Annotated in this window: 65 protein-coding genes and 1 pseudogene (2 of these 66 only partly in view); 40 read left to right on the forward strand and 26 right to left on the reverse strand. The window is 66.6% G+C overall.

All coding sequences use genetic code 11. The features are described 5' to 3' along the window. A protein-coding gene (locus QTQ03_RS01890) for an aldo/keto reductase (RefSeq protein ID WP_289276426.1) crosses the window boundary here: on the reverse strand, positions 1-427 show its beginning. The gene continues 557 nt to the left of window position 1, outside the view; only the first 427 of its 984 coding nucleotides appear in the window; it begins with the start codon at positions 425-427; the stop codon falls past the left edge of the window. A gap of 83 nt (positions 428-510) precedes the next feature. Here QTQ03_RS01890 and QTQ03_RS01895 point away from each other — a divergent pair, with 83 nt between their 5' ends. Continuing rightward, entirely contained in the window at positions 511-1,305 is a 795-nt protein-coding gene (locus QTQ03_RS01895; protein WP_289280630.1) for a trans-aconitate 2-methyltransferase, read from the forward strand. Next, positions 1,302-2,327, forward strand: a complete 1,026-nt coding sequence (locus tag QTQ03_RS01900; RefSeq protein ID WP_289276427.1) for an adenosine deaminase — start codon at positions 1,302-1,304, stop codon at positions 2,325-2,327. The genes QTQ03_RS01895 and QTQ03_RS01900 overlap by 4 nt, the downstream gene beginning before the upstream one ends. 298 nt (positions 2,328-2,625) lie before the next feature. On the opposite strand, the gene QTQ03_RS01905 is transcribed toward QTQ03_RS01900, so the two are convergent. Then, positions 2,626-4,026, reverse strand: a complete 1,401-nt coding sequence (locus QTQ03_RS01905) for a HAMP domain-containing sensor histidine kinase (RefSeq protein ID WP_289276428.1) — start codon at positions 4,024-4,026, stop codon at positions 2,626-2,628. Positions 4,027-4,055: 29 nt separating this feature from the next. Beyond that, positions 4,056-4,745, reverse strand: coding sequence for a response regulator transcription factor (locus QTQ03_RS01910; protein ID WP_289276429.1), 690 nt, complete (start codon positions 4,743-4,745; stop codon positions 4,056-4,058). Between the two features lie 207 nt (positions 4,746-4,952). Between QTQ03_RS01910 and QTQ03_RS01915 the strand changes: the two genes are divergently transcribed. Beyond that, the gene (locus QTQ03_RS01915; protein WP_289276430.1) at positions 4,953-5,873 is read left to right on the forward strand and encodes an ADP-ribosylglycohydrolase family protein; all 921 of its coding nucleotides are present in this window, start codon (positions 4,953-4,955) and stop codon (positions 5,871-5,873) included. Positions 5,874-5,878: 5 nt separating this feature from the next. On the opposite strand, the gene QTQ03_RS01920 is transcribed toward QTQ03_RS01915, so the two are convergent. Continuing rightward, positions 5,879-6,706 carry a DUF1775 domain-containing protein gene (locus QTQ03_RS01920; RefSeq protein ID WP_289276431.1) on the reverse strand — a complete coding sequence of 276 codons (828 nt, stop codon included), beginning with the start codon at positions 6,704-6,706 and terminating at the stop codon, positions 5,879-5,881. A gap of 221 nt (positions 6,707-6,927) precedes the next feature. Between QTQ03_RS01920 and thrS the strand changes: the two genes are divergently transcribed. From thrS to QTQ03_RS01935, 3 genes are all read left to right on the forward strand, one after another. Further along, complete coding sequence (thrS, locus tag QTQ03_RS01925) at positions 6,928-8,934, forward strand: threonine--tRNA ligase (protein WP_289276432.1); 2,007 nt, start codon at positions 6,928-6,930, stop codon at positions 8,932-8,934. A 168-nt stretch (positions 8,935-9,102) separates the two neighbouring features. Further along, the gene (locus QTQ03_RS01930) at positions 9,103-9,615 is read left to right on the forward strand and encodes an HIT family protein (RefSeq protein ID WP_289280631.1); all 513 of its coding nucleotides are present in this window, start codon (positions 9,103-9,105) and stop codon (positions 9,613-9,615) included. Positions 9,616-9,818: 203 nt separating this feature from the next. Beyond that, complete coding sequence (locus QTQ03_RS01935) at positions 9,819-10,877, forward strand: aldo/keto reductase (protein WP_289276433.1); 1,059 nt, start codon at positions 9,819-9,821, stop codon at positions 10,875-10,877. Positions 10,878-11,013: 136 nt separating this feature from the next. Here the strand turns inward: QTQ03_RS01935 and QTQ03_RS01940 are convergent, their stop codons facing one another. Then, positions 11,014-13,167, reverse strand: a complete 2,154-nt coding sequence (locus tag QTQ03_RS01940) for an elongation factor G-like protein EF-G2 (RefSeq protein ID WP_289276434.1) — start codon at positions 13,165-13,167, stop codon at positions 11,014-11,016. Between the two features lie 248 nt (positions 13,168-13,415). Between QTQ03_RS01940 and pgsA the strand changes: the two genes are divergently transcribed. The 29 genes and pseudogenes from pgsA to QTQ03_RS02070 all read left to right on the forward strand — a co-directional run bounded on the left by pgsA (position 13,416) and on the right by QTQ03_RS02070 (position 35,686). After that, positions 13,416-14,051, forward strand: coding sequence for a phosphatidylinositol phosphate synthase (pgsA, locus tag QTQ03_RS01945; RefSeq protein WP_289276435.1), 636 nt, complete (start codon positions 13,416-13,418; stop codon positions 14,049-14,051). A gap of 22 nt (positions 14,052-14,073) precedes the next feature. After that, positions 14,074-15,006, forward strand: coding sequence for a phosphatidylinositol mannoside acyltransferase (locus tag QTQ03_RS01950; RefSeq protein WP_289276436.1), 933 nt, complete (start codon positions 14,074-14,076; stop codon positions 15,004-15,006). Positions 15,007-15,022: 16 nt separating this feature from the next. Further along, complete coding sequence (locus QTQ03_RS01955; RefSeq protein ID WP_289276437.1) at positions 15,023-16,183, forward strand: glycosyltransferase family 4 protein; 1,161 nt, start codon at positions 15,023-15,025, stop codon at positions 16,181-16,183. A 79-nt stretch (positions 16,184-16,262) separates the two neighbouring features. Further along, complete coding sequence (locus QTQ03_RS01960; RefSeq protein ID WP_289276438.1) at positions 16,263-16,766, forward strand: hypothetical protein; 504 nt, start codon at positions 16,263-16,265, stop codon at positions 16,764-16,766. A gap of 139 nt (positions 16,767-16,905) precedes the next feature. Further along, positions 16,906-17,823, forward strand: coding sequence for a pyridoxal 5'-phosphate synthase lyase subunit PdxS (gene pdxS, locus QTQ03_RS01965; RefSeq protein WP_289276439.1), 918 nt, complete (start codon positions 16,906-16,908; stop codon positions 17,821-17,823). A gap of 52 nt (positions 17,824-17,875) precedes the next feature. Further along, on the forward strand, positions 17,876-18,481 hold the full coding sequence (pdxT, locus tag QTQ03_RS01970) for a pyridoxal 5'-phosphate synthase glutaminase subunit PdxT (RefSeq protein ID WP_289276440.1): 606 nt from the start codon (positions 17,876-17,878) through the stop codon (positions 18,479-18,481). A 392-nt stretch (positions 18,482-18,873) separates the two neighbouring features. Beyond that, on the forward strand, positions 18,874-19,623 hold the full coding sequence (locus tag QTQ03_RS01975) for a YebC/PmpR family DNA-binding transcriptional regulator (RefSeq protein ID WP_289276441.1): 750 nt from the start codon (positions 18,874-18,876) through the stop codon (positions 19,621-19,623). 11 nt (positions 19,624-19,634) lie between these two features. Beyond that, entirely contained in the window at positions 19,635-21,308 is a 1,674-nt protein-coding gene (locus tag QTQ03_RS01980; protein WP_289276442.1) for a recombinase family protein, read from the forward strand. Positions 21,309-22,282: 974 nt separating this feature from the next. Then, entirely contained in the window at positions 22,283-22,726 is a 444-nt protein-coding gene (locus tag QTQ03_RS01985; protein ID WP_289276443.1) for a WhiB family transcriptional regulator, read from the forward strand. 69 nt (positions 22,727-22,795) lie between these two features. Further along, positions 22,796-23,206: a hypothetical protein gene (locus tag QTQ03_RS01990; protein ID WP_289276444.1), complete on the forward strand. Its 411-nt coding sequence runs from the start codon at positions 22,796-22,798 to the stop codon at positions 23,204-23,206. A 94-nt stretch (positions 23,207-23,300) separates the two neighbouring features. After that, positions 23,301-24,092: a PD-(D/E)XK nuclease family protein gene (locus QTQ03_RS01995; RefSeq protein WP_289276445.1), complete on the forward strand. Its 792-nt coding sequence runs from the start codon at positions 23,301-23,303 to the stop codon at positions 24,090-24,092. A gap of 238 nt (positions 24,093-24,330) precedes the next feature. Then, on the forward strand, positions 24,331-24,780 hold the full coding sequence (locus QTQ03_RS30555) for a D29-gp49 family protein (protein ID WP_502889680.1): 450 nt from the start codon (positions 24,331-24,333) through the stop codon (positions 24,778-24,780). 363 nt (positions 24,781-25,143) lie between these two features. After that, positions 25,144-25,986: a transposase family protein gene (locus QTQ03_RS02000; RefSeq protein WP_289276277.1), complete on the forward strand. Its 843-nt coding sequence runs from the start codon at positions 25,144-25,146 to the stop codon at positions 25,984-25,986. Positions 25,987-26,104: 118 nt separating this feature from the next. After that, positions 26,105-26,680, forward strand: a complete 576-nt coding sequence (locus QTQ03_RS02005) for an AAA family ATPase (RefSeq protein ID WP_353890553.1) — start codon at positions 26,105-26,107, stop codon at positions 26,678-26,680. Then, on the forward strand, positions 26,667-27,101 hold the full coding sequence (locus QTQ03_RS30170) for an endonuclease domain-containing protein (protein WP_353890554.1): 435 nt from the start codon (positions 26,667-26,669) through the stop codon (positions 27,099-27,101). Before QTQ03_RS02005 ends, QTQ03_RS30170 begins: the two co-directional genes overlap by 14 nt. A gap of 366 nt (positions 27,102-27,467) precedes the next feature. Beyond that, positions 27,468-28,073 (forward strand): toprim domain-containing protein, encoded by a 606-nt coding sequence (locus QTQ03_RS02010; protein WP_289276446.1) that lies wholly within the window; start codon positions 27,468-27,470, stop codon positions 28,071-28,073. After that, positions 28,070-28,525 carry a hypothetical protein gene (locus QTQ03_RS02015; protein WP_289276447.1) on the forward strand — a complete coding sequence of 152 codons (456 nt, stop codon included), beginning with the start codon at positions 28,070-28,072 and terminating at the stop codon, positions 28,523-28,525. Before QTQ03_RS02010 ends, QTQ03_RS02015 begins: the two co-directional genes overlap by 4 nt. Before the next feature lie 8 nt (positions 28,526-28,533). Next, entirely contained in the window at positions 28,534-28,887 is a 354-nt protein-coding gene (locus tag QTQ03_RS02020) for a hypothetical protein (protein ID WP_289276448.1), read from the forward strand. Next, positions 28,884-29,678, forward strand: a complete 795-nt coding sequence (locus QTQ03_RS02025; RefSeq protein ID WP_289276449.1) for a hypothetical protein — start codon at positions 28,884-28,886, stop codon at positions 29,676-29,678. Before QTQ03_RS02020 ends, QTQ03_RS02025 begins: the two co-directional genes overlap by 4 nt. An 8-nt stretch (positions 29,679-29,686) precedes the next feature. After that, a complete protein-coding gene (locus QTQ03_RS02030; RefSeq protein ID WP_289276450.1) occupies positions 29,687-30,352 on the forward strand; it encodes a hypothetical protein in 666 nt (221 codons plus the stop codon). A 145-nt stretch (positions 30,353-30,497) separates the two neighbouring features. Beyond that, complete coding sequence (locus QTQ03_RS02035; protein ID WP_289276451.1) at positions 30,498-30,719, forward strand: hypothetical protein; 222 nt, start codon at positions 30,498-30,500, stop codon at positions 30,717-30,719. A gap of 17 nt (positions 30,720-30,736) precedes the next feature. Beyond that, positions 30,737-31,180 carry an SLOG family protein gene (locus QTQ03_RS30175; protein ID WP_353890622.1) on the forward strand — a complete coding sequence of 148 codons (444 nt, stop codon included), beginning with the start codon at positions 30,737-30,739 and terminating at the stop codon, positions 31,178-31,180. A gap of 507 nt (positions 31,181-31,687) precedes the next feature. Further along, positions 31,688-31,906, forward strand: a complete 219-nt coding sequence (locus tag QTQ03_RS02040; protein ID WP_289276452.1) for a hypothetical protein — start codon at positions 31,688-31,690, stop codon at positions 31,904-31,906. A gap of 171 nt (positions 31,907-32,077) precedes the next feature. Further along, on the forward strand, positions 32,078-32,740 hold the full coding sequence (locus QTQ03_RS02045) for a SprT-like domain-containing protein (RefSeq protein WP_289276453.1): 663 nt from the start codon (positions 32,078-32,080) through the stop codon (positions 32,738-32,740). Between the two features lie 140 nt (positions 32,741-32,880). Beyond that, positions 32,881-33,177 carry a hypothetical protein gene (locus QTQ03_RS02050; protein WP_289276454.1) on the forward strand — a complete coding sequence of 99 codons (297 nt, stop codon included), beginning with the start codon at positions 32,881-32,883 and terminating at the stop codon, positions 33,175-33,177. A 138-nt stretch (positions 33,178-33,315) separates the two neighbouring features. Further along, positions 33,316-33,936: a DUF2637 domain-containing protein gene (locus QTQ03_RS02055; RefSeq protein WP_289276455.1), complete on the forward strand. Its 621-nt coding sequence runs from the start codon at positions 33,316-33,318 to the stop codon at positions 33,934-33,936. A gap of 11 nt (positions 33,937-33,947) precedes the next feature. Continuing rightward, a pseudogene (locus QTQ03_RS02060) lies at positions 33,948-34,295 on the forward strand (histone-like nucleoid-structuring protein Lsr2); the annotation flags it as partial. Between the two features lie 190 nt (positions 34,296-34,485). Next, positions 34,486-34,710, forward strand: coding sequence for a hypothetical protein (locus QTQ03_RS02065; RefSeq protein WP_289276456.1), 225 nt, complete (start codon positions 34,486-34,488; stop codon positions 34,708-34,710). 133 nt (positions 34,711-34,843) lie between these two features. Beyond that, positions 34,844-35,686 carry a transposase family protein gene (locus tag QTQ03_RS02070; protein ID WP_289276277.1) on the forward strand — a complete coding sequence of 281 codons (843 nt, stop codon included), beginning with the start codon at positions 34,844-34,846 and terminating at the stop codon, positions 35,684-35,686. A 158-nt stretch (positions 35,687-35,844) separates the two neighbouring features. On the opposite strand, the gene QTQ03_RS02075 is transcribed toward QTQ03_RS02070, so the two are convergent. From QTQ03_RS02075 to QTQ03_RS02120, 10 genes are all read right to left on the reverse strand, one after another. After that, positions 35,845-36,999, reverse strand: a complete 1,155-nt coding sequence (locus QTQ03_RS02075) for a methyltransferase domain-containing protein (RefSeq protein WP_353890555.1) — start codon at positions 36,997-36,999, stop codon at positions 35,845-35,847. A 1-nt stretch (position 37,000) separates the two neighbouring features. Then, a complete protein-coding gene (gene tgmB / locus QTQ03_RS02080; protein ID WP_289276457.1) occupies positions 37,001-37,954 on the reverse strand; it encodes an ATP-grasp ribosomal peptide maturase in 954 nt (317 codons plus the stop codon). 3 nt (positions 37,955-37,957) lie between these two features. Continuing rightward, positions 37,958-38,344: a putative ATP-grasp-modified RiPP gene (gene tgmA / locus QTQ03_RS02085; RefSeq protein WP_353890556.1), complete on the reverse strand. Its 387-nt coding sequence runs from the start codon at positions 38,342-38,344 to the stop codon at positions 37,958-37,960. A 58-nt stretch (positions 38,345-38,402) separates the two neighbouring features. Then, a complete protein-coding gene (locus QTQ03_RS02090) occupies positions 38,403-38,798 on the reverse strand; it encodes a transposase (RefSeq protein ID WP_289276458.1) in 396 nt (131 codons plus the stop codon). 31 nt (positions 38,799-38,829) lie between these two features. After that, complete coding sequence (locus QTQ03_RS02095; protein ID WP_289276459.1) at positions 38,830-40,566, reverse strand: IS1634 family transposase; 1,737 nt, start codon at positions 40,564-40,566, stop codon at positions 38,830-38,832. A 96-nt stretch (positions 40,567-40,662) separates the two neighbouring features. Further along, positions 40,663-41,712, reverse strand: a complete 1,050-nt coding sequence (locus tag QTQ03_RS02100; RefSeq protein ID WP_289276460.1) for an ISAs1 family transposase — start codon at positions 41,710-41,712, stop codon at positions 40,663-40,665. A gap of 179 nt (positions 41,713-41,891) precedes the next feature. After that, the gene (locus tag QTQ03_RS02105) at positions 41,892-42,080 is read right to left on the reverse strand and encodes a DUF397 domain-containing protein (RefSeq protein WP_353890557.1); all 189 of its coding nucleotides are present in this window, start codon (positions 42,078-42,080) and stop codon (positions 41,892-41,894) included. After that, positions 42,043-42,315, reverse strand: a complete 273-nt coding sequence (locus QTQ03_RS02110) for a hypothetical protein (RefSeq protein WP_289276461.1) — start codon at positions 42,313-42,315, stop codon at positions 42,043-42,045. The genes QTQ03_RS02105 and QTQ03_RS02110 overlap by 38 nt, the downstream gene beginning before the upstream one ends. Then, positions 42,312-42,521: a hypothetical protein gene (locus tag QTQ03_RS02115; RefSeq protein ID WP_289276462.1), complete on the reverse strand. Its 210-nt coding sequence runs from the start codon at positions 42,519-42,521 to the stop codon at positions 42,312-42,314. Before QTQ03_RS02115 ends, QTQ03_RS02110 begins: the two co-directional genes overlap by 4 nt. Beyond that, positions 42,521-42,754: a hypothetical protein gene (locus QTQ03_RS02120; protein ID WP_289276463.1), complete on the reverse strand. Its 234-nt coding sequence runs from the start codon at positions 42,752-42,754 to the stop codon at positions 42,521-42,523. The genes QTQ03_RS02115 and QTQ03_RS02120 overlap by 1 nt, the downstream gene beginning before the upstream one ends. Positions 42,755-42,957: 203 nt before the next feature. Here QTQ03_RS02120 and QTQ03_RS02125 point away from each other — a divergent pair, with 203 nt between their 5' ends. Beyond that, positions 42,958-43,725, forward strand: coding sequence for a DUF5753 domain-containing protein (locus QTQ03_RS02125; protein WP_289276464.1), 768 nt, complete (start codon positions 42,958-42,960; stop codon positions 43,723-43,725). Next, positions 43,716-43,907, forward strand: coding sequence for a DUF397 domain-containing protein (locus QTQ03_RS02130; protein ID WP_289276465.1), 192 nt, complete (start codon positions 43,716-43,718; stop codon positions 43,905-43,907). The genes QTQ03_RS02125 and QTQ03_RS02130 overlap by 10 nt, the downstream gene beginning before the upstream one ends. Positions 43,908-43,989: 82 nt before the next feature. On the opposite strand, the gene QTQ03_RS02135 is transcribed toward QTQ03_RS02130, so the two are convergent. The 4 genes from QTQ03_RS02135 to QTQ03_RS02150 form a co-directional block, all read right to left on the reverse strand. Next, the gene (locus tag QTQ03_RS02135) at positions 43,990-44,238 is read right to left on the reverse strand and encodes a hypothetical protein (RefSeq protein ID WP_289276466.1); all 249 of its coding nucleotides are present in this window, start codon (positions 44,236-44,238) and stop codon (positions 43,990-43,992) included. 14 nt (positions 44,239-44,252) lie between these two features. Further along, complete coding sequence (locus QTQ03_RS02140; protein WP_289276467.1) at positions 44,253-44,921, reverse strand: hypothetical protein; 669 nt, start codon at positions 44,919-44,921, stop codon at positions 44,253-44,255. A 301-nt stretch (positions 44,922-45,222) separates the two neighbouring features. Next, on the reverse strand, positions 45,223-45,723 hold the full coding sequence (locus QTQ03_RS02145; protein ID WP_289276468.1) for a hypothetical protein: 501 nt from the start codon (positions 45,721-45,723) through the stop codon (positions 45,223-45,225). An 82-nt stretch (positions 45,724-45,805) separates the two neighbouring features. Beyond that, positions 45,806-46,795, reverse strand: a complete 990-nt coding sequence (locus tag QTQ03_RS02150) for a hypothetical protein (protein WP_289276469.1) — start codon at positions 46,793-46,795, stop codon at positions 45,806-45,808. 1,672 nt (positions 46,796-48,467) lie between these two features. On the opposite strand from QTQ03_RS02150, the gene QTQ03_RS02155 reads away from it, so the two are divergent. Beyond that, the gene (locus QTQ03_RS02155; RefSeq protein WP_289276277.1) at positions 48,468-49,310 is read left to right on the forward strand and encodes a transposase family protein; all 843 of its coding nucleotides are present in this window, start codon (positions 48,468-48,470) and stop codon (positions 49,308-49,310) included. Here QTQ03_RS02155 and QTQ03_RS02160 read toward each other — a convergent pair. The 4 genes from QTQ03_RS02160 to QTQ03_RS02175 form a co-directional block, all read right to left on the reverse strand. Next, positions 49,293-51,374, reverse strand: a complete 2,082-nt coding sequence (locus QTQ03_RS02160) for a phage tail tape measure protein (protein WP_289276470.1) — start codon at positions 51,372-51,374, stop codon at positions 49,293-49,295. The two genes, QTQ03_RS02155 and QTQ03_RS02160, sit on opposite strands and share 18 nt — an antisense overlap. A 126-nt stretch (positions 51,375-51,500) precedes the next feature. Further along, positions 51,501-51,809, reverse strand: coding sequence for a hypothetical protein (locus QTQ03_RS02165; RefSeq protein ID WP_289276471.1), 309 nt, complete (start codon positions 51,807-51,809; stop codon positions 51,501-51,503). An 8-nt stretch (positions 51,810-51,817) separates the two neighbouring features. Then, entirely contained in the window at positions 51,818-52,276 is a 459-nt protein-coding gene (locus QTQ03_RS02170) for a hypothetical protein (RefSeq protein ID WP_289276472.1), read from the reverse strand. Beyond that, complete coding sequence (locus tag QTQ03_RS02175) at positions 52,263-52,550, reverse strand: hypothetical protein (RefSeq protein ID WP_289276473.1); 288 nt, start codon at positions 52,548-52,550, stop codon at positions 52,263-52,265. The genes QTQ03_RS02170 and QTQ03_RS02175 overlap by 14 nt, the downstream gene beginning before the upstream one ends. A 209-nt stretch (positions 52,551-52,759) precedes the next feature. Between QTQ03_RS02175 and QTQ03_RS02180 the strand changes: the two genes are divergently transcribed. Further along, positions 52,760-53,602 (forward strand): transposase family protein, encoded by an 843-nt coding sequence (locus QTQ03_RS02180; protein ID WP_289276277.1) that lies wholly within the window; start codon positions 52,760-52,762, stop codon positions 53,600-53,602. Here the strand turns inward: QTQ03_RS02180 and QTQ03_RS02185 are convergent. Continuing rightward, the gene (locus QTQ03_RS02185; protein ID WP_289276474.1) at positions 53,585-54,226 is read right to left on the reverse strand and encodes a phage tail tube protein; all 642 of its coding nucleotides are present in this window, start codon (positions 54,224-54,226) and stop codon (positions 53,585-53,587) included. The two genes, QTQ03_RS02180 and QTQ03_RS02185, sit on opposite strands and share 18 nt — an antisense overlap. A 493-nt stretch (positions 54,227-54,719) precedes the next feature. Here QTQ03_RS02185 and QTQ03_RS02190 point away from each other — a divergent pair, with 493 nt between their 5' ends. Further along, entirely contained in the window at positions 54,720-55,562 is an 843-nt protein-coding gene (locus QTQ03_RS02190) for a transposase family protein (RefSeq protein ID WP_289276277.1), read from the forward strand. A 2-nt stretch (positions 55,563-55,564) separates the two neighbouring features. Here QTQ03_RS02190 and QTQ03_RS02195 read toward each other — a convergent pair whose 3' ends face one another. Together QTQ03_RS02195 and QTQ03_RS02200 are read right to left on the reverse strand one after the other, a co-directional pair. Beyond that, entirely contained in the window at positions 55,565-55,789 is a 225-nt protein-coding gene (locus tag QTQ03_RS02195; protein ID WP_289276475.1) for a hypothetical protein, read from the reverse strand. Beyond that, positions 55,786-56,238 carry the 3' portion of a hypothetical protein gene (locus tag QTQ03_RS02200; RefSeq protein ID WP_289276476.1) on the reverse strand. It continues 174 nt past the right edge of the window, so the window shows 453 of its 627 coding nt (coding positions 175-627); its start codon lies off the right edge, out of view — the gene reads right to left on this strand; the stop codon is at positions 55,786-55,788. Before QTQ03_RS02200 ends, QTQ03_RS02195 begins: the two co-directional genes overlap by 4 nt.

Genomic DNA, 56,238 nt, shown 5'->3' on the forward strand with positions numbered 1-56,238 from the left:
CGGCGACCAGCGTGTCGAGGGCGTCGAAGATCGCGTCGTCGGCGAAGACCGGGGTCGGTGGGCAGTGCAGCTGCACCAGGTCCAGCGTATCGACGCCGAGGTTGCGCCGAGAACGGTCGGTCCACTCCCGGAACCGCGCCAGGGAGTACGCCTCCGGCGTCTGCGCGGCGCGGCGACCCATCTTGGTGGCCACCGTGGGGACGGCGTCGGGCCGGGTGCGCAGGAACCGCCCGATCAGCTGTTCGCTGCGGCCGTCGCCGTAGACGTCGGCGGTGTCCAGGAAGGAACTCCCCGAGTCGATGGCGGCGGCCAGGACGGCCATCGCGTCGTCCTCGCCGACGGTGCCCCAGTCCGCACCGAGTTGCCAGGCGCCCAGCCCGATCACACCGGCGGTCCGTCCCAACCGGGGGAAGGTGCGCTGCTCCACGCCCCGAGCCTAGTGATTCGCTTGCCGGGGCGCGCGGCCGGTCGTAGTCTTAACAAAACGAACGTACGGTTTGGGAGATGGTCATGTGGGATCCAACGACGTACCTGCGCTTCGGCGACGAGCGATCGCGCCCGTTCCACGAGCTGCTCGCCCGCGTCTCCGCCGCCCGGCCCCGCGCGGTCGTCGACCTCGGCTGCGGTCCGGGCACGCTGACCGCCACCCTCGTCGACCGGTGGCCGGACAGCCGGCTGACCGGCCTCGACTCGTCGGCCGAGATGATCGCCCGCGCCGTCGCCCTGGACAGCCCGGTGGACTTCGCCCTCGCCGACGTTCGAGACTGGCACCCCGGGCCGGACACCGACGTCGTCATCAGCAACGCGGTGCTCCAGTGGGTGCCCGGCCACCGCGACCTGCTCGTCCGCTGGGCCCGCGAGCTGCCCGCCAGGGCCTGGCTCGCCGTGCAGGTGCCGGGGAACGTCGACGAGCCTTCCCACCGGGCGCTGCGCGCGGTCGCCGCCCGCCCCGCCTGGCGGGACACTCTCGCACCGCTGCTGCGGAAGACCACCGTCGACGACGCCGCCGGCTACGCGCAGCTGCTGACCGCCGCCGGCTGCGCGGTGGACGCCTGGGAAACTACGTACGTGCATCTGCTTCCGGCCCCGGTCGACACCGACCATCCGGTCCTGAGCTGGCTGGAAGGGACCGCGCTGCGCCCGATCCGCGCCGCTCTGCCCGCCGCCGACTGGTCCGACTTCCGGGCCGAGCTGGGCGTACGGCTCGCCGAGGCGTACCCGGTACGGCAGGGGCAGGTGTACTTCCCGTTCCGACGCGTCTTCTTCGTGGCCCGCACCGGCGCCCCTGTAGAGGAGAAACAGTGACCGACCTGCCCACCTTCGTCGCCGGACTGCCCAAGGTGGAGCTGCACGTGCACCACGTCGGCTCCGCCTCGCCCCGGATCGTCGCCGAGTTGGCCGCCCGCCACGAGGGACGTAGCCCCGTCCCGGCCGACCCCGCCGCGCTTGCCGACTACTTCGCCTTCCGCGACTTCGCGCACTTCATCGAGGTCTACCTCAGTGTGGTGGACCTGATCCGGGATCCGGAGGACGTCTGGATCCTCACCCACGAGGTCGCCCGCGAGCTGGCCCGGCAGCAGGTCCGCTACGCCGAGCTGACCGTCACCCCGTACTCCCACGTGCGCCGGGGTATCCCCGCCCCGGCGTTCTGCGAGGCGATCGAGGACGCGCGCAAGCGAGCCGAGGCGGACTTCGGCATCCAGCTGCGCTGGTGCTTCGACATCCCGGGCGAGGCCGGTCTGCCGGCGGCCGAGGAGACCCTGCGGATCTGCCTGGAGGAGCGCCCCGACGGGCTGATCAGCTTCGGGCTGGGCGGCCCGGAGATCGGCGTGCCCCGGCCGCAGTTCGCGCCCTACTTCGACCAGGCCCGCGCGGCCGGCCTGCGCTCGGTCCCGCATGCCGGCGAGACCACCGGCCCGCAGACCGTCTGGGACGCGCTGCGCGACCTCGGTGCGGATCGGATCGGCCACGGCATCGCCGCCGTCGGCGACCCGCAGCTGCTCGCGTACCTGGCCGAGCGGCAGATCGCTTTGGAGGTCTGCCCCACCTCCAACGTGCGCACCCGGGCGGTGGCGCGCATCGAGGACCACCCGCTGCCCCGGCTGGTCGCGGCCGGGCTGCTGGTCACCATCAACTCCGACGACCCGCCGATGTTCGGCACCACCCTCGACGACGAGTACGCGGTGGCGGCCCGCCTGCTCGACCTCGACCCGGCGGGGCTGGCCGCGCTGGCCCGCAACGCGGTGACCGCCTCGTTTCTCGAACCGACGGCGAAGCAACGCCTCGTCGACGAGATCGACACCTACCTGGCGAGCGCCCCGCGCTGACTTCGGGGCAGCGCACCGTCGCCGACGGCGACGGGATCGTGGCCCCCGCGTCGGGGCCACGATGTCCACGTCCGGGACCGCACGGCCACGTACCGCGTGTTGGGGGAGGGGGCGCGCGGCGGGAGTGGGTGGGGGGAACCGTGTCTCCCGCCGCGCGCACGGCTCCACCGACCGCGGGTGCGTGGGTCGGTGGAGCTGATGGGGTTCGTGCCTCGATCCTGGCAGTTCCGCACCCGCACGTCCGCGGGGTTAACCCGGATCTAAGGAAGACTTGTGCCGGCCAACAGCCCGACGGGGCTCAGCGGGCGTCGGGGCGCTGCCGGGGCCACCGACGGCCGCCCTTCTGGTCGCGGACGTCCCGGGCCATCCGGCCCACCAGCCCGAACCGGCTGACCTGCCGTGGTGCCGCCTCCGGATCGGCCAGCAGCATGATCACGCTCGCCCCGCCCAGTCGCGCCCGGTCGATGCTGACCGACCCGCTGGCCTGCAACGCCACCCGCTTGGCGATGTCCAGCCCGAGACCGGTCGAACCCCGGTCGCTCGCGCCACGGCGCAGTGCCCGGTCCGGCTCCGTGATGCCCGGTCCGGCATCGTCGACCCGGATCGCCACATACCCGTCCCGCCGCGAGACCACCACCTCGAACGCGGTGCCCTGCGGGGTGTACCGGAAGACGTTGCCGATCACCGCGTCCAGCGCGGCGGCCAGCTCGGCGCGGGGCACCGGTGCCGGGATGCGCAGCTGCGCGCCGAACACCCGGTGCGGGCGGTTCTGGTCCCCGGCCAGGGCGGACCAGAACACCATCCGCTCCCGGACCACCTCGCTCACGTCGCACATCGCCGGCACGGTCTCCTGGGTGACCGCCTTCCGGGTGGTCTTGATGAGCTGGTCGACCTCGCTCTCCAGGGTCACGATCGCCTGCCGGATCCGCCGGATCCCGCGCCGGCGGTCCAGCTCGGCGTCGCTGAACGTCCCGATGCTGGTGTCGTCGGGCTCCAGCGCCTCGGCGTCGAGGCGCAGCGCGGTCAGCGGCGTCCGTAGCCGGTGCGACAGGTCTGCGACCAGCTCCCGCTCGTCGGCGCGGGCCGCGACGAGCCGCTCCGCCATCCGGTTGAACGCGTGCCCGGCCTCGGCCAGTTCCCGTGGCCCGGTCGGTTCCACCCGGACGCTGAGATCGCCGCCGCCGAGGGCGAGCGCGGACCGGACCAGGCAACGAGCCGCCTCCACGACGCGGGCCGCCACCCGATCCACGATCAGCACCGCTGCGCCGACGAGGGCGACCGTCACGCCCAGCAGCAGAAGCCAGTAGCCGCCGGCCCCGGCGGAGAGCGCGGAATCGGGCACGAAGACCTCGACCACCGCCGTCCGATCGCCGAGCACCACCGGGTCGAGTCGTACCACACCGCCGTCGACGTCGACGACGACCGACCGGCCTCCCGTCCGGGCGCGTTCCAGGTCGACGGCGCCGGCCCGCCCCCCGGACGTCGCCCCGTCCAGCCCGTGGACGACCGGCCGGGCGGCCGGGTCGTCCCCGCTGGCCGAAACTGCCCGCTCGACCACCTCGGGCGCCGTACTCACGGCGAGGGCGCCGGTGACAAGCGCGCTGCGTCGGGCCGCGTCGGCGATCGCGTCCTCGCGGGCGCGGTCGCCGAGGGCCGAGGTGAGCGGCACCAGGAACGCGACCGCGACCAGGGTGCACATGGTGACCGTGACCAGGGCCAGCGTCCGCCTCAGTCCGGCGCCACCAGCCGGAAGCCCACCCCCCGCACGGTGCGCAGGTAGCGTGGCTTCGCCGCGGACTCGCCCATTTTGCGGCGCAGCCAGTAGAGGTGAACGTCGATGGTCTGGTCCTCGCCGACCGACGGTTGCCGCCATACCTCCTCCAAGAGCTCCCGGCGGGACACTACCCGGCCCGGCCGTGCGGCGAGATACGCCAGCAGGTCGAACTCCTTGCGGGTCAGCGCCAGGGGCTCGCCGTCGAGGTGGGCGCTGCGCTCCCCGGAGTCCACCCGGAGACCGCCGACGACGTGCACGGCCGGCTGGACCGTCCGGCTGGCCCGGCCGGCGCGGCGCAGTACGGTGGTGATCCGGGCGTCCAGGTGCGCCCCGGTGAACGGCTTGACCATGTAGTCGTCGGCGCCCGCGCGCAGTAGCCGGACCACGGACTGCTCGTCGTCGCGAGCCGTGGCGATGATGATCGGCACGTCGGTGATGCCGCGCAACATCCGCAGCGCGTCCGAGCCGTCGAGATCGGGCAGACCCAGGTCGAGTACCACGAGGTCCGGGGTCTCGGCCGCGACCCGGCGTAGCGCCTCCAGTGCGGTGCCGACGGCGTGCACCGCGTGCCCCCGGTCGGCGAGGGAACGCAGCATCGCGCCGCGGACAACATGGTCGTCTTCGACCAGGAGCACGGTGGCCACCCGATGACCCTACTGCCGTTGACACGGCGGCCGGTGCGTCGGGGGCGGGCACGCGGCGTCGGTGCTCGATCGGCGTAGCTGGATGGCTGCCGTGGTGTGCCCGGCTCGGGCCCACGATCCGGCTGTACCGGATCCCGCGGCAGCCCGGCGCGCGGCCGGCCCGCCCGCGTTGCGACGTGCCGGCCCGGCCGGCAAGCTGGTGGAACGATGTCCTTCACGCTCTTCGCCGACACCCGGATCGCGCTGGCCCGGGAGTCGCTGGCCGGACTGTCGGTCGGCGACGCCCTCGGCTCCCAGTTCTTCGTTCCCGGCCGGAGCCCCGCTGACCTGGCCGCCGGTCGACTCCCGCCCCCGCCCTGGGCCTGGACCGACGACACCGAGATGGCCTGCTCCGTGGTCGACGCCCTCGCCGGGGCCGGGCGGATCGACCGGGACGCGCTCGCTGTCGCGTTCGCCGAGCGCTGCGAGCCGTACCGGGGGTACGGCCCGGGTGCGGTCACCATCCTGCGGCTGATCCGCACCGGCACCCCCTGGCCGGCGGCCGCCGCGTCGGCCTTCGACGGGGAGGGTTCCTGTGGCAACGGGGCCGCGATGCGGGTCGGCCCGCTGGGCGCGTACTTCGCCGACTCCACCGCCCGGGCAGCGGCGCAGGCCCGAGCGTCGGCCGAGGTCACCCACGCCCACCCGGAGGGCGTCGCCGGCGCGGTCGCCGTCGCGGTGGCCGCGTCGCTGTCCGCCCGTGCCCGGCTGGACGGTCACCGCCCCGAACCGGACCGGCTGCTCGCCGGGGTGGCGGCCGCGCTCGACCCGGCCAGCGCGGTGAACCGCGGCGTGCGGCGGGCCGCCGGACTGCTCGGCCGTCCCCTGCCGGAGGTGGTGGACGCGCTGGGTAACGGCTCCCGGGTCACGGCACAGGACACCGTCGCCTTCACCTGCTGGGTTGCCGCCAGGCACCTCGAGGACTACCCGGCGGCCATCCGCGCCTGCGTGGAGGCGGGTGGGGACGTGGACACCACCGCCGCGATCGTCGGGGCGGTGGTCGCCGCGTACACCGGGGTCGGCACCCCGGGTGGGGTGCCGGTCCCGTGGCTCGACGCCCGTGAGGCACTGCCCGACTGGCTGCCCTGACCCCGTCAGCGGGCCGCCGCCGGCTCACGGTCGACCGGCTCGGATGCCGTCGCGGCCGGCGGGTCGCCGTCGAGAACCGCGCGCAGCTCGCTCCGCTCGTCCGACGGCTCCCGTCGGCGCCAGCGGCTGAGCAGCCAGCCGCCCGCCACACCACCGCCCAAGCCCGCGAGCAGGCCGGCGACGAGGAGCCCGTCGGTGTCGCCGCCGGCGGGCGGTGTGTCGGCACGCGACCCCGGTGCGCCCGGCCCGGCCGGCGCGCCCGCCGCCGTGCCGTGCCCGGCGTGGCCGCCCTGCGGTGCGCCCGGCAGGGGCGGCAGCAGGGTGAGCGCCGGCGCCGCCTTCTCCCCGGTCGGGCCCGACCACCGCACCACCGTGCCGTCGGCGTACGTCTGGCGCACCTCGAAGGTCAGCCGTTCGACCCGCGGCAGCGGGCCCATCGACAGGACGAGCCGGGCCGGTCCGGCGGGTGAGCCGGGCATGCGGAACCAGGTCACCGCGCTGGTGACCTGGTTGACGTCGGAGGAGTGGATACCGGCGATCGGCCGGTCGAGGTCACGCATGGCGATCCGGGGCGCCCAGCCGTCGACCGACATCGGGTAGACCTCGGCGATCGGGGCGTCGACGGGCAACCTGATCTCGATCTGTTCGGTCGTGGTGCCCGCCCGTTCCGGTGGCACCACGAACTCCACCTTCACCGCGTCGCCCTGCCGGGCCTGCGTCGGCGCGACCGTCACGTCCGCCGCGTACGCCGTGCCGGGCCAGGCCAGCACCGCGCCCGAGGCCACGGCGACGAGTGTCCCGACCCGGCGGTACCGCTCACGCGTCCTTCCCATCGTCATCCCCATCCGTGCGCCACGCGGCCGGAACCGGCTCCGGCCACACCCGGTAGTTCGGATGCGAGAACGGAAAGGTTCAACCCACCCAGCGGTCGCAACCGGGGACCCCGCCACCGCCGCGGCGCCAAGGGGTGGCCCTTCCGCGCACCGCGGGCAGTGCGGGGCGGGGCGACCGATAGCATCGGCAGCATCCGTACCGCCTGCCGTGAGGAGTCAGCGTGTCCGCACCCCGTATCCCCGTCGTGGCCGACCCCGTCGTCGTGGCCGCCGGGACCACGGCGGCCGACGCGGTGACGGCGGCCGGCCTTCCCACCGGTGGCGCCAAGGCGATCGTGGTGGTCCGCGACGCGCAGGGCCAGCTCCGTGACCTGGACTGGCGACCGGCGGTCGACATTGAGGTCGAGCCGGTGGCCATCGACACCCCGGACGGGCTGAACGTGCTGCGCCACTCCACCGCGCACGTGCTGGCCCAGGCCGTGCAGGACGTCTTCCCGGAGGCGAAGCTCGGCATCGGTCCACCGATCGAGAACGGCTTCTACTACGACTTCGCCGTGGACAAGCCGTTCCAGCCGGAGGACCTGGCGAAGCTCGAGAAGCGGATGCAGGAGATCGTCAAGTCGGGTCAGCGGTTCCGCCGGCGGCGTTTCCACAGCCTGGACGAGGCGAGGACCGAGTTGGCCGGTGAGCCGTTCAAGCTCGAGCTGATCGACGTCAAGGGCGAGGGACTGGATACCGACGAGGTGATGGAGGTCGGCGGCGGCGAGCTGACCATCTACGACAACCTCGCCGCGGGTGAGGACAAGGTCTGCTGGTCCGACCTCTGTCGGGGCCCGCACCTGCCGAACACCCGGCTGATCGGAGCGTTCAAGTTGATGCGCTCCGCCGCCGCGTACTGGCGCGGTTCGGAGAAGAACCCGCAACTCCAGCGGGTCTACGGCACCGCGTGGCCGACGCGCGACGAGCTGAAGGCGTACCTGAGACTCCTCGAGGAGGCCGCGCGGCGCGACCACCGCAAGCTCGGCGCAGACCTCGACCTGTTCAGCTTCCCCGACGAGATCGGCTCCGGCCTCGCGGTCTTTCACCCCAAGGGCGGCATCATCCGCCGCGAACTGGAGAACTACTCGCGGCGCCGGCACGAGGAGGCGGGGTACGAGTTCGTCAACACCCCGCACATCACCAAGGGGCAGCTCTTCGAGACCTCCGGGCATCTCCAGTGGTACGCCGACGGCATGTACCCGCCCATGGAGATGGAGGGCGCAAACTACTACCTCAAGCCGATGAACTGCCCGTTCCACAACCTGATCTTCCGGTCGCGGGGGCGGTCCTACCGAGAGCTGCCGCTTCGGTTGTTCGAGTTCGGCTCGGTCTACCGGTTCGAGAAGTCCGGTGTCGTGCACGGACTGACCCGGGTACGTGGCATGACCCAGGACGACGCGCACATCTACTGCACGCAGGAGCAGATGGCGGGCGAGCTGAAGTCGCTGCTCTCCTTCGTGCTCGACCTGCTGCGTGACTACGGCCTGGATGACTTCTACCTCGAGCTGTCCACCCGTAACCCGGACAAGTCGGTCGGTACTGACGAGAGCTGGGAACGGGCCACCGAGGCGCTGCGCTCGGCCGCCGAGGAGTCCGGTCTGGACCTGGTGCCCGACCCGGGCGGGGCGGCGTTCTACGGACCGAAGATCTCGGTGCAGGCCAAGGACGCCATCGGCCGGACCTGGCAGATGTCCACCATCCAGGTCGACTTCAACCTGCCGGAGCGGTTCAACCTGGAGTACCAGGCCGCGGACGGGTCCCGACAGCGGCCGGTGATGATCCACCGGGCGCTGTTCGGCTCGATCGAGCGATTCTTCGGCGTGCTCACCGAGCACTACGCGGGCGCTTTCCCGGCCTGGCTCGCCCCGGTTCAGGTGGTCGGCATCCCGATCCGCGACGACCACACCGACTACCTGCACGGGTTCGTCGCCGCGCTGCGCGCCGAGGGTATCCGGGCCCAGGTCGACACCGGTGACGACCGGATGCAGAAGAAGATCCGCACCGCCCAGCAGCAGAAGATCCCGTTCATGGTGATCGCCGGTGACGACGACGTGGCGGCGGGCACCGTGTCGTTCCGGTATCGGGACGGCTCGCAGCGCAACGGTGTGCCGATGGCCGAAGCGGTCAGGCACATCCTCGACGTGGTCACCTCCCGCAGCAACACCGGCCCCAGCGCCGCCGAGGGGTGAGGAAGGCCCTCGTCGGCGCCTGCCGGCAGCCGAAGGGGCGCCTGTCGACACCGCCCGCACCGGCGCCCGCCCACACCGGTACGGCACGGTGCGGGTCGGCGGTGCCCGCCGTCGGGTCGTAGGATCGCTGCTGTGACTGGGGCGGAGGGACACACGGACACCAATGCCATGGCGGACGGCCTGGATCGGCTCTGGACACCGCACCGGATGACGTACATCTCGGGCGGGGACCGGCCCGAGGGCGGGTACGAGAAGCCGGGCGGCTGCCCGTTCTGTCTCGCGCCCGGCCGCCCGCAGCCGGACAGTCTCGTCGTCGCGCGCGGTGAGCACGTCTTCGTGGTGCTCAACCTCTACCCGTACAACCCAGGGCACCTGTTGGTCTGCCCCTACCGGCACGTGGCCGACTACACCGACCTGGACGGTCCGGAGACGGCCGAGCTGGCCGCGTTCACCCAGACCGCCATGCGGGTGGTCCGGAAGGTCAGCAGCGCGCACGGCTTCAACGTCGGTATGAACCAGGGCGGCGTGGCCGGCGCCGGCATCGCCGCGCATCTGCACCAGCACGTGGTGCCCCGGTGGGGTGGGGACGCCAACTTCATGCCGGTGATCGGCCGGACCAAGGTCCTGCCCCAGCTGTTGGGGGACACCCGGGAACTACTGGCGCGCGCCTGGCCCCGCTGACCCCGACCACCGCACGCCGACGGCGATCTGCGCGCGGACGTGCGCTCCGGCGCGGCTGGCGGCCAAGCGGCGGGGAGGTGCCTGGGCCTCCGCTGTGCCCGGTGACGGCCTGTGTGCCGGGGCTGGTGCCCTGGGCGTCGACCGATTCGGCGCGGGCCGCGTGGGTCGTCCCTCCCGCGGGCGGGAGATGACAGGATGCCTCGATGGCAGTCATGACGCGGACGCTGGGTCGCAGCGGCATCGAGGTGAGCGCCCTGGGCATGGGGTGCTGGGCGATCGGTGGCCCGTGGGCCGAGGGAGCCCAGCCGTTGGGCTGGGGCGTCGTCGACGACGACGAGTCCGTCCGGGCGGTACGCCGGGCCCTCGACGAGGGCGTGACCCTCTTCGACACCGCCGACACGTACGGGGCGGGGCACTCGGAGCGGATTCTCGGCCGGGCCCTCGCCGGGCGGCGGGACGAGGCGGTCGTCGCAACGAAGTGGGGCTACACGTTCGACGAGGTGTCCCGGCAGGCGACGGGGGAGGACGCCTCGTCGGCGTACCTGCGACGGGCGGTGACCGACTCGCTGCGGCGGCTCGACACCGACCGCATCGACCTCTACCAGCTGCACCTGGGCGACCTCCCGGTGCCGCGCGCGGAGGACCTGGTCGGTGCGTTGGAGGAGTTGGTCGCCGACGGGCTGGTCCGCGCCTACGGCTGGAGCACCGACCGGACGGACCGTGCCGCGGCGTGGGGACAGGGCGCCCGGGGCGCGACCGCCGTGCAGCACACCCTGTCGGTGCTGCGGGACGCGCCGGACCTGCTCGCCGTCTGTGACAAGTACGACCTCGCCAGCGTCGCCCGGGGTCCGCTCGGGATGGGTCTGCTCACCGGCAAGTACACGACCGGCTCCACGCTGCCCCGCGACGACCTGCGCGGGCACGCGCCCGGCTGGCTGGAGTGGTTCCGGGGTGGGCGGCCGGCTCCGGAGTGGCTGCGCCGGGTAGGCGCCGTGCGGGCGGCCCTGACCGCCGACGGCCGGACCCTGGCACAGGGCGCGCTGGGCTGGATCTGGGCGCGCAGTGACCGTCCGATCCCGATTCCCGGTTGCCGGACGGTCGCCCAGGTCGAGGAGAACGCGGCGGCGCTGGCCCGGGGCCCGCTCCCGCCGGACCAGTTCGCCGAGGTCGAACGTCAGTTGGCGGCCCTGCGCACGGCGGCCCGGCGCGAAGTCGACCGCCCCTACCGGCCGAGCCCCACCATCCCCACAGCCCGCCCCTGACCCGTTCGCGTGCCGGACGCCGCTTGCCCTGAAGGCGGCCCCATTTTCCCGAACGAGTGGCCGCCCGGCGCGGGACGGCCGTTCGTTCGTCGAGAGCGTGCGCTCGTCTGTCCCGAACGTTGTGGCAGGGGAGGGGTCAGGTGTGCTCTTTGCGGATCTGGTCGGCCAGGTGGGTGGGCATGGGGTCGTAGCGGACGAACGCGCGGCGGAAGGTGCCGGTGCCGGACGTCATCGAGCGCAGCTCCACCGCGTACCGGAGCAGCTCCGTCGCCGGCACCTCGGCCCGCACCAGCGTGCGACCCTGGGCGTCGGTGTCCGGCTCGGTGCCGAGGACCCGGCCGCGACGGCCGGACAGGTCACCCATCACCGCGCCGACCGACGAGTCGGGCACCTGGATGACCACCTCGTCGACCGGTTCCAGCAGCGCCGGCTGGCCCTTCTCGGCCGCGTCCTTGAGCGCCAGCGCCCCGGCGGTCTGGAACGCCGCGTCGGACGAGTCGACGCTGTGCGCCTTGCCGTCGAACAGGGTCACCCGTAGGTCCACGACGGGGTAGCCGACCACCAGGCCGCGCTCCAGCTGGGCGCGGACGCCCTTCTCCACCGACGGGATGTAGTTGTGCGGGACGGCGCCGCCCACCACCCGGTCGACGAACTCGAAGCCGGTGCCGCGGGGCAACGGTTCGACCTCGATGTCGCAGACCGCGTACTGTCCGTGGCCGCCGGACTGCTTGACGTGCCGGCCGTGTCCCTTGGCCGGCACGGTGAACGTCTCGCGCAGCGCGACCCGCACCGGCTCGGTGTCCAATTCCACCCCGCCGGTGCGCAGCCGCTCCAGCACAACGTCCGCGTGCGCCTCGCCCATGCACCACAACACCAGCTGGTGGGTCTCCGGGTTGCGGTCCAGCCGCAGGGTGGGGTCGCCGGCGACCAGCCGGGCGAGGTTGCGGGCCAGCGTGTCCTCGTCGGAGCGGCTACGGGCCACGATGGCCACCGGTAGTTGCGGTTCCGGCATCTCCCACGGCTCGATCAGCAACGGGGTGTCCTTCGCGGAGATGGTGTCGCCCGTCTCGGCGCTGCCCGACTTGGTGATCGCGCAGATGTCACCGGCGACGCAGGCGCCCACCTCCCGCAGCGTCGCGCCGAGCGGCGAGTAGATGTGCCCCACCCGTTCGTCGGCGTCGTGGTCGGGGTGGCCGCGGTCGGCCATGCCGTGCCCGGAGACGTGCACGGTCAGCTCCGGGCGCAGGGTGCCGGAGAAGACCCGGACCAGGGAGACCCGCCCGACGTGCCGATCGATGGTGGTCTTGACCACCTCGGCGATCAGCGGCCCGTCCGGGTCGCAGGTCAGCGGCGGGCAGGGTGTGCCGTCCACCCCGGTCACCGCCGGCAACTCGTGTTCCAGCGGCGACGGGAAGCCGGCGGTGAGCACCTCCAGCAGCGCGTCGAGTCCCACCCCGGTCTCGGCGCAGACCGGCACGACCGGGTAGAAGTGGCCGCGGGCGACGGCCTTCTCCAGGTCCTCGACGAGGATGTCGGTGCCGATCTCCTCGCCCTCGAGGTACCGGTCCATGAGGGTTTCGTCCTCGCTCTCGGCGATGATCCCCTCGATCAGCTCGTTGCGGGACTCGGCGATCGCCGGCAGGTGCTCCGGATCGGGGTCCCGCACATCCGCCGGGAGACCGACGGTGTAGTCGAAGACCCGACGGGTGATGAGCCCGAGCAGGCCGGCGGTGGAGACACCGTCATCGCCGAGCATCGGCAGATAGAGCGGGAGCACGTTGTCGCCGAAGACCCGCTGGCAGAGTGCCACCGCCTCGTCGAAGTCCGCCCGCGGGTGGTCCAGTCGGGCGATCGCGACGGCGCGGGGCAGATCGACGGCGGCGCACTCCTCCCACAGCGCGGCGGTGGCGGCGTCCATCCCGTCGACGGCGGAAACGACGAAGAGCGCGGCGTCGGCGGCCCGCAGCCCGGCGCGCAGCTCACCGACGAAGTCGGCGTACCCGGGGGTGTCCAGCAGGTTGACCTTGATCCCGTCGTGCGTCAGGGGCGCGCAGGCCAGGCTCACCGACCGCTGTTGCCGGACGGCGGCGGGGTCGTGGTCGCAGACCGTCGTGCCGTCGGCGACGCTTCCGGCCCGGCCGGTCGTGCCGGTTGCCGCGAGCAGCGCCTCGACCAGGGTTGTCTTGCCGGCCCCCGAGTGACCGACGAGCACCACGTTGCGGACCGTGCCGGGGCTGGTCACCACCGGCACGCCGCCGGTGACCCCCTTGTCCTGACTCTTCTGCGCCATCGGGCGCACCTCCCTCAGCCGGTGGTTGGTGGCGACCGCCGCGCGCGAGGAGCGGCCCGGGCGGGTGCGCGGCGATATCCTCCGGTGGTCTGCTGCCAAGCGGGAACGGGACTGGCGGATCGGTGAGCTGGCTCACCGGTCCTCGCTCGATCAGACACCCGCTGTCCCGCGCGGCACAAGCCTTCGCCGGGCGGGTCGCCGGAGGAGCCGTGTCGTCGCTGGCCGGGGACCGTTATCGTGGGACCGCCATGGCGAAGATCTTCCAAGTGACGGCCCGCGCGGGCATGACCCGCGTCGTCGAGCCGCTCGCGCGCCGCCTGCTCCGGGCGGGCGTCACTCCCAACGCGGTCACCGTGACGGGCACCCTCGGCGTGCTCGTCGGCGCGCTCGGGTTCGGTGCCCGCGGCGACCTCGTCGCCGGCGCGCTGATCGTGACGGTCTTCGCGCTCACCGACCTGCTCGACGGGACGATGGCCCGGATGAGCGGCGGCTCCACCCGGTTCGGGGCGTTCCTCGACTCAAGCATGGATCGTGTCGCCGACAGCGCCGTCTTCGGCGCGGTGGCGTACTGGCTGGCCACCCAGCAGCAGGAGTCGGGCGTCGCCGCCGCGTTGGTCTGTCTGGCCGCCGGTGGGCTCGTCTCCTACGGAAAGGCCCGCGCCGAAGGGCTCGGCATGACCTGCAACGTGGGCATCGCCGAGCGCACCGAACGGCTGCTCATCGTCGGCGTCGGCGGCCTGCTCACCGGTCTGGGAGTCGACCCGGCCCTGGAGATCGCGCTCTGGCTGCTCGCGGCTGTGTCGATCTTCACGGTGGGCCAGCGGATGGCCCATGTGTACCGGCAGTCCCAGCACGTCCCCACCGCGCCGGGCGGGCAGGGGTGATGGCCGCGCGGGGCCGGCGCCGGTGAACCTCACCGAGCTGGGTTATCTCGCCGGGTGGCGCGTCGTCCGCGCGTTGCCCCGACCGGTCGTGGCCGCGGCCTTCCGGGCGGGCGCGGACCGCGCCTATCGTCGAGGCGGCCCGGCTACGGCCCGGCTTCGTGCCAACCTGCGCCGCGTCGTCGGTCCCGCCGTGCCCGATGCCGAGCTGGACGACCTGGTCCGGGCCGGCCTGCGATCATACGCCCGGTACTGGATGGAAGCGTTCCGCCTACCGGCGCTCGACCGGGCGGAGATCCTCGCCGGATTCCGGCTGGACGGCGAGGAGATGCTGGCCGCCGACATGGCCGCGGGCCGGGGAGCGGTCGTGGCGTTGCCGCACGCCGGGAACTGGGACACCGCCGGGGCATGGGTAGCGGCGATGGGCTGGCCGATCGCCACGGTCGCCGAGCGGCTCCGGCCCGAAGCCGTGTACCAGCACTTCCTCGCGTTCCGGCGCAACCTCGGGATGGAGATCCTGCCCACCCAGGGCGGGTCGCGGCCGACCTTCGACGTGCTGGCCGACCGGCTCCGGTCCGGTGCGGTCGTCGCGCTGCTCGCCGACCGAGTGTTCTCGGTGCGCGGCGTGGAGGTTGACTTCTTCGGTTCCCCCATCCGGATGGCGCCCGGCCCAGCGCTGTTGGCACTGCACACCGGTGCGCCTCTCTACGTCGCCTCGCTGTGGTATGAGCCGGACGCCGCGTGCGCGTCGATCGAGGGGCCGCTGCCCGTGCCCGGCCCGCGGGAGGGACCGATGGACGTGCGCACCCGGGTGCTGACCCAGCGGATCGCCGACGGTCTGGCGGCGGGCATCGCCCGACATCCGGAAGACTGGCACATGTTGCAGCGGATATGGCTGGACCAACGCGCCTCTCCGGACGACGCGGCCCAGCCCCCGCCGACCACCGGACAGGTCTGAGGGAGAGGGCGCCAACGTGCGGATCGGCATCGTGTGCCCGTACTCCTTCGACGTGCCGGGCGGCGTGCAGAACCACGTGATGGACCTCGCCGAGGCGCTGATCGGGCTGGGGCACGAGGTCAGCGTTCTCGCCCCGGCCGACGAGGACTCCCCGCTACCGCCGTACCTGGTGCCGGCCGGGCGGGCGGTGCCGCTGCCGTACAACGGCTCGGTGGCGCGGATCGCGTTCGGCCCGGTCTCCACGGCCCGGGTCCGCCGCTGGATCACGCGGGGGGACTTCGACGTTCTGCACGTGCACGAGCCGTTGACCCTGAGCCTCTCCATGCTCGCCGTGCTCTCCGCGCGCGGGCCGGTGGTGGCCACCTTCCACACCGCGATGACCCGCTCCCGGGTTCTCGCCGCCGCGCAGGGCGTGCTCCAGATCGTGCTGGAGCGCATCACCGCCCGGATCGCGGTCAGCGCCCTGGCCCGCAAGGTGCAGGTCGAGCACATGGACGGCGGGGCGGTGGAGATTCCCAACGGGGTGGCTGTGGCGAAGTTCACCGGCGCCGAGCCGCTGCCCGGCTGGCCGGGGGAGTGCGCGCCGGGGCACGGTGGCGCGATCGGTTTCCTCGGCCGGTTCACCGAGGCCCGCAAGGGCTTCCCGGTGCTCCGGGACGCGTTCGTGCGGCTCGCGCCGGAACGCCCCGGACTGCGGTTGCTGGTCGCCGGCCCCGGCGACTCGGACGACCTGTACAAGAGGTTCCCGGCCGAGCTGCGGGAGCGGGTCACCTTCCTCGGGCTGGTCTCCGAGGGGGACAAGGCGCGCATGCTGCGCAGCGTCGACCTCTACGTGGCGCCGAACATCGGTGGGGAGTCGTTCGGCATGATCCTCACCGAGGCCCTCGCAGCGGGGACCACGGTCGTCGCCAGCGATCTCGACGCGTTCCGCCGGGTGCTCGACGGCGGTCGGGCCGGCCGGCTGTTCCGCACCGGCGACCCGTCAGCGCTGCGACGCGCCCTGGTCGACCTGCTCGACGACGCGGGCGCGCGGGAGGTGCTGACGGCCTGTGGCGATCAGGTGGTGGCGAACTTCGACTGGCCGATGGTTGCCCGCCGGGTTCTGGAGGTATACGCAGCGGCGATCGAGGCCACCGACGGCCGGGTCATCGACCAGGAATGGGTGGGGCTGAGCTGACCGGCGGGGCCGGTGATTCGGTGGCGGCCGGGCGTCGACCGGCCGCGGCCAGCGGAGAGGGAAACGGAGCGACACGACGATGCCGGGCATGTGGTGGCTGGTGGGCGCGACGCTGGTCGTCGGGCTGCTGGCGGCGTACCTCATCTGGACCGCCGGCCGGGTCGAGCGGTTGCAGGCCCGGGCGGAGTTGGCTGCCCGCGCGCTCGACGCCCACCTGCTGCGCCGCGCGGCGGCTGCCGCGGTGCTCGCCGAGCGTCGCTACGGCGTCGAGCTGTACGCGGCGGCGCGGACCGCGCTGGACGCCGGCCCCGACGAGCGCGAGGCAGCCGAGAACGACCTCACCCACCAGCTGCGCGCGGTGCAGCTCGACGCCGTCGATCCGGGCACCGACGCCGTCATCGCCGCGAGCCGGCGGCTGGCCCTGGCCCGGCAGGTGCACACCGACCTGGTCCGGGACGCCCGGTCCGCGCGCAGCCGACCCCTGGTGCGGCTGTTCCGGATGGGGCGAGGAAGCCCCTGGCCGCGATACTTCGACATCGACGACCCGACGCTGACCACCCCCGCCGACGTGCCCACCGGCTGAGCGGGAGCGACGCACCCGCCTGGTGACGTCTGCCACAGTGCAGTCCACCGTGGGTCTGATTGGCCGTCGGACGCGCGTTCACCTCGTCGTAGCATTTCCCCGCAGCCACCCCCGAGCACGTCTCTAGGAGCGATGAACCGTGCCCGAAACCACCGCCCAGACCACCACCACCGCCCCCGTCACCGGCACCGCGCGCGTCAAGCGGGGAATGGCCGAGATGCTCAAGGGCGGCGTGATCATGGACGTGGTCACTCCCGAGCAGGCCAAGATCGCTGAGGACGCCGGTGCCGTCGCGGTGATGGCGCTGGAGCGGGTACCCGCCGACATTCGCGCCCAGGGCGGCGTGTCCCGGATGAGCGATCCGGACATGATCGACGGAATCATCAGCGCGGTCTCGATCCCGGTCATGGCCAAGGCCCGGATCGGCCACTTCGTCGAGGCGCAGGTCCTCCAGTCCCTCGGAGTCGACTACGTCGACGAATCCGAGGTGCTGACCCCGGCCGACTACGAGAACCACATCGACAAGTGGGCGTTCACCGTCCCGTTCGTCTGCGGCGCGACCAACCTCGGCGAGGCGCTGCGCCGGATCACCGAGGGCGCTGCCATGATCCGTTCGAAGGGTGAGGCCGGCACCGGTGACGTCTCGAACGCCACCACCCACATGCGCAGGATCCGCAAGGAGATCCGTCGGCTCCAGTCGCTGCCCGAGGACGAGCTGTACGTCGCCGCCAAGGAGTTGCAGGCCCCGTACGAGCTGGTCAAGGAGATCGCCGAGACCGGTCAGCTGCCGGTGGTGCTGTTCACCGCCGGCGGGATCGCCACCCCGGCCGACGCCGCGATGATGATGCAGCTCGGCGCCGAGGGTGTGTTCGTCGGCTCCGGCATCTTCAAGTCCGGCAACCCGGCGCAGCGTGCCGCAGCGATCGTCAAGGCGACCACCTTCCACGACGACCCGGACGTGCTGGCCAAGGTCTCCCGCGGTCTCGGTGAGGCGATGGTCGGCATCAACGTCGACGACATCCCGGTCCCGCACCGCCTGGCCGACCGCGGCTGGTGATGTGAGTCGAAGGGGCTCCGGCCGGCCGGAGCCCCTTCCGGAAGGAGCGAACGTGACCGCACCCGTCATCGGTGTGCTCGCCCTCCAGGGCGACGTCCGCGAGCACGCCGCCGCCCTGGCCGCGGCTGGGGCGGACGCCCGGCCGGTCCGACGCCGCGAGGAGTTGGACGCGGTCGACGGCCTCGTGATTCCCGGCGGTGAGTCCACCACGATCAGCAAGCTGGTCGACATCTTCGAGTTGCGCGAGCCCATCGACAAGCGCATCGCCGGCGGCATGCCGGTCTACGGCTCCTGCGCCGGCCTGATCATGTTGGCCGGCGAGGTGCTCGACGGCCGGCCCGACCAGCGCGGCTTCGCCGGCATCGACATGACGGTCCGGCGGAACGCGTTCGGGCGGCAGGTCGACTCGTTCGAGGCGCCGGTGGACGTGGCCGGCGTCGACGGGGGGCCGTTCCACGCGGTGTTCATCCGGGCACCGTGGGTCGAGCGCGTCGGCGACGGCGTCGAGGTGCTCGGTAGGGTGACTGAGGGGCCGGTGGCCGGGCGGATCGTCGCGGTCCGCCAGGGCAGTCTGCTGGCCACCTCGTTTCACCCTGAGCTGACCGGCGACCGGCGCCTGCACGCGTACTTCGTGGATCTGGTCCGCGCGACCCGCTGACGCGGGCGTCGCGCGTCCGGGCGTCTCGGGCGGACGCGGGGTGTGGAACGGTGCGCGGTCCCGCGGGAGTCGTTTCCGCGGGACCGACCGAGCCGGGCTCGACGCCCGCCGCGAGCGGCAGGGCGCCTCCGGGTGCACCGAGGCGGATAACGCGGGTTTCGGGGGATAATGCCGGGTTCGCTCGTTGCACCCGTTTTGGGTCGTGCGGGGCGGTCGGTGCCGTGCGGTGCTGACAGTCGCCCTCGGGTCACCGGTAGGATTGCCGAGATTCGGCAGGGCCAGCTGCCCGCCACGGCTTCCGCCAGAGCTGACCGGCACCCTCCGTGTGCGCCGGTGGAAGCGAGGCGCGCGGTGCGGTCGATGCGGACGACGGGTAACGACGGAGGTAGGAGATGTCCGGCCACTCAAAGTGGGCGACCACCAAGCACAAGAAGGCCGTCATCGACGCCAAGCGCGGCAAGATGTTCGCCAAGCTGATCAAGAACGTCGAGGTCGCGGCGCGTACCGGCGGCGGCGACCCGGCCGGCAACCCGACGCTCTACGACGCTATCCAGAAGGCCAAGAAGAACTCCGTCCCCAACGACAACATCGACCGCGCGGTCAAGCGGGGCTCCGGCCTGGAGGCCGGTGGCGCCGACTACCAGACGATCATGTATGAGGGGTACGGGCCGAACGGGGTCGCGCTGCTGATCGAGTGCCTCACCGACAACCGCAACCGCGCCGCCACCGAGGTGCGCACCGCGCTGACCCGCAACGGCGGCTCGTTCGCCGACGCCGGCTCGGTGTCGTACCTGTTCTCCCGCAAGGGCGTGGTGATCGTGCCGAAGACCGGCACCACCGAGGACGACGTGATGCTGGCCGTCCTGGACGCCGGCGCCGAGGAGGTCAACGACCTCGGTGAGGCGTTCGAGGTGGTCTCCGAGCCGACCGACCTGATCGCGGTGCGTACCGCCCTTCAGGACGCCGGCATCGAGTACGAGTCGGCCGAGTCGTCGCTGGTCCCGAGCGTCAACGTCCCGCTGGACGAGGAGGGCGCCCGGAAGGTCTTCAAGCTCATCGACGTCCTGGAGGACTGCGACGACGTGCAGAACGTCTTCGCGAACTTCGACGTGTCCGATGAGATGCTGGCACAACTAGGGTAGGATGCCGGGGCATGACTCCGACTGACCTGCTACGCGGGCTGCGTGCCAGCCTGTACGTACGGCTATCCAAAGCCTCCGACGATCGGAACCTGAGCCGGCAAGGCATGGTTGATGATCTTCGGAGGCTTTGTTCTGACCGGGGGTTTTCGGAAGTAGCCCTACACGTTGACGACGGCAAGTCGGGTGCTATCCGCAACCGCTCGGAGTTTCGTGCATGGCTAGCGGACGCCGTTGAGGGCCGCGCTGACGTGCTGGTTGCGTGGCACGTTGACCGGCTAAGCCGGGAAGGGCTCAACGTCGCTGCGACCATCCTGGACGTCATTGAGGGCAAAGACCCTGACACGGGGAAGGAGGTTCGTCCCCCGGTCCGCCTGATCGGCTATGACGATCGGCTTGATTCTGCCGACGGGGAGGGCTTCCGGCTGAACTTCGTGATCAAGGCAGAGCTAGCCCGCGCGGAGTTGGCGCGCATGAAGTCGCGTAGCCGGGCGAGAGTCCAGCGAATGCGGAAAGAGAAGCGGTCTACCGGAGGCTTGACGCCGTATGGCTATCAGCGTGCGTCTCGGGGGCCGATGGAGCTAGAACATGATCCCGTGAGTGCTCCGATTCTCCGAGAAGTGGTCCGGCGTGTTATTGAGGGCGCGAGCATCGCCAGTATCGCCAAAGACCTCAACGCTCGGGGATTGTTGTCCCCGAGGGATCACGCCGCCATGCGTGACATGGGGGAGCCGCGCAAGAATCGGGAGACTAAAGAGCCGTTGCCGCCGCAGCAATGGACCGACATGACGCTTAGGAGGATGCTGGCAAACCCGGTGCTGCTCGGGTGGCTCACGGACAATGGAAAGGTTGTTCGTGACGACAAGGCTAAGCCAGTTCTTCGGGGTGTGCCGTTGATTTCAAAGGAAGAGTGGGGCGCGCTTCAAGACGCGATCAACGGCAGGAAGCGACCTAAGTACCGCGTTGCGTCGGACGCTATGCTCTCCGGTGCAGTTTTTTGCCCGCTGTGCGGGGAGGTGCTTCACTTCCACTGGGCTGTTAAGCCTGAACGGAATCAGGAATATCGCTACTACCGTTGTTCGGGGAGAACGCGAAAGGACAACAACTGTCGGGCTGGCGCCCCCAAAGCCGAACGGCTTGAGCAACTTGCCGGGGACGTGTTGCTGTCCATCGTCGGGGACCTGGACGTGCTTCGGAAGGTTTTCGTCCCCGGCGACAACACCGCCGCTGAGTTGGTGGACATTGACGAACGGATGAGAGAACTTCGGGAAGACCGGAAGGCCGGTCTTTACCGGGGCGAGCAGGGCACGGCCGAATTCCGAGAAATGTACTCCGCTCTTGAAGGCCAGAGGGAACAACTTTCCTCCCGACCGTCCCGTTCTGACGGGTGGGAGTACGTCCCGACCGGGCAGACGTACCGGCAAGTCTGGGGATCGTCGGACACGGAAGGAAGGCGTTCCTTGCTCCGCGCGTCTGGGGTTCGCGTGGAAGCGATGAAGGCGGCAGGCGTGGCACGTGTTGGCCGGTTCGACCGACCGGACGGGTATAGTGCGGCTGCTCTAACGATTGAGGACGGCGTACAGCTCGGCCTGTATCTGCCGCCGGACCTGGCGGTCAGGGTGAGCGGCAACCCTGACGCGGCTGTCGGTATGAGTCAGCCGCCCCTGCTGACGGCTGAGCGAACCTGAGTAGCGCCGCCGGGACGCGTCCCGGCCTAGCCGGTGGAGTCCCTGCCCGCCAACGTTGGAGGCAGGGGCCCCGCCGTGTGAACGGATCAGCGACGCTACCCCTGGGGCCGGGATCTGTGACCCCGGTCACCCGTCGGGCTGGCGGTCGGGTGGCGTCGATCTGTTGAGCAGGTGCGTCAGGTGTCATGCACCCCACTTCGCGGCATGGTTAGGTCTGGTGTACGGTTGTTACTGAGGTTGGGAACCTTTACAAGAATCGGACTTTAGGGCAGACTTACCGTACGGATGTCCTAATGCGACACGAGGAAGGATCAGGGATGCCTGCGCCTCGCCTACTCCCCAATAATGAGATTTTGAATAGTCTTCGCCGTGAAGGTTGGACGTACAAGGATATCGCCAACGAGTACGGGGTGTCTGAGCAGGCGGTTTATATGCGCCTCCGGAAGGCGAATCTTACCCGCAAGACGCCTGGGTATAAGGAGTTGATCCCTTGGCGGGTGAAGCGTGAACACACTTTCGCTTTTCCTGCCCAAATGTTGCGGCTGTTAGGCCGTACCCAAAAGGGGGAGGTGCTTCCGCCGGTTAAGAAGCGGATGCTTGATAAGTGGCTGTCTGAGGTCAAAGATCAGGACGTTGTGGTTTGCTACAACCCTGACATGGCCCCGAATCCGGGTAGCACGGTAGGCGGGTTTTTCTACTCTCGTCGCCGTCCGGAGGACGGTGACAGCCTCATCCGGGTTGAGGCGGATACGCCGGTAAGGACTTAAAGCGGACAGATGCGACAAAGGGCCCCCTAAGGGGCCCTTTTTGTTGTCTAGGAGCGAAGTTGACTCGAACACTTGTACGAACCTGTTGGGCATGTTAAGGTTTGTAGCGCAAGACGAGGGGTGCGGTCCTGTTCGGTCGGCACAACCGGACAGATCGAGCCCCTTGCTTAAACCGACGAAGGTTAGGTTTGGAAACTGTGGGGTGTTGTGACTGCTGCCTGTAACCGCAACCCGGACCTGTGGATGAGTGAAAAGCCGGCCGATGTGGAGGCCGCTAAGGATGGTTGTCTTGATTGCCCGTTGAGCCGGTATCACGCCTGTCGGGCGGAGGGGTGGAGCCACGAGTACGGGGTGTTCGGTGGCCTGTCCGGAGATGATCGGAGACGATTTGACCCGTTCCGCATGGCGCGGGTGACGCGGGCTCGGGATGCTCAGGCCCAACAGATCGACAAGGCGATTATTGCTGCACGGAAGGCTGTGGCGCTGATGGTTGCGGAGCAAGCGGGCCCCACGGTGGCCGATCCCCGGAGCGAGGCTGTGAGGATGCTGGCCTTCGGCGCGTCCTCCCGCGACGTGGCCGTCAAGCTGGGCGTCAACCGCAACACTGTGAGGTACTGGGCGAGTCGCGCGCGGACTAAGCCCGCCGCGTGACTCGTGAGCAAGTGATCTAGGACACGTCGGGGTTGCTGGTGATCCTCCTTTGTGGTCGATTAGGATTGATTGTTCATCATCATGATCTTCACCCAATCACACAGGCGGGGCGGACGGAAAATCGCAGGGTACGGGGGAAGGGGAGCAGTGCCGCAAGATACCGGAACTTTGCTGCGTGAATCGCCGGAGTTGCTAGCCGAGGCGTTCGACCTCATCGACCGGGACATCACGGACCACGTGCGCGACGTCGACATCGTGGTTGACCTGCCTGATGTGCTTGCCGTCGCCCGGTTCCACTTCGACAGGGGGACCGGCTACGAGGTGATTTACAGCGGGGCGTGCGACCGCGACGACTTCGACGCTGCAATAGCTGTAGTTAGGTTGGCACATCTCATCCGGTGGGAGCCCTACGGCGACAACCCTTCGGGCTATCCGCAGTGTCGCGCCCTGTTCTGGGAACTGCGCGGCGCGCTGCACTAGAAGGTTTTGAGTATGGGGCCCCTGTTGGGGCCCTATACTCGACCATGAAGGTTTGGTTTGGAATATTGGGGGTGGCGACGCGACGCACCGGAGCGTGAGTCAGCTACAGACGTTCAGCAAGTGCGGCGAACAGTGGAGGTTAGAGAAGCGGGTACTGGCACCATCTCGCCCGGCGGCTTGGTGTCATCAGGGGACCGCGTTTCACACGGCGGTGGAGGCGTGGGAACGGAATTACCGGCAGGACCACCCCGGAGACATCCTCGACCTGTTTGAAACCGAGTATGACCGCCTGGTCGCTGTTGACATGGAGCGCGAACCGGACCTAGCACGATGGCTCACCGGAGGCAACAGCCGAGCCGACGCGGATATCACCCGTAGGCGGGAGAGAGGCGCCACACAGGTGCAGGGGTATATGGACTATGCCCTTGCCGATTCCGGCCGTGTGTGGCGTGATCCGGACGGTTTCCCGGCCCTTGAGGTTGAGTTCCGCCTAGACCTGGGAGGGGTGGCGGTTGTCGGCTACATCGATCAAGTTTGGCAATGGGGCACAGGCCAGATTGGGCCCCGTGACCTGAAAACAGGCACCAGGCTTCCCGGCTCCCCGTTACAGCTAGGCGTCTATCGGGTGGCGGTACAGGAGTTGTACGGTTTCCTGCCCGCGTGGGGTGACTTTTACATGGCGAAAAACAATCGGCCCGAACGGCCGGTAGATCTGAGCCGGTACACCCGCGAATGGGTGACCAGCCAGTTTCGCATGTTGGAGGCCGGTATTCGGGCGGAATCCTTTCTGCCGAATCCCGGTGACGGGTGCCGCACATGCGGCGTCTCTGAATTTTGTTCCGCAATCGGTGATCCTGGCCGGTTGCCCATCCCTCGGAAGGTTTAAACACGGTGACTACTGGCGCAAAGGTTAAGCCCCACAACCGAGTGCCGGAAACCCTTGAGTCCCGCGCCCGGAAGCTTGAAAACGAGGCAAAGTCCCTTGAGACGTTGGTATCCGCAAAGGCCGGGGAGGCGCACACCAAGCGCACTCAGGACCAAACCCTCCGCAACACTGCCGACATTCTTAAGACCCTTGCCGCCTGAGACGCTTAAACCATTCACCCCCAATCGTAGGAGGTTCCTTGTCTGATACACGCGACGACTTTGTCATCTCGTTCAAGGCGCACGGCGGCTACGACTCCCCGCTAATCGCCGTCAAGGCCGCGTCGGCTGTCGAGATGTACGACAAGATTCGGAGTCTTGAGGCTGCCGGAGTGGTGGCGGAAGCCGGCAACTTCTATCAGTCGTTTGCCGCTCAGTTCACTCTTGGTGCCGCCCTCGGGGCGACACCGGCACAGCACCCGGCGACCCAGCAGGGCGGGTATACGCAGAGCGCGTCAACGCCCGCCGCTCCGCCGGCAGCTCCGGCGGGGGCGCCTCCAGGTATGGAGGCTCCCACATGTCCGCACTCCCCCCAGTACGGACCGAAGAAGTGGAAGACGGGGCAGGGTAAGCGTGGTCTGTGGCAGGCATGGATGTGCCCAGCTCCGCAGGGCACCCCGGGCCAGTGTCCGCCTCAGTGGGTCAACTAGTCCCGCTCGTTGACCGTCAAGGTTGAGTCTGGAATTTGGGGGCCCGGCAACAAAGACCGGGCCCCTTTTGAAGGGAGGGCAACGATGGATCGTAGGGGAGGTCTGCAATCCTCACGTTGACCAGAGCCAAGCTCTCTCGGGGGAGCGCAGGAACGCCACTTCCTACTGTATTCAAAACGTTAGCCGCTGAGGGCATCCACTTTCGCCGCGGACAACTCACACTGAGCTGATCTCAGCGACGCGAATGTGTTGATTGGTACGACACGGGCGAACCGGGTCACGCCGGACGGTGCTGGAAGTGGGCGTGGAGCCATCGATAGACAGGTCTTTGCGACAAGATCCACGTCTTCGAGAGGGCTCCACGTGATTGCCTATCGTGCCATGGTCGACGTCCCCAGGGAACTCGTGCAGTACCTCGGCCGGCTGCTTGCCGCGCAACGCCGAGCCAAGGGGACACGGCGCGACACCCGCGCGTTGACCTGCTTCTACCAGGCACTCCTGGTGCTCGTCTGGTTCCGCAAAGGCGAGGACGCGACCCTGCTGGGCGCCGGGTTCGGCATCTCCCGGGCCACTGCGTACCGGTATATGGCCGAGGGTGTCGCAGTGTTGGCCGCGCAGGCCCAGGATCTACACACAGCCCTGCGCCGGGTCGCCGACGACGGCTGGTCGTACGTGATCCTGGACGGAAAGCTGTTCGACTGCGACCGGGTGGCCGAGACCACCCTCAGCGTCAAGGGCGACACGATCGACGCCTGGTATTCCGGCAAGCATCGTGACTTCGGCGGAAACGTTCAAGCGGTCATGCGCCCGGACGGCCTGCCGGTGTGGACCTCCGCGGCGATGCCGGGGCATCTGCACGATCTGACCTGCGCCCAACAGCAGGGCATCACGGCTGCCCTGAACTGGGCCGCCTCCGAACTCGACCTGCCTACCCTGGCCGACTCCGGTTACGAAGGCGCAGGTCAAGGCGTCAAAGTCCCGGTCAAGCAGCCCACCGACGGGCAGCGGCTCGCTCCCGACAACCGCGCCTACAACCGGCTGCTACGCGGACTGCGCTGGCAGGGCGAACGCGGCTTCGCGATCCTGGTCGGACGCTGGAAAACCCTCCGGCATACCACCGCCAGCCCACACCGGATCAGCGACATCCTCGCCGCCGCACTCCACCTGACCCATTTCGAGTACAAGTACCTACCGCAAAGTCGCTGAGATTACTTCACTAGTTGCGTCCGCGCCCGGTGTCGGCAAAAGCGTTCTAGCCCTCACCAAGGCCATTCGGGCCGACTGTCCCGGGTTTTATGCCTCAGCGGACACTGACGCTATCACGATGTACCTCCGGGCTGGCGCGATGCTGACAGGATGGTCAACGTCCGACATCGAGCACGCGGTAATGCATGGCAGTACCGCGACCGTGGATGCACTGCTTGAGCGCCGATCCGGTTTGCGGATGGATTTTGCCGGGCGTATCGAGCTTGACGCCCTTGAGGCGGACTTGAAAGCCTATGCGCTCACTTATGGCGAGTGGCCCCATTTTATCGTGGTGGACAACATCTCGAACATGGAATCTGACGGGGAGGGATATCAAGCTTTGGAGGCTTCCTGCGACTACCTTCATGAGCTAGCTAGGGAAACCGGGGCCGCTATTATCGCACTGCACCATGTGACCGGGGAGTACGACGACGGTATCAAACCTGTACCGCTGTCCGGGCTACGGGGAAAGATCAGCAAGGTTCCGGAAATGATCCTCACCCTGTTTCGAAATCCGGAGTCGAACCGCTTGTTTGTGTGTCCGGTGAAGAACCGGACCGGCAAGAATGCTGCCTCCGCTAACTGGTGGGTGCCTCTGGACTATGACCCGTCCGTCATGAGGCTTAGGGATTTGGCGGAGAATGGGAGTGCGTGAGTGCGTCTACTGCTTCGGGCCCTTGACCGGGCAGCAACGCAGATATGACACAGACGACTGTCGCAAGGCGTACAACAAAGCCCTATGGAATCTGAAAACATACGGGCTCACGCCTAAGGATTACATAGCTGTCTGGCTGTTTCAGGGTGAGCGTTGCGCTATCTGCAAGCGTCCCCCGCGCTCCGGCGAGACTTTCCACGTTGACCATGAGCACGCTAAAGGCGCTTCCGGGCCCGTACGGGGCATTCTCTGCCCCGGCTGCAATATACGTTTGGTCGGGCGTCTCAAGAGCGCTGAGCGAGCACAAGCGCTAGCGGACTACCTGGCGCATCCGCCAGCCGTGGCCGCGTTGGGGCGGGTGGTGATTGCCCCTGGCCGTCCCCGTACGCGGAGGCGGAAGGTTCGCCGGAAACGGGGCTAGCCTGTTGGTGATGGTAAGGTTAGGAATGTAAAAGAGAGGGGGTGGGGGTGGGCGAAGAAAAGCCTCCCATTGACCGAATCCTTGAACACTACGGGGCATCTTTCGTTCCCTCTGGTGGTGGGTGGAGGCGGATGCGCTGCCCATTCCAAGAGCGGGACATCAACCCGTCAGCGGCCGTGAATGGCGTAATCCAGCGGTTCAAATGCTTTAGTTGCGGGATCAATGAGGACGCTTACGGGTTGGTGATTTGGAAGGGGGATGCAACTGACTTCCCTAGTGCCAAGCAATTCATCGAGGACCTTTATGGGAGAAGCTACGGAGACGTATCACCAGGCGATCGATCCGGCGGACGCGGAAAATCCCGCCGTGGCGTATTTGAAGAGTCGGGCCCTGCGGTGGGCCAGCGTTCAATTTTTCAGGCTCGGCTACGTCGGAAACCCTTTGCCGGGGCATGAGGTGTACGCGGGGAAGCTGTGCATTCCGTACATTACCCGGTCGGGGGTTGTGTCGCTGAGGTTCCGGACCCTCCCGGACCCGAATCCTGACTACAACCCGGATGATCCGGGATCGCCGGAGTGGTTGCCTGTGGACGGCCCGAAGTACCTGAGTGTAGCCGGGGACCTCCCTCGACTATTCAACACATGCGACCTTGACCGACGCGAACCCTTCGTGTGCATTGCCGAAGGCGAATTTGACGCGATGACCGCACATCAGGCCGGTTTTCCGGCTGTAGCGGTCCCCGGGGTTAACGGGTGGTCGGCGTGGTGGGCCAGGTGCTTTCGCGGCTACGAAACCGTGTACATCCTGTGCGACAACGACGACAAAGGCCAAGGGGCAGCGTTCGGAGAGAAAATCGCCGCCCAGATCGGCAACTCACGGATTGTGATGATGCCGGAAGGACACGACGTTAACTCGTACGTCGTGGCGGAAGGCTTCGCCGCGCTAATCGAAAAGATAGGAGTTGAGCTGTGACCCTCGATATCGGGGATTGGGTACGTATCCAACAGTGGCCGGTGAACGGCCACGCTATCGGAGATGTCGGCTCCGTCGATGAAATCGTCAGTGGCGGTTACAACGTGCGTGTGCCCGGTAAGGCGGGCGTCGGATGGTATGAGCCCGAAGAGTTGCGACACGTTCCGCCCCCGGCCGTTCCCCGGATGCTGCCTGTGGCGCCTGACGGCATGACACCGCAGGATCTAGCCGCGTACGTCGGCCAATTCGTACAGGCCGCCCAGGACCGAATCCTCACCTTCGGGGCAGATCAATACGACAACAACGGCCGACAAGCCTTCGAGGATATGCCGCTGATAGTGCTGCTGCACGCAGCCCGGGAAGAGGCACAAGACCTAGCCGGGTATGCAGCGATGCTGGACATCCGCATCGGGCGAATCCTAGCGGCGCTAGGCCACAAGGGGGTTTGTTGATGGGATGGTTGAGCCGGGACAAACGCGTTCCCGAAAAGGTGGAAGGCCCCTACCAGCCGGACACCGAGGTAACCGGCTTCGAGGCGGCTTTCCCTCTGCGGAAGCTCGCCGCGCTGTACATCGAACACGGCTGGCGGGTCGCCATGGACGGAGAAACGTTGGAGGATGTCACACCGGAGCAAATGCGGCTGGTCGTCGCGTCGCTAATTGACGACATGATCGCAAACCAGGACGCCGCGTACGCCACCGGCTACCGGCTGCTGGTGCTGCGTGACAACGACTTCCCGAATGACCTTGATGTGTATCTGTACGTCGGCCGGGCGACCACAGAAACCGAAACTACGGGGGTGAATACTGCTTGATCGAACGTATCGTGATCCTACCGGACACACAGTTCCCCCTCCACGATCGGACTCTGACAGAAAGACTCGCCCGGTTCGTTTGGGACTACCAGCCAGACCGGTTAGCGCACGTCGGTGACCTCACCGACTCGTCCGAGCTGGGCCGGTGGGTACGCGGGCTGCGAGGACAGTACGCGGGAGGGCTGGAAGGGGGGTTCGCCAAGACCCGCGAATGGCTGGCCCTGATCCGTAAACACTACGATGGCCCGTTCCATTTGTCCCGCGCGAACCACGATGACCGGCTAGACGCTGCAATCGAAAGATATCTACCCGAGATTGCGGGACTGACGATCAAGGGTCATGTGATCTCAATCGAGAACGCGCTAGACCTCGACGGATACGGGATCACCTATCACCGGGACTATCACGAAATCGCGCCGGGGTGGCTGCTGACTCACGGGGACTGGGGCACCCTGTCCGACATCCCCGGAAACACGGCGTTGATGCAGGCCAAGCAGCTCGGAAAATCCGTCGTGTGTGGTCATACGCACCGGGCCGGACTTGTCGCCGGCCCCCTGACTTCCAACCACCAAAGCATTGAGGTCATGGGTATGGAAGTTGGGCACGCGATGGACCAACGGCAGGCAACGTACCTCAAGGGCGGCAAAAACAGTTGGCACCACGCGTTCGGAATCCTCCGGGTCGAGCGCGGCAACAAGAGGCGGGTCCGGGTGTACCCGGAGCTGGTGATGGTTCAGTCAGATTATTCCTTCATGGTGGATGGTCAGCGTTGGAAGGGGGAGCGTTCCTGATGAGTCGGATGGACAAGATTGTTGACTTGCTGCCCCTGGTAGAGACGGTGGCGTGTGACGTCCACTACGCGTACGGCCTTGAAGAGGACGAGGCGTACGGCCTGCTCTGCTTGGAGGTTGCCTTGCGTGCAGACGACTACCTGATTCTGTTCCGGGAGGGACAGGCAAGCCTTATTGAGCGTCGGCTTAAAAACGTGGCTGCTGTTTACGCCCGCACCGAGCGGGTTAAGCGAATAAGTGAAAACGATCAGTACTACTACGACCCTGAGTATGTGCGCCTGTTCCTGCCGTTCGCGTTCGCCTACGAGGATTGGCTTTCCGGCCCGACACCGGATGACGCGTCCGCGAGGTGGCGGACGGGTGAGGCGGCAGACACCGCGCTTGACATCAAAGCGGCGTGGCCACGCCTCAAAGACTGGCAACATCGGGTGATCGTGGAACGGCACTCGACCGCACCCAACCCGTACGGGCGTGTTGACTGGAATCGGATTGCTGAGGCAACCGAACGAAATTCCGCTGAGAGCGCCCGGAAGGCGTACGCCAGAGCTACCCGGGAGTTGACTGTGGAAATGAACACTGCCCGGGAGCGTCGGGGCCGTGACCATGAGGGGCCTGGGGCTCGGGTCGCATTGAGCAACGCGCAGAGCGCGGCACTCATTTCAGCGAGCCATTAGGTTAGGTCTGGAAAGCTGAAAGGCAAGGCGGTGGGGGTCGGAAGTTCCTTAGAGGCCCGGCCCTCACCTGCCACCCCTGCTACCCGATATGTGGGAAAGTTTTGAATGCTCGTTGTCCCGAGCACAGCGGACGGAGGAATACTGTATGTTCACTGCCCTGTGGATTGGTTGGCTGGCTGCTTTCGCCATCGTGGAGGGTATAGCACTTTTCAACAAGCAGCCCGACGACACACTCTCGGAGCATGTGTGGAAGTGGTTTGCGGTCGGCAGTAGCCAGCCGACCGGTTGGACCCGGTTGCGCCGGTTCGCGCTGCTAGCTTTCATGGCTTGGCTGACGCTGCATTTCCTCACCGGGGGTATCTTCTAGTGCGAGTGCGGGTCCTGGTGACGGGCTCCCGTGACTGGCAATCTGAGTTGTTTATCGCGCGGGTCATGGTGGACCTCCGCAACACGCTTGAGATTCGGGGTGTTGACGCTTTGGCGGTAACTCTGGTGTCGGGCGGATGCCCGACCGGGGCGGACCGAATGGCGGAACGGTGCGCCGCTTTCCTCGGTTGGTTCGTAGAAAGGCACCCGGCCGATTGGGGCCGGTACGGCAAGCAGGCCGGGTTCGTCCGTAATGCCGAAATGGTGGCGTTGGGTGCTGACGTGTGCCTCGCCTTCATTCGGGCCAACTCCCCGGGTGCCTCGACGACTGTTCGGATGGCACAGACGGCCGGAATTCAAACCACCATCTATCGAGAGGGGCCGGACACGGCTGAGCCTGCGCACACCAGCGCAGATGGGATGACCGCCCCTAGCGCAGGCCGTGACGGTTGTCTCGGGTGAGGGTTTCACGTCACACTGTGCTAGTGTTGCGCTCGGAACCGTAGCGCCTCCCTTTCTGGTTGGCTTCCTTGCTGACACTTGGAATGGTTCCAACGAAGGGCCCCCGGTTTTCCGGGGGCCCTTCCCTTTACTCCCAATCTAGGCTGGAACCTCCTAGATCCATGTCGGCAACCACCGACGCGGGTAGCGGTCGCCACCGGCACCAATTCGCATGATCCGCACCGTCACCAACTACGCAGCCAAGGCACATGTTCTCGGTGTCGGTCGCGTTCATGGCGTCCATTCCGGCGTCTTTCATTGCCGACTCCCTCTGTGAAACTCTCAACCTTCGTTGGCGACGCTCCAAGATTAGGTCTGGAACGTATGAAAGTCAAGCCTTTGTTTGTTTGAACAGGGCTGGCGAAGATGAGGTCTGGAAGCTTGACAGCGTTTGAATGGCAGGGCAGGATTGGGGTTGTCAGCAAGGCAGCGAAAGGAAGGGGTTAGGAAATGTTGACTCTTCGGGCCGTGAAGGTCGCTTTCAAGGGTAAGGATGGACGGCGGGCTTCTGTCGCCGTGGACCGCTACAGCAACAACCTTCCACCGGTCGCGTATGCGAGCGATGAGGCTTTCCGCAACCATGTCACGTCGGCTGCCCTATCCTCCGTCATTGGGAGCCCGAAGTATGGGCCGGACTGGGTGGAGGACTACCAGGTGATTGACATTCCGGACATTCATCGTTCCTGAGCCAGCGAAAAAGGGGCCCGCTTTCGGGGGCCCCTTTTTTCATGCCCAGAGTGAGGAGTGAACCAGCTCACACGAAGATTAGGTCTGGAAGGTTTGACGAAGCTGTTTAAACGGAGTAATGTTCTTCCTGTCAGCAGGAAGCAACATCGCCCCAACAGGAAGGGAATGGCAATGGAAATCAAGGACACTCGTGAGGCTTGGCTCCACCGCGCGATTGACGTTTTCCGCCCCCGGTTCGATGAAATCGGTATGCCGCTCCCAGAGAGGGTCCACGTCTCCGTGGGTTTCAGCTACGGGGCCCGTGCCGAGTCCGCTAAGGTGCTCGGGTCGTGCTGGGCGAAGCGAGCCAGCAAGGACGGCGTAAACCACATCTTCATTAGCCCGGAGTCCGGTGACACGGTAGAAGTGTTGGAGACGCTACTCCATGAGCTGATTCACGCCGCTGATGACTGCGAGAGCGGTCACAAGGCGGCGTTTGCTGAGGCCGCGACCCGTCTCGGTTTTGAGGGGCCGATGACTGCCACGCCGGCGGGTATGGGTCTGACGGTGGAGTTGATGACTATGGCGGAAACCCTCGGGGAGTATCCGCACGGTGCTCTTGAGGTTCCGGCCCGGGTGCCGTCCACCACCCCGGTTCCGACCGGCGCGGCTGGGGGCAGCTCCACCGGGGGCAAACTGCACAGTGGCCCGGCCAAGCAGGGCACCCGGATGATCAAGGTGGTGTGCAACACCCCTGACTGCCCCTGCGAGGGGTATACGGTGCGTACCACAAGCAAGTGGCTTGAGGTTGGGGCTCCTAAGTGCCCGATGGGTCACGACATGGAGCGTGCCTGACAAGTGGACAGAATCGCCCCCGGGAAACCGGGGGGCGATTCCGTGCCCTGAGTCCGAAACGTTGAAACGGGCTAGACAAGCGAAGGTTAAGTCTGTAACGTAAAAGGTGTCAGCGGGGAGTACTAAGAAAGGAAGCGCACATGAGCCAGGTGTCCGAGATTGTTCGGGAAATTGGAGAGGCTAAGTCTCGCCGGATTGAGGCCGAGCGGATGAACCCATGCAGGGTGTCGGGTCGCATGATCCGCGTGATGTCCACCCTTCGGGCCCGCGTGGTTGACGGTCACATGGTGGCTGTCAGCGTAACCGACACCCGGGACGGCAGGGGCTTCGGTTACCTCGCTGCTGAGATTTTGGACAGTGCCGCCAGTCGGGTTGACATAGGGGACAACGGCCTGATTTCCGAGGTAAGCCGCACGGAGTACATGCTCACCTTCTAACAGGGTTTAAACGGGGCCCCGATCGGGGCCCCTCACCTGTTGGTGAAGGCAAGGCGACCGGCAAAGAGTTGCGACCCGATGGTTAGGTGTGCAAGGTTAGCCGCGTCAGCAAGGAATGCGCGGAAAGGACGATGCGCAATGAAGGCGCTCCGTTGGCTGGTCGGGCTCGGAACCCTACTGATTGCGGCAGGAGGTTTCACCCTCAGCTTTGGAAAGCTCAACCAGATTGCCATCATCGCCGGATACGGCGACAACGCATGGATTTACCCGGCCATCGTGGAGGGGTGCACCACGCTGGCCACCCTGGCGGCTTTCCTCCGCCACGGGAAGCGGGGAGCCTGGTATCCGTGGGCGGTCGGACTGCTAGCGTTCGGCTACAGTCTGTGCGCGAATTCGGTTCCTGGGAGTGTTCCTGTTGAGGTTATCCGGGCCGTGCCGGTAATGTGCATTCCGGTCAGTGTCCACACGTTCATCATCATCGTTGGACTCTTGGATAAGCGGGAATCGGAGGCGCTTGCCGACCAGTCGGAGGCAGTGGCGGTTCCGCAGTATGACACCCTGGCGGACATCTTCCCCGTGGACCAGGCGGAGTCGGGGCCAAGCGTCCAGCCGGAACCGGTGAAGGTGGAGCCCGCCAAGCGGGAGCGCAGGGCTACGGCCCTTGCGGGGCGGGGAACGTATCTCCGGCTCGCTGAGCAGGCGAAGACGGACCGTGAGCGGGACATGTTTTTGAGGCTGGCCACCGGCCAGCCGGTTTGAGAGAGGGAACCATGGCGCGCGAGGTAATCACCAGACTCAGTGACGACCTGGACGGCGGCGAAGCCACTCAGACCGTTGAGTTTGGGATCGACGGAGTTGGCTATTCAATCGACCTGAGCGACACGAACGCGGTTGCTCTCCGAGAGGCTGTCGGCCCGTATGTGGCCGCCGGTCAGCGGGTCGGCCGGGTCGGTGGGGGTGGAGGGATCACCCGCGCCATACGGGGCGCCGCTGCTGCGGCCAGCCGGAGCACCCGCGAGGAAAACCAGCGCATCCGGGAGTGGGCCAGCGGCACCGGCTACGACGTGAGCGAGCGGGGACGCATCCCCGTTGAGGTCATCGAGGCGTACCGGAACCGGCCAGCGCTGGCGCCCGGGGTGGACGGAGCCGACGGACCCGGGAAGCCGGGGAAAAGTGCCAAGAAACCCCCGGTAGCTACATTCAGCGGCGACAAGTAGCAGGAAAGAGAGGCCCGCGTCGCGGGCCTCTCTTTCGCCGTGACGTTCGTTTTGGGCCCCAAGAGTGTTTAAACAACGTGGAGGTGGCGGGATGGACGTTGAGTACGTGGTGACCATCGAGGGCGAGACTTTGAGTGGCAAACCGGCCAACCCGGTGAGGCTGGACGCCGTGGGTGGCCGCCTGGCGGTGCATGAGCCCCGGCTGAGCGCCGTCCAGGACGGGCCCGGCGTGACTGCCACGGTGACGGTGTGGACTAGCGGCCCCGTGGATGCTCTGGGAATGGCTAACGCGATTGTGTTTGGCGCACTGAGCTGATCTCAGCGACGCGAATGTGTTGATTGGTACGACACGGGCGAACCGGGTCACGCCGGACGGTGCTGGAAGTGGGCGTGGAGCCATCGATAGACAGGTCTTTGCGACAAGATCCACGTCTTCGAGAGGGCTCCACGTGATTGCCTATCGTGCCATGGTCGACGTCCCCAGGGAACTCGTGCAGTACCTCGGCCGGCTGCTTGCCGCGCAACGCCGAGCCAAGGGGACACGGCGCGACACCCGCGCGTTGACCTGCTTCTACCAGGCACTCCTGGTGCTCGTCTGGTTCCGCAAAGGCGAGGACGCGACCCTGCTGGGCGCCGGGTTCGGCATCTCCCGGGCCACTGCGTACCGGTATATGGCCGAGGGTGTCGCAGTGTTGGCCGCGCAGGCCCAGGATCTACACACAGCCCTGCGCCGGGTCGCCGACGACGGCTGGTCGTACGTGATCCTGGACGGAAAGCTGTTCGACTGCGACCGGGTGGCCGAGACCACCCTCAGCGTCAAGGGCGACACGATCGACGCCTGGTATTCCGGCAAGCATCGTGACTTCGGCGGAAACGTTCAAGCGGTCATGCGCCCGGACGGCCTGCCGGTGTGGACCTCCGCGGCGATGCCGGGGCATCTGCACGATCTGACCTGCGCCCAACAGCAGGGCATCACGGCTGCCCTGAACTGGGCCGCCTCCGAACTCGACCTGCCTACCCTGGCCGACTCCGGTTACGAAGGCGCAGGTCAAGGCGTCAAAGTCCCGGTCAAGCAGCCCACCGACGGGCAGCGGCTCGCTCCCGACAACCGCGCCTACAACCGGCTGCTACGCGGACTGCGCTGGCAGGGCGAACGCGGCTTCGCGATCCTGGTCGGACGCTGGAAAACCCTCCGGCATACCACCGCCAGCCCACACCGGATCAGCGACATCCTCGCCGCCGCACTCCACCTGACCCATTTCGAGTACAAGTACCTACCGCAAAGTCGCTGAGATTACTTCACTGGACGCCGTGGGGGAGCCGGTATCGTTTCTGTCTGCCACGGTGGCCCGGGAAGTGTACGCGGGCAGGAACGCGAAACGCACGATCGCCGGATGACCACAATGACAGGACCCCCGGCGTTCGAGCCGGGGGTCCTGTCATTTGGGGGTCAGGCAGTCGGGACCGGCCAGCGGACGTCCGAATCCGGGCTGTCAAGCCATGCGTACTGGACGCCCCTAGCAGTAGCGGTCACGCCGATCCGGTCACGGCGCGGCCGGTCGTGGTCAACCCATCCCAGCCACGCCGCCTCCACGGTGTCCCACAGTCGCCGGGACGACTGCCGGACGTGCAGCACGCCGTCGGCGCCCAGCTTTCCGGTGGCCTGCTCGACACCATCGTGGATGGTCCACCCGATGCGGGTCTGCTGGTCGTCGAAGTGCTCCACGAAATGCAGTTTGGGCAGGTGAAGCAGAAGCCATAGCCGGAAATCAAAGTCGGCTAGCGCCTCAGGGTCAACGTTGCTGGTGCCCAAGTGTGCAGCCTCGTTGGAAACCGGTGGGGGGATCTCGGCTAGGTAGCCGTCAGGCAACGGTTGGCCGGCGGGGTGCATCGCCATGAACAATGCTGGTTCAACATCGAGATTCCCGGACACCTCACCCGGGCCGGTCTTATCTAGTACGGCGAGCGCCCCACCTATGGTGAGCGGGGTGACGATCCGGCCCCCGTCGGCAAGCTGGTCGATCCACGCGGGCGGCACTCCCCGCGTCGCGCATGTGGACAGGATGCGGTCATAAGGTGCTCCGTCCTTGACGCCCAAGGCACCATCCCCGGTGTGCAGCGTGGGCGTGTACCCGATCACGTCCAGTCGGCCGGTAGCCTCAGCGACAAGCCCAGCATCAATGTCGATGCTGGTGACGTTGGCCGCGCCGACCCGATGGCACAGAAGGGAAGTGTTGTAGCCGGTGCCGGTGCCAATTTCTAGGACGCGCTGACCGTCTGCCACGTCCAGGATGTGCAGCATTCTAGCCACCAAGGACGGTAGTGACGCTGAGCTGGTGACGATCCTCCGGTCACCATCCGCCACCCACTGAGTAATCAGAAAACGATTCTCGTAAACGGCCTGTAGCCACTCGTGCCGGTGAGTAGAGACGGCTCCGTCCACCACCCGAACAGGACTGTTGTACTCATTCAACGCCCAGTAGCGAGGCACGAAGACATGTCGAGGGGTGGCCTCAAACGCTGCCCTCCAACGGTAATCTACTATTGCCGATTCGGCGGCAAGACTGTCCGCCAATTTAGCCGCCTGCGGCTGCCAGTCAGTCAATTCATTGCCCTTTCGCCAGCAAGTCAGCTATCGCTGACGTGATTTGCAGTCCCGTCTTGTCTTCGATCCATCCGTATTGCCCGGCAGCGTTACACTCCAGCATCCACCATTTCCCGGTCGGGTCGACTATGAAATCAAACGCCCCAAACGCTAGCCCAAATTGGGCCATGAACGCGCGCACCCCGCCGGACACCCGACAGGGAACATCAATCACCCGGTACGTGAGAGCGTCATAGTCGGACCGGAAGTCAATCTGTGCGGCTGCACTGTGCGCCGTGATTGCTGCGGCGAACATGCGCGACCCCACCACCGTTAGCCGCACTTCGTAGGCTTTTTGGATAAACGGCTGGAACTGATGCGCTGTCGTTTCGATGGCGCGCATATCGGCCAAATCCGTGTCAGTCAACAGGTGTGTATTGAGCGCCTTTCGGCCCCCTTCTTCAATGATGGAGCCGAACCCGAACGGTTTCATGATTATTCCGCCCGGGTGCCGGTCGGCGAACCGGCGCACAGCGTCAGCCTGGTTGGTTACCAGTGTGGGCGGGACCGTCAGGCCGCAGCGTTGGGCCATGGCAAGCTGTGTTGGTTTGTACAGGTCTGCCTGCCGGCCCGGGTGGTTGACCCAGCGCACCGGCAAAGACCACAGGACACCACCAAACCCGAATTTCGCCTCATGGGTAGCGTGCCACCGCTCAGCCCGCGACATCCCCTCCGGGACGGCAAACGTGGTGGGGTTGCGGTACCACACAGACCGCAACCCCTCCAACGCTACCGTCCGGCGCTCAGTACGCAACACGCCGCGCCAACCCGTCTCGGTCATCTCCGCGTCCAACGCGAGGCGGGACGGAAACCACGAGGTGTCACAGCGAAACACGGGAACATTCCGGTGGTTTAGCGCTTCCACTACTGCGTCCACCGTCGGGTCGACGTCCGCAGCGAGCACCAGAACGGTCATTTGTCAGCTTGACTGGTCCGGCATGAAGTCCGGGGTCCATTCTTCGCCGCCGGTGCTGGGGCCCCCATCGGTGCTTTGCCCGGTTGTTGCCTTAGTTCCGGCCGCTATGGTCCGGTGCCAGGGCTCACCGTCAGGCGTGACGCCGATTTGACGCTCGGGGCACCACCGCCACTCCGGCAACGCCGGAGAGGCACTGTCCAGCGGCGTTGCAAACCGGAGTCCGAACGGGCGGATTCCCTGCGCCGACGGGACGCTGTCGCTCGGAGTCTGGCCGGGCGGCTGTCCAGTAGCGAAACGCTCACTCTCACTAACAAGCGGCGGAGTCAAAACTCCTGAGGCAGTCATAGTCTCTCCGATCCCTCGTCTTTCGTTGACGGACTTGACGTTCATGCGATGCCACGGCCAGCGTTGCAGGGCACGGGCACGGCAAAGTCGGCGGGTGGGGTGTTTAGGCTGGTAGAAGGTCCAGGAGTTTGAGGATCCGGCGGTTCGTGCGGGCGTTGTATCGCAGCGCGGCGGCGATGTTGGTGGTGTCGTGGATTCTGAGCAGGCTGACCACTACGTTTCGTAGGGTTGCCATGACGCGTGGCGTGTTACCGGTCCGGACCCGGGAGGCGTCCTCGCCGAGGGTCACATCCCTCACCCAGTGCAGAACCTCGATTCCCCAGTGTTGGCGCACGTACGCGAGCAGGTCAGCGGGGTCGGCCTGCTCGGCGGTGAGGCTGGTGACATACAGCATCGCCTGGTAGCCCGGCTTCGACGGTTGGCGGGCATGCGGCGGTGGCGGATCTGCGGGTTGACCTGGGGCGATGGGCGTGGGGAGGCTTCGGGGCCGTTTGCCCACGGCTCCGGATCCTGTTTTCCCAGCTCAGCGGCTATTCGGCGGTCTTGAGGCTGCTCATCTTTGGCGGGAGCGGGACACCGCAGTCGGTGAAGAGTTTGGTCTGGGTGTCGGTGAGCCGGGTGGTCTGCTGGAGGCTGCCGGCCGGGCCGGAGAGGGTGACCTGGTGGATCCGGCCGAGTTCGGCGGCGATCTTGGGCCAGGACTGCTGGGTGCGGCGCTCAGCGACGCGGATCAGTAGCAAGGCGAGCCAGCACAGCAGCACGTGAGCGCGTATCCGCTCGTCGAGGCGGTGGTAGACCGGCCGCAGGTCGAGGGTGGATTTCAGGGTGCGGAAGGCGCGTTCGGCTTCGAGGAGGTTCTTGTAGCCGAGCGCGATGTCCTCGGCGGACAGGTCGGGGTCGCTGGTGGCGAGGAGGTACTTGCCGTCCAGGCGGGCCTCGGCGGCGACCTTGGCGGTGTCGATGGACAGCCGTCCGGTGGTGGGGTGCTGCTTGAGCCAGCGGCCGAGGGCAGGGTGGTCGCGCAGCGCGCACTCGGCCTTGCGGTGCGGGGCGTCCGAGGGGGCCGTGGGGCGCTTGCCGGTCTTGGCGGCCTTGGCCTTCGCCTTGGTCGCGTCGGCTTCCCGGGCGGTCTTGATGCGCGTCAACTCCTCGCGGATCGCGGTGAGTTGGTCTTCGCGTCGGGCGGCATCGCGTTCGGCCTCGGTGGGGTTGTGGCAGATGATGAAGCGTCTGCCCTCGTCGCCGTCGAGGCGGACCTCTTTGACGCGCAGGTTGTCGCGTACTTCCTGGTAGCGGCCCTGGCGGGCCAGGGCCTGGTCGGCGCGGTGGGAGCCTTCGCGCATCTTGATGCCGGTGATGTAGTGGCCGCCGGCCCGGCGCAGGTAGGACTGGTTGGCCTCGGAGGAGAATCCGGTGTCGCAGACGGTGACCACCCGGCCGAGCCGCCAGTCGCGCAGGCCGTCCTTGACCTCGGTGATCACGGTCTGGTCGTTGGTGCCGCCGGGCCAGGTCCAGCAGCGCACGGGGATGCCCTCGCGGGTGACGGCCAGTCCGATGACGATCTGGGGCAGGTCCTTGCGGTGGTCCTTGGAGTGCCCGTACTGGCGCAGGCTGGAGCTCTCGCCGTCCGGGTCGTCCGCAGTGTCGCGTTCGAAGTAGGTGGAGGTGGTGTCGAAGAAGACCAGGTCGACTTCGAGGTTGAGCAGGTGTGCGGCGGAGAAGAACACCGCTTCCTGCACGGCGGCGTGGACATCGGCGGCGACGAGCAGGTCCATGGCGCGGTAGGCGTGCTGCTCGGCCAGTGCGTCCAGGCCGGGGATGACCTGGTCGCGGGTGGCCCACTCGGCGGCGGCGAGCTTGGAGGCGGGGGCGATGGCCCGGTTGGCGACCAGCGCGAAGATCGTGCGCTCGACGTCGGTGCGGAACTTGCGCCCGTCGATGCGGGAGGCCAGGGCGGTGTCGATGCCCAACAGTTTCCACAGCCCGTCGAGCAGCCAGCTCGCCCCGAGCGGCCGGGAGAACTCCACCGTCAGCGGCCCGGCCTCCTCGGCGCCCAGCGACGCGGCGACCTCGTCCTCCTCGCCGAGGTAGCGGTTGATGGAGGCGACCAGGCGGCGCAACCCGTCGACGTCCAGACGGTCCTCGCGGCCGAAGTTGACCAGCACCTCGGCCTGCGTGGTGCCGCCGACCCGTCGGTTGTGGGCGAGTTGGAGGTATCGCACCACCGACCCGTCCTTGTTCCGCCGTTGGATCTTCCGCAAGTACATGCCCGCATCATCAGACAACAAGCCTGGCCAGAACAAGACCCACGGCAAATCCGTTTGCCCACGCCTCTGGACAGTCTCCGATGGGTGCCAGCCCTCTCACCTGCACGGATCCGCCGCCGATCCGCCCCGCATGCCCACCAACTGTCGAACTCGGGGGTAGCTGGTCTTGCCTTTGACGGTGACGGTCCGTTCGATCAGGAACACCTGCGCGACGTGCGGGAAGTTCACCTCGGGCGGAGCGGGTATGACCTGGATGGTGCGTCGCTCGTGCCGGCCCCGGTCGTCGTCCACGCTCCACGCGGTGACCGGCACCCCGGCCCAGTCCAGAGCGTCGAGCCGGTCGAACAGGGTGGGCTGGTTGTCCAGCACCGGGAAGATGAAGTGCGCGTCCTTGACCTGGCGCAGCCATCGGGCATGCTTACGCTGCGTCTGCATCGCGTCGGCCGTCACCACCTGGCCGGCCAGCTCGAGGGGCGTCAACAGCGGTACGAACGCGGTGATCTCATTGCTTTTGCCGTCGACCTGGCGCTGGGCGAGTACCACCCCCACGCATGACAACGCGGCGAGCAGGTGCGGCGCCGGGTTGCCGGCGCTCTTCGCACCGCGGCTGGTCTTGCCGTCCACCGCGACCTGGATCAGCCGCGGCCGGTGCCGACCGCGTGTACTGGCCCGCCAGCGGCGCTGGCCAGCGGCCTTGGCCCGGCGACGGGCCTTACGACCTCGCGGGGGCCGTACCCCGGTCCGCGCCTTCGCCCGCTGCGCCGCCAGGGCACGCCGCTGCAGCCACCGACCCATCACCGCGTCCAGCACGTCACCGTCGAGCCGGGCGCACAACCCGCGCACCGTCTTCTCATCCGGACCGACATACCGGCCGGTCGCCGGAGCCACCCGGGCGCCGAACACCTTCAGGGTCTTCTGTGAACACCCGGCGATCCACTGCCCGATCGCGTACACCGACGTATTGCCGGCCAGCACCGCCGCCAGGGCCAACCCGACCACCGTCGGCAACCGATGCCGGATCCCTCGCGCGTCCCGCGGATCAGAAACCTCCGACAGCGCCGCGACCAGGCTTTCCTGCCTGTTACGGCCCAACAGGACCGGTCGTGTCTGCTCGTCCGGCTGGTCTTGGACAGCGTTGATCAGCAATGATGCAGGCGCGGGCACGGTACTCCACAGGGTGATCCGAAGGCGTAGACAACCTCAAGATCACCGGAGCCGTGCCCGCCCCGTCAAATCCACTCTGGACCACAACACAAAGTCCTCACACGAGCACTCTCCGACTTTGCCGTGCCCGTGCGTTGCAGGGCTAGCCCCGAGGGACGCGATCAGAAGGTTTGCCCGCCACGGATCGAGCCCTCAAACGCCGACCACTCGCTATCGGTAAAGATCACCGTCTGGTCCGGTCGCTGGGAGTTGCGGACAATCCGGTTCCCGTCACCGTCGGCCATGACCTCAACACAGTTCGGACTTGAGTTGTCACAGCGCATCGGCTTCTTCCATGCCACCAGTTCCATGATCCTCTTCCTTTCGTTCGCCGGTCGCCTTCTGCGACCGGTCGTCTACAAGGGGTGTCAGCGGCGGTCCGAGACGCAGCAGGTCGTGGGCGACCAGCTCGCCGAACGCGTCCGCCCACGGCCAACACCGCTTCTCCGTGCCACAGACCGGACAGCGGCCGTCGCGCTGACGGTGCTCGGCGAGGGTCCGCCGCCACCGGGCGACCGTCTCCGGCCTCGGCCGCCCGCCCGTCACCGCAACACCCGGATCACGATGGCGGCAACAACGATCAACACCACGACAACCGCCAACACCCTTTGTCTGGCCGTTACCAGCGGCGCATCCGTGGGCCGGTCCGACGGCCGCGCTGGCGGGCGCACCCGGTCACCGTCCGGCACCGGCGGCGCGCCGCACGGATCAGGACGGGCGCGCACCTCGGCGGGGTTGGTGTCGTCGGCCATCACAGCGCCCGCAATCCCGCTAGCACAGCCTCAAGGACGTCATCGGCCGGGCGGGTGTAGACGACGCGGGCCCGGCCGACGGCACGCCCGCCAGACAGCAGCCGCTCTAGTTCCTCCTCGGACACCCAGGCGGGATGGCGGGCTCCATTCGCTTGGCGATCAGGATTGATGTCGCCAGCGAGAGCCACTCGGGGCTTTCGCTGCGGTAGCTGCTCCGCTATAGCTGTCGGCATGGCTGGGCTCCCGGCTGGTGGACGTGGACAGGGCCGCCCCCACCAGCACCCAGACAGGGGCGGCCCCGACAGCGCGACCAGCGGGTTCAAGTCCGCCACCGGCTCACGCCATCTCTGTTTCACCATCCCCGCAGTTGCGAAACGAACACACCATCTAGGACTATCTTCTTCGGACGTGCAGAACGTTCCTAGGAGGTTTGGGAATGAATCATGCAGTCGTCGCGGCGATGGCCGAGGCCGGCGAGACCGCCGACAGCCTCGCAGCTCAAATCGGCGTTGACCCAAAGACCGCAGCGAAGTGGGCGAGTCGCGGACGGATTCCGCAGACCAGGCACCGCGCGAAGGTCGCGGCGATTCTCAAGCGAGATGTCGAGGACCTCTGGCCGGACGTTCTGAAGCGCCGCGAGCCGGCCTGGTTCCGGCCGTGGGTAGACATTGAGCGTGAGGCGGTCTCACTCCGTACGTTCGAGCTAGCCTGGGTGCCCGGCCTCCTCCAGACTGAGGCCTACGCGCGGGCAACGCTCGCCGGGGAGACGTTGAGTGCCGAGGAGACCGACCAACTGATCACGGCGCGCGTTCAGCGTCAGACGATCCTGCGCCGGGATCACGCGCCAATGTTCGTCGCGGTGCTCGATGAGCTGATCCTCCGCCGATCCGCATACGGGGACCGCGCGCTCATGCGCGAGCAGTGCGAGCACGTAGCGGCGTACGCAGAGCTACCGAACGTCTCCGTTCACGTCGTTCCGGCGTCGGTCGGCATGTACCCGGGTCTCGGCGGACCGTTCACGCTCGCAGAGCTGGACAACGGTACGACGGTGGCTCATGTGGATGGTCAAGCCCAGGCGCAACTGGTCGAAGGCATCACGGATGTTGCTACGCTGAGTCGACGGTGGGAACGCATCCGCGGGGAAGCTCTCTCGCGGTCGCAGTCCCTAGACATGCTCAGGGAAGCGGCAAGATCATGGACCTGACCGACGCGCGGTGGCGCAAGAGCACCAAGAGCGGAAACAACGGCGGCAACTGCGTCGAGGTTGCCGACAACCTGCCTGGTGTGGTGGGTGTCCGGGACTCGAAGGACCCGACCGGGCCGGCGCTGGTGTTCGGCCCGGCGGCGTGGCGGGCCTTCGTCGCCCAGCTCCCCGAGCAGCCCTAACCCAACCAGGGCACAAAGCCCCGCTAAAACAGAAAAAGCCCCCAACCCGGACTTTGCCGGGTTGGGGGCTCTGTCTGTGCTGCTATCGACCGATCGCGTCAACCGGCGGGGCCGGGGTCATCAGTGCGTCTGTCACCGCCTGGTGGTGCCTGCCGACCGGGACCACCTGGGAGCGGGTGATGATCGTGAGGACACCGAGGGTGACGCCGGCGACCGCGACGTCAACCCCGGGCGGTACCGGGAGTCCGAACAGCACCAGGACGGCAACCGCGTATTTGATGAGATCGAGCAGCACGACCGGGTTGTCTTTTACATACTTTGCGTACCTCAAAACGGGGCTCCTTATCAGTCGGACAGGCGGGAATGCAACTCGTCCGCAACCGCTTTCGCAAGAGCGTCGAGAACGGCGGGGTCGCTGATGTCGATTACCACCGGGGTTGGCTTCGTCAGTTTTTCGGCTAGGGCCTCGATTTTCTGCTCAATCCTGGTGACCCGCGCGGTCAACGAATTCCGGGTTTGCAGAACGTAGTAGTTGGTGGACGCCAGCACCCCCTCAACAGTCGTGGTGGGGTTGCTGTACTTGACGTCTCCGTAGTTGGCAAACAGTCGAACCTTATCGGACAGCCTCATATCAATCTCTCCCAACCAAGGCTTAGTAGAGCGTTCGTGTGACGGGCGCGTATTGAAATGGACGTGTTTGGTGTGAGGGTTACTGCCCTTGTATGTGCGCCATTTACCCAAACCCCACGTCCGGGACGTGATTTTGCGGTTATAGATGATGTACTGGATTGACTCGTGGCGGATAGCAGCCCTGATGCACTCCCAAACATTCACACCATCCACGTCCATGTCCCACGCGTCCACGGAGCCGTCGGGATCAGGATTGTGATCGGATTTGGTGTTTCGGTGAGCGGCGTCGCCGATGGTGCCGTCCGATGTTTTGTCCCGGTGCGGCCAGCGGGCATTCACCTCGGCCCGGAACCTGGTTAGTGTCGGGTTGAGATACCAACCCACACGACCACCCCCCGCCGTCCAGGCACGGTATCGCCGTGACGCCTGTCCGCGTCGTGGCGGTTATCTGTACGCAGCATCCTGTTTTCGGCCTCCAAATGGTCCACACGCCGCTCAAGAGCCCGCAGTGCCGCCTCTAGCCGGTCCGCTCTCGCCTTCTGCGCCTCAGCCTCACCACGCCACAAAACGGCTGTTGTCTCGTCGGCGGACGACCGCATCCGGGCCCACAAAATACCCACCGCGGCGCCCATTGTCAGGGCCGCTATAAGCATCCCGAGAGCGGACCCGGCCAGCTCTATCGGGCTCACAGGGAAATCCACTCGGCGATCAGGAAACAACCGCCGTAGTCGGTGCGCGCGTTAAGGCTCGACCCGGAACTTTGATTACCCCTGATCTCCAGTCCCTCTCCCGCGTCCATGTACAGAACCCATGACGCGTTGAGGCGGATAAACCCGGTGGTGGAGGGGATAGACAAAGATGATACCGGGGTTCCGGAGTCGGTCGTGTACAGAAACACTGCACGTGCGCCGGATGCGTTACCGTCCCACGCATTACCGTATGTCACCCGGTAGCGGCCCGCTGTTTGCACCACGATACGGCCGTTGCTGACATCAGCCATCCCATCATTGTTTTCCAGTACAGTATTGAGGTCATGCTTCGTCGTCACCGACGGTGGGATGGACTGATCCGTGTTACGCCACAGGTGGCAGAACGGCTTGTAGTAGACCGATCTTTCGATTGCGAACTTGGTATGTTCATTGAGACTAGCGGCAGTTACCAACTCCCCGGCGCTGAAACCCGTCAACGTCGGTATAGTCATCGGACCTCCGAAACCTTCTGGGCAACAAAAATGGGGCCCCTAAGGGCCCCGTTCTGACTTGAATGTGTCAGTAAACGGCTATGCAGGTTTCGGTATCGAGTCTCCCGGAAGGCCCCTCCAAAACCCACCCGTCGGAGCGGCCAGCATCGGAGACGGTGAACTCCGTCGTCCACTCCCACAGGGTGCCGTTACGCACAATGCCCACGTTGACGCCCTCCACGAAGCAGTCCAGCGCGGGCGCCGGGGCGGACGGCGGCAGCGCCGCCAGCGCCAGGCGGTCTGAGACGTCGGCGGATGCTGCTAGGGCCCGTTGTGGGGCGTCGCCGTCACCGGTGAGTGTGTGCGCTTGCACCCGTAGGGTGTCGCACCTGGGGGAGGCATCCCGGTACCGGTGCAGCGTCCAGGACGCCGCGTCCTGAACCTCGCTAGGGTCTGCGACGTCCCGGCGGATCGTCAAAGCCCTCACACCGTGCTGCGCGATGCTGCCCTGATCCTCGGCCGTGCGGCGGAGCCCCGTCGACCGCTCCGCCGTGATGCTGTTGTGCACGTGGCTGTCGTCGAGGGCGAACCTCAGGCCAGGAGTCCACTCTGTCAGCGTCCACCGGACCGGGGCCCCGACCCGACGGTGCCGGGAGTGATAGGTGACCTCACCGGCCGGGCCCATCATCAGGACACCGCCCGCGTCCCCGGCCGTCCCGGATGCGACCTCCCAGCCGTCAGCGTGGTTGTCCCACCGGGGCGACAGTAGCTCCGACAGGGGCGCGTCCAGGGCCCGCGACCCCGACCAGCCCAGCCCGTCCAACAGCCGATGGATACGGTCCGTTTCCGTGTCGACATGCCGATCCCACCCAAAACCGTCTAGCACCTGGTGCAGCCCATCCGGGATGTCCATAGCCGCAATCAGATGATTAATGGTGCCCTGTGGGGCATCCGCGTACCCGACACTGCCGCTGGACAACACGTACCGTCGACCCGCGAACAGGCCATCACCCACGACAGGGCTAGTCATGACACCCGGCGTTGAGCTGTAAAAGCCGTCCAGCTCAACACCGTTCACCCAGATCTGCGCGTACGGTTTCTGCCACCGGGAGCCAATCCCAAACCGCGCCCCAATGTGATAGACCGTCCCCGGTTGGATGACACCAGGGTTGGTGATTGCTCGGACGGCGCTAGCTTGTCCCGCATACGCCTCAGCAACAACAGTGCCATCGGACCGAATCTGGACGTGGGAGTGCACGTGTCCTGTAGAGGTGCGTGACTGCCACAGCGTGTGATAGTGCGTCAAACTCTCCGGTCGATACCACAGATCCACGGTCAGTGTGCGGCACGCCCCAACAGCAGGACTGCCATGCCTCGACAGTTCCAGGACCGATCCTGCTAGGTAACTCTCAGACCTGTTATCGAACCCCCCGGATTCGCTGCCGTCGGCGTGCACCATCGTTTTTGTGGTGCCGAAACCTGCGGCCCCGTCGTCCGGGGGGTTAATGCAGTCCCGCACCCTCAACGGCAGTCCGGGCCCATACTCGGGGTATGTTGTTGTCGCTTCAGTCGATTCGACCGCCGGCCAATACCACAGTCGGGGGGACAACACACCGATAGCGCCCGTATTAGCATCGACTGTTGGAGACGGCGGAATGCTGTTCTGCGCCGCCCAATCACGTACGGCCATGCGGTACGACGACGGTATCGGTTGTGTGAGCAACGCCGACATGTCGACACAATCCGCAGTCAACGTGGACAGTGGACCTGTGTATTCCTGCGACCAGCGCTCAACATAGCCACGGAAAATCGGGTAGACGCCCGACAGGTGGGCAACCTCGGCAGCCCCGATATTGTCCAGCCGAACTTTGGGGGCCGTGACCAGCACGTCAACCGGCGCTAGGATCATCATTCGCATAACCCCGTCATACGGGGCGGTGTCAGTCGCAGACAACGTTACCCAACCGGCTCCCGGTGGTGCGGGGTCAGTCCACACGACTTGAGTCTTTGACGTCTGGTCGTAGCTTTCATACGTCAACCCGAGATGACAGTTAGCTCCCGAGCCCACATTGCGCATGTCAACCCGGACGGAGACCAACTGTCCGGCTTCGACGGGTATCACGTCGGAATCCCCGCCCAGGCCAGAACGATATGCAGTGTCGGTGCCAGTGCCACCACGGAACCGGAAAACTGCTTGTCCGGCGTCACTGTCAAACGCAGCGATAACCTCGCCGGTTTGGGCGTTAGCCCACGTCTCCCCGCCATCGGATGAGCGTTGCCAACGGGGAGCCGCCAACACGCCTTCGATTGAGGGATGGACACATTCGGCAGGTAGCCAATTGTCATCCGCTATCCCATAGACGCGGATGGGCTGGCGAGGTTTCACGGCAGCCAGGTTGAGATCCCCGGCGCCGGTTCCGGTGTCAGTGTCGGTGTCGAAAACGACAGCAGCCGTCCCCGCCTCGATCCTGTCAAGCTCGTACGTGCGGCCCCGCCGACACCATATCGAGGCAACCCAATCGGTTACATCAGTCCACCTGAAGATTGGATCGGTGATCCGCGCCCCCGACGCACCTACCTCCACCCGAATACTCGGCATCACAGGCCAGTGAGCTGATCTCAGCGACGCGAATGTGTTGATTGGTACGACACGGGCGAACCGGGTCACGCCGGACGGTGCTGGAAGTGGGCGTGGAGCCATCGATAGACAGGTCTTTGCGACAAGATCCACGTCTTCGAGAGGGCTCCACGTGATTGCCTATCGTGCCATGGTCGACGTCCCCAGGGAACTCGTGCAGTACCTCGGCCGGCTGCTTGCCGCGCAACGCCGAGCCAAGGGGACACGGCGCGACACCCGCGCGTTGACCTGCTTCTACCAGGCACTCCTGGTGCTCGTCTGGTTCCGCAAAGGCGAGGACGCGACCCTGCTGGGCGCCGGGTTCGGCATCTCCCGGGCCACTGCGTACCGGTATATGGCCGAGGGTGTCGCAGTGTTGGCCGCGCAGGCCCAGGATCTACACACAGCCCTGCGCCGGGTCGCCGACGACGGCTGGTCGTACGTGATCCTGGACGGAAAGCTGTTCGACTGCGACCGGGTGGCCGAGACCACCCTCAGCGTCAAGGGCGACACGATCGACGCCTGGTATTCCGGCAAGCATCGTGACTTCGGCGGAAACGTTCAAGCGGTCATGCGCCCGGACGGCCTGCCGGTGTGGACCTCCGCGGCGATGCCGGGGCATCTGCACGATCTGACCTGCGCCCAACAGCAGGGCATCACGGCTGCCCTGAACTGGGCCGCCTCCGAACTCGACCTGCCTACCCTGGCCGACTCCGGTTACGAAGGCGCAGGTCAAGGCGTCAAAGTCCCGGTCAAGCAGCCCACCGACGGGCAGCGGCTCGCTCCCGACAACCGCGCCTACAACCGGCTGCTACGCGGACTGCGCTGGCAGGGCGAACGCGGCTTCGCGATCCTGGTCGGACGCTGGAAAACCCTCCGGCATACCACCGCCAGCCCACACCGGATCAGCGACATCCTCGCCGCCGCACTCCACCTGACCCATTTCGAGTACAAGTACCTACCGCAAAGTCGCTGAGATTACTTCAGTAACACCCCCATTGCGTCTGCCAGTACGGACGATCTCGTCCCGCACCGTGAGCGCGATCGTCCGCGCTAGATCCCGTTCCGCCGTGACACTGCCGGCCACGTGCACCACCACCGTTGGCGCTGCCGGCCGTGCCCCGGCCCGGTGCAGGGCGACGCCGGCGGCCCCGCCCACGGGGACCACCGGTACACGAGCTGCGTCGTGGGCGTCTCCCATCGCGCCCTGGACAGCCCGCACCAGCACCCGCCGGCGGGACGTGACACCCTCCGCCATGGCCTCTGGGATAGATCGACCGGAGTACAGCGTCCAACCCTTGCCGGCAAACGGGCCCTCTAGGGCCGGGGAGAACGGCAGCATCCGGCGGGCGGAGGCGAGCACATCCCCGATCGCGTCTTTCACCCGGCCACTCATGGCGCGGATGCCGTCAATCAGCCCTTGGATGATCCGCCGGCCCGAGTCACGCAGCCACCGGCCCACACCGGACAGTGCGCCCAGGACGCGGGACCGCATCCCCATTACGACAGCGACAGCGCCGTTGACGGCCGACCGAATGACAGTCCGCCAGAACCCCCAGTAGGCTTTCGTGGCGTTGACGACCGCAGACCACGCTTGAGGTATCGCCGTCCGAAACCAACCAATGACAACCGCGACCGCGTTTCTGACGGCGATCCACGCGCCGGTTACGACACGCCGGAACGTGTCGCTATTCCGCCACGCGTACACCAAACCTGCCACGAGAGCGGCCAACGCCAGAGCCACTAGGCCGATAGGGTTAGCGAGCATCACCACGTTAAGTGCCGCCTGAACAGCCGTGTAGATTTTCGCGGCAACCGTGATCGTACCGAGGACCACCGCCAGCGACCCCAACCCGACCACAACCGGCTCAATCCATTCACGATTCCGGACCATCCACTGTCCAAACTCAACGATCTTAGGGATAGCCTCGGTGAGTTTCCCTACGATCGCAAGTTCAACCTTACGGCGGAACTGATCTAGCTGCGCCCCGGCGGACTGTTGCAGCGCCTTCCCCAAATCCGCAGATGCTCCGGCGACGTCACCGATAGCCGCAACAGCCTCGGACGGGTCAAGCGCATACAACGCCTCACCCAAATCTTCAGCTTTTGTGCCGAAGAGTGCGACAGCGGCCTGTGACCGTTTCACGGGATCTTCAATGCCGCGCAGTCTATCCAAAACAGTGTCCAAGCCTCGGGTGGCTTCGTCGCCTCCCTTGCCGATTTGCGCGGCCATCGTGGACGCGTCAAGCCCTACAGCCCGGAAACCGTCAGCGGTCAATTTTGTCCCGTCCACCGCGCGGACGCTGAACTCTTTCAGCGCGTCGGCCACGGTGTCAGCGTCCCGGGCTCCCGCCTGCAACCCCTGAGACAACAGACCCATAGCGGTTGCACCATCAACACCCAACTTACGGAATTGGGTACCGTACTCGGACACCGCATCCAAAAGATCCTCGGCGTGATCACCCGTGACCGCGAAACCCCGGCTAAGCTGATCAATTGCGTCATCGGCGGTATCCGCCAACCCGGTACGCACCATCTGACCAGCCGCCCGCGCTGTCTGCGTCACATCCTGGTCAAACGCTTCCGCCAAATTCAAGGCTTTACCGGTGATCCGCTCAATGTCGGCATCTGCTGTCCCCTCCGGGATCAGCCCGGACGACATCACCCGGCGGATGGCATCCATGTTTTCGCTCATGGAACGGCCGAAACCGCCCGTGTAAAGCCGGCCCGCTACCTCACCCAACCGCCCGGCCTGTTCCGGCCCGAGCTGCGCCGCGAACTTCGCTCGCGCCCTATCCAAATCGAGTGCTCCGGCGAACGCGACACCCAGACCGGCAGCAGCGGCGGCCAAACCCGCAAGCGCGAACGTCGAATGGTCAGCAGCCGAGGAAACCCGACGACTGAAACGGTCCATCCCGGATCCCGCCACGCCGCTACGCTTATCAACGTCCGACAACCCGGCGCCCAAGGATTTAAGCGCAGACATCGCCGTTTTAGCGTCACCGGCAACAACAACCTTGAGTTGCCTCGTCTCAGCCACGCCGCGCCTCCCCGTACTCGCGCATATACTCTGTGAACGCCTGAATCTCAAGCAGAGTCAAACGGCGCACCTGATCAGGCGACATCCCGTAAAAATGGCAGATGGCGGCTACATCCCGTAGCCGCCTCAGTCGTTTCCCCGGTCACGCTCCGGGGCACTATCAATCACCAGAGAGGTAATCCTGGTGCGGCGCGCGTCCTCAATGCCGAAACCCGGATCGGTTTTCCGCCGGGTCAACCAAACCAAACACGTTTGCGCCTTAGCGGACAGCCGGATCGTCATTTCCGGACGCCCCTTAGCGTCGAAAACCCGGTTCCCGTCCACGTCCACAACAGGATGCGGTCTGAAAACCTCGTCGAACGGCCGTCCCGTGTATTCCTCGAAATCCTCCATGTCGCCGAAATCGAACGAGTCAGGATCGAACACAAACTCCACGTACACTCCTAGTCTGGGAATGCTTCACCGGCGAGCGCGTCAAGCCGCGCCATGTACACGTCCAGCAGCTTTTCCGCTTCGCTGCGGATCGTAGGGTGCAGAAAATAGCCGGGACCGCCCGACCAACCCCCATACTGGTTACCCCGCCACGGTTTGAATTGCCGATACTGTCGCGCCCCGAATTCCGCCCCCCAAAAATAGGGGTAGCGGGCGCCCCCACCGGTGACAACGGACGCGTTGGCCTGGCGGGCTGCCCGCAAACTCCGGGCAGCTTTCCGGGCAACGCCACCCACACTCGCGGCTTCCGCTTTGGATCGCGTCACAAGCTCCGCAGCCAGATCATAGTTCGCCTGCCGAACCGCCTTCGGATACTGCGCATCCACCGCCTTCAAGGCTGAGACGAAATCCCGTAGCCCCTCGATCCGCACCGCGTCAGCGTTGAAGGTGACAGCCTTACGGGGTGACATCCTTACTCCGATACACCACAGCTACCGGGGACGCGGCACCGTCCCACAACGCCATACCCTTAAGAGACTGCTCCATGATCTGCGCACCATCAAAATTGACCGGCCCCTCATCGAAACGGCCGACCGGAACCGAAATATCCAGGGCCCCGCCCTGCGGCGTCGACCACCGCAAATCAACCGATGCCAGGCTCCCGGACGCGACAGCCGCGGCGACACGCTGCGCATGACTCAGACCCTCGTATTCGCCCTTCAACTCAAACGTGTACTCCCGCATCCCCTCTTCAAGAGGCTCCCGTTTCCCGATCGTGGACCATCGTTCGTTGGCTAGCTTGTTGTCACCACTGAGCTGATCTCAGCGACGCGAATGTGTTGATTGGTACGACACGGGCGAACCGGGTCACGCCGGACGGTGCTGGAAGTGGGCGTGGAGCCATCGATAGACAGGTCTTTGCGACAAGATCCACGTCTTCGAGAGGGCTCCACGTGATTGCCTATCGTGCCATGGTCGACGTCCCCAGGGAACTCGTGCAGTACCTCGGCCGGCTGCTTGCCGCGCAACGCCGAGCCAAGGGGACACGGCGCGACACCCGCGCGTTGACCTGCTTCTACCAGGCACTCCTGGTGCTCGTCTGGTTCCGCAAAGGCGAGGACGCGACCCTGCTGGGCGCCGGGTTCGGCATCTCCCGGGCCACTGCGTACCGGTATATGGCCGAGGGTGTCGCAGTGTTGGCCGCGCAGGCCCAGGATCTACACACAGCCCTGCGCCGGGTCGCCGACGACGGCTGGTCGTACGTGATCCTGGACGGAAAGCTGTTCGACTGCGACCGGGTGGCCGAGACCACCCTCAGCGTCAAGGGCGACACGATCGACGCCTGGTATTCCGGCAAGCATCGTGACTTCGGCGGAAACGTTCAAGCGGTCATGCGCCCGGACGGCCTGCCGGTGTGGACCTCCGCGGCGATGCCGGGGCATCTGCACGATCTGACCTGCGCCCAACAGCAGGGCATCACGGCTGCCCTGAACTGGGCCGCCTCCGAACTCGACCTGCCTACCCTGGCCGACTCCGGTTACGAAGGCGCAGGTCAAGGCGTCAAAGTCCCGGTCAAGCAGCCCACCGACGGGCAGCGGCTCGCTCCCGACAACCGCGCCTACAACCGGCTGCTACGCGGACTGCGCTGGCAGGGCGAACGCGGCTTCGCGATCCTGGTCGGACGCTGGAAAACCCTCCGGCATACCACCGCCAGCCCACACCGGATCAGCGACATCCTCGCCGCCGCACTCCACCTGACCCATTTCGAGTACAAGTACCTACCGCAAAGTCGCTGAGATTACTTCACTCAACGAGATTTCGGAAACACCGAACGGGGCCCCGCCAATATCGACACTACCGCCGACGAAGGTGAAGAGTTGCCCGGTGGTGGAATAGGTGGGCGTGGAGGGCGCGTACGCACCCGGACCCGCCCCGATGTACTCCCGGGCGAAATCAAACTCAAACGACAACTCAAGGACACCATCAACAGCGTTCGACAGTTCCCACGACGCGATTTTGCCACCCTCGTACGTCCACGGGTGGAGGGTGCCGGCGTTGTCGACCCGACCCACCTGCACAGTCAAACTCTTACCGGCGAGATCTCCCACCGTGATTGTGTGCGGCGTGACATCCCCATCCGGGGCGCCAGTCGACACCGCCCCGAAAGCGTGCACCAACAGCACGCCGAGCCCCGAATCCTGGCCTTCGATCTTTAGATCCCCACCGGCCCCTTTAGGGTTCGGCGCGAACCGGTCCCGGTGCAGCACCCTCTGACCGGCCCGGTACGCCTCGGAGTTGATGCGTTCATACTTCCCGGCGAACCCCTCCGACACCATCTCTAGGAAGCGAGCCGGAGCCACCGGCGTGCCGTAGGTGGTTTCCTCAGCAAGCCCGACATATGAGTCATGCACCGACGGCACTAGTCACCCCTCTTGCTGGTTTTGGTCGTGAACGCAGAGCCAAGCTTTCCCGCCAACTCCGGCGGCACCTCGACCGGCTGTCCCCGGACAAAAACAAAACCCCCGCCGGTGACGGCGGGGGCGTGACCGTTGTAGACAACAACTACGGTCGGCATTTTGTACGGACCTCCGTTTCAAACTGGCATTCGTACGCCCCATCAATCGGCCACGACTTCAGACTTCGCGGAGCAAACCCAGACGTAACACAACGGCCCCCAATCGACGGATCAGCCCTCAACAGATCCTCAAATTCGGCAGCCAGCCCGACCGCGTACAACTCACACTCTTCCGATGTTCCACCCGGCATCTGTACTGAGCTGATCTCAGCGACGCGAATGTGTTGATTGGTACGACACGGGCGAACCGGGTCACGCCGGACGGTGCTGGAAGTGGGCGTGGAGCCATCGATAGACAGGTCTTTGCGACAAGATCCACGTCTTCGAGAGGGCTCCACGTGATTGCCTATCGTGCCATGGTCGACGTCCCCAGGGAACTCGTGCAGTACCTCGGCCGGCTGCTTGCCGCGCAACGCCGAGCCAAGGGGACACGGCGCGACACCCGCGCGTTGACCTGCTTCTACCAGGCACTCCTGGTGCTCGTCTGGTTCCGCAAAGGCGAGGACGCGACCCTGCTGGGCGCCGGGTTCGGCATCTCCCGGGCCACTGCGTACCGGTATATGGCCGAGGGTGTCGCAGTGTTGGCCGCGCAGGCCCAGGATCTACACACAGCCCTGCGCCGGGTCGCCGACGACGGCTGGTCGTACGTGATCCTGGACGGAAAGCTGTTCGACTGCGACCGGGTGGCCGAGACCACCCTCAGCGTCAAGGGCGACACGATCGACGCCTGGTATTCCGGCAAGCATCGTGACTTCGGCGGAAACGTTCAAGCGGTCATGCGCCCGGACGGCCTGCCGGTGTGGACCTCCGCGGCGATGCCGGGGCATCTGCACGATCTGACCTGCGCCCAACAGCAGGGCATCACGGCTGCCCTGAACTGGGCCGCCTCCGAACTCGACCTGCCTACCCTGGCCGACTCCGGTTACGAAGGCGCAGGTCAAGGCGTCAAAGTCCCGGTCAAGCAGCCCACCGACGGGCAGCGGCTCGCTCCCGACAACCGCGCCTACAACCGGCTGCTACGCGGACTGCGCTGGCAGGGCGAACGCGGCTTCGCGATCCTGGTCGGACGCTGGAAAACCCTCCGGCATACCACCGCCAGCCCACACCGGATCAGCGACATCCTCGCCGCCGCACTCCACCTGACCCATTTCGAGTACAAGTACCTACCGCAAAGTCGCTGAGATTACTTCACTGAAAACACCACCGCCACGGCGAAGTCCTCGGTGCGACTCCGGTTCGTCGCCCACTCGGCGGACTGCCAACTGATCTCGCCGACGACCGCCCAACGACGCTCGGGAGAGCGGGTCGGGAAACCATACGTCACCTGCACATTCTCACCGACGACAGCAGACATGCCTGCCAACATGTCCTTGAGAGCCGTCTTGACAGCAATCGCGTTCGTACTCACGTCACCATCACCGACTCAATGAGCTTGTGCCGGTAGCCGTCAAGCACGGCGTCGACCGCCGGGAGTCCTGTTTCGGCTCCGGCGCGGCCCGGGGTTGACAAAGCGTAGGTCCCGCCCTCGGCAGCCTGAAACGAGGTTGCCCGGTCAGGGATGCCCGACCGGTCCTCTAGCAACAGCCACCGGGCGTACAGCAGCCCGGCACGTCTGATCCCCTCAGGGACCATCGACAGCCCGTACAGGATCTCCACCCCGGTTGTCCCCTCGGGCAGCTCCGGCGCGTACGCGTACACCCCCAGCCGCTCCACCGGTAGCCGCCCCGGTGTCGCCCCGAGGGCCGTCACGTCTGCCACGTCGACGACCGGCAACAGGGCTCCCCACTCCGGCAACGACTCGACCGGCACATACAGCGTCCGGCGGACGAAGCTGCGCCCCGTGATCCGCTCAAACTC

Source organism: Micromonospora sp. WMMA1363 (assembly GCF_030345795.1).
Lineage (GTDB): Bacteria > Actinomycetota > Actinomycetes > Mycobacteriales > Micromonosporaceae > Micromonospora.

What these genes read in the sequence shown, in the direction of transcription:
- QTQ03_RS02050 (WP_289276454.1), top strand. Translation starts at nt 32,881, where the DNA reads ATGAGCCAGGTGTCCGAGATTGTTCGGGAAATTGGAGAGGCTAAGTCT.
- QTQ03_RS02045 (WP_289276453.1), top strand. Translation starts at nt 32,078, where the DNA reads ATGGAAATCAAGGACACTCGTGAGGCTTGGCTCCACCGCGCGATTGAC.
- QTQ03_RS01980 (WP_289276442.1), top strand. Translation starts at nt 19,635, where the DNA reads ATGACTCCGACTGACCTGCTACGCGGGCTGCGTGCCAGCCTGTACGTA.
- QTQ03_RS30170 (WP_353890554.1), top strand. Translation starts at nt 26,667, where the DNA reads ATGGGAGTGCGTGAGTGCGTCTACTGCTTCGGGCCCTTGACCGGGCAG.
- QTQ03_RS01920 (WP_289276431.1), bottom strand. Translation starts at nt 6,706, where the DNA reads ATGGGAAGGACGCGTGAGCGGTACCGCCGGGTCGGGACACTCGTCGCC.
- QTQ03_RS02175 (WP_289276473.1), bottom strand. Translation starts at nt 52,550, where the DNA reads ATGCGGGAGTACACGTTTGAGTTGAAGGGCGAATACGAGGGTCTGAGT.
- QTQ03_RS01930 (WP_289280631.1), top strand. Translation starts at nt 9,103, where the DNA reads ATGGCGGACGGCCTGGATCGGCTCTGGACACCGCACCGGATGACGTAC.
- QTQ03_RS02115 (WP_289276462.1), bottom strand. Translation starts at nt 42,521, where the DNA reads ATGGCCGACGACACCAACCCCGCCGAGGTGCGCGCCCGTCCTGATCCG.
- tgmA (WP_353890556.1), bottom strand. Translation starts at nt 38,344, where the DNA reads ATGAACGTCAAGTCCGTCAACGAAAGACGAGGGATCGGAGAGACTATG.
- QTQ03_RS01915 (WP_289276430.1), top strand. Translation starts at nt 4,953, where the DNA reads ATGTCCTTCACGCTCTTCGCCGACACCCGGATCGCGCTGGCCCGGGAG.
- QTQ03_RS02130 (WP_289276465.1), top strand. Translation starts at nt 43,716, where the DNA reads ATGGACCTGACCGACGCGCGGTGGCGCAAGAGCACCAAGAGCGGAAAC.
- QTQ03_RS01960 (WP_289276438.1), top strand. Translation starts at nt 16,263, where the DNA reads ATGCCGGGCATGTGGTGGCTGGTGGGCGCGACGCTGGTCGTCGGGCTG.
- QTQ03_RS01905 (WP_289276428.1), bottom strand. Translation starts at nt 4,026, where the DNA reads ATGTGCACCCTGGTCGCGGTCGCGTTCCTGGTGCCGCTCACCTCGGCC.
- QTQ03_RS02095 (WP_289276459.1), bottom strand. Translation starts at nt 40,566, where the DNA reads ATGTACTTGCGGAAGATCCAACGGCGGAACAAGGACGGGTCGGTGGTG.
- QTQ03_RS02005 (WP_353890553.1), top strand. Translation starts at nt 26,105, where the DNA reads ATGTACCTCCGGGCTGGCGCGATGCTGACAGGATGGTCAACGTCCGAC.
- QTQ03_RS01935 (WP_289276433.1), top strand. Translation starts at nt 9,819, where the DNA reads ATGGCAGTCATGACGCGGACGCTGGGTCGCAGCGGCATCGAGGTGAGC.
- QTQ03_RS02035 (WP_289276451.1), top strand. Translation starts at nt 30,498, where the DNA reads ATGTTCACTGCCCTGTGGATTGGTTGGCTGGCTGCTTTCGCCATCGTG.
- QTQ03_RS02125 (WP_289276464.1), top strand. Translation starts at nt 42,958, where the DNA reads ATGAATCATGCAGTCGTCGCGGCGATGGCCGAGGCCGGCGAGACCGCC.
- QTQ03_RS01975 (WP_289276441.1), top strand. Translation starts at nt 18,874, where the DNA reads ATGTCCGGCCACTCAAAGTGGGCGACCACCAAGCACAAGAAGGCCGTC.
- QTQ03_RS02055 (WP_289276455.1), top strand. Translation starts at nt 33,316, where the DNA reads ATGAAGGCGCTCCGTTGGCTGGTCGGGCTCGGAACCCTACTGATTGCG.
- QTQ03_RS01895 (WP_289280630.1), top strand. Translation starts at nt 511, where the DNA reads ATGTGGGATCCAACGACGTACCTGCGCTTCGGCGACGAGCGATCGCGC.
- QTQ03_RS02120 (WP_289276463.1), bottom strand. Translation starts at nt 42,754, where the DNA reads ATGCCGACAGCTATAGCGGAGCAGCTACCGCAGCGAAAGCCCCGAGTG.
- QTQ03_RS02170 (WP_289276472.1), bottom strand. Translation starts at nt 52,276, where the DNA reads ATGTCACCCCGTAAGGCTGTCACCTTCAACGCTGACGCGGTGCGGATC.
- QTQ03_RS02065 (WP_289276456.1), top strand. Translation starts at nt 34,486, where the DNA reads ATGGACGTTGAGTACGTGGTGACCATCGAGGGCGAGACTTTGAGTGGC.
- tgmB (WP_289276457.1), bottom strand. Translation starts at nt 37,954, where the DNA reads ATGACCGTTCTGGTGCTCGCTGCGGACGTCGACCCGACGGTGGACGCA.
- QTQ03_RS02030 (WP_289276450.1), top strand. Translation starts at nt 29,687, where the DNA reads ATGGACAAGATTGTTGACTTGCTGCCCCTGGTAGAGACGGTGGCGTGT.
- QTQ03_RS02105 (WP_353890557.1), bottom strand. Translation starts at nt 42,080, where the DNA reads ATGGAACTGGTGGCATGGAAGAAGCCGATGCGCTGTGACAACTCAAGT.
- pgsA (WP_289276435.1), top strand. Translation starts at nt 13,416, where the DNA reads ATGGCGAAGATCTTCCAAGTGACGGCCCGCGCGGGCATGACCCGCGTC.
- QTQ03_RS01940 (WP_289276434.1), bottom strand. Translation starts at nt 13,167, where the DNA reads ATGGCGCAGAAGAGTCAGGACAAGGGGGTCACCGGCGGCGTGCCGGTG.